Source organism: Phormidium tenue FACHB-1052 (genome assembly GCF_014696675.1).
Classification (GTDB): Bacteria; Cyanobacteriota; Cyanobacteriia; order Phormidesmidales; family Phormidesmidaceae; genus Nodosilinea; species Nodosilinea tenuis_A.
The window spans coordinates 1-54,314 of record NZ_JACJQN010000014.1 but is presented as its reverse complement, the minus strand read 5'-3'; the positions used below and the strand labels follow the sequence as shown (position 1 = coordinate 54,314).

The following is a 54,314-nucleotide window of genomic DNA, read 5'->3' as shown; positions in this document are numbered from 1 at the left end:
TGACGGCCAGGCCCGGAGGGCTGGTGAGCAGATCGGTCAGCTTGAGCAGGCCGAGAAAGCCTTGCAGCAGTCGTAGAGCGTCTTGGGTCATGGCTACACCTTGCCTTTGAGAAAGCCGACGAGGTTTTGCAGAAAAGACTGGCTGACCGGGGCTGCACCTGCCGATTCGGCTGTGACGCTGGCGGTAGGCCCATGCTCTAGCAGGGTTGGGGTCGCGAGGTCAAAGGCGGCGGTGGGCGGGGCGGCTACCATCGGCATCTCTTCGGCGAGGCCAGTGACAATGAGGCGAAAGGCAATCTGCTGGGCCTTGGCCACGGGCAGGTTGAGCTGCTGGGCAATATCCTTGATCGCCATGGTGCCGTTGGTAAACTCCCACACCTGCCATTCGTTGGGGTTGAGGCGCAGGCTGGGCTTGCTCTCGACCACGCTGATTAGGGCTGAGGAGGGGTCGGGCAGTTTTTCGTCGAGGGCGGCCCAGTCTTTGAGGGCGCGCAGCCCGGCCAGGGTGACATCGGTGGCGGTGGCGATCAGGCCGGTCATTTCGGAGACGGGCAGCGGCGCTTTGGGGTCAAACTGAAACCAGCCGTCGGGCAGGGCAAACAGGGCGCACACCTGGCGCATCACCTGGGTATAAAACAGCAGCTTGAGCTGCTCGGCGGTGAGCACGCCCTGGTTTTTGAGGCACAGGCCGAGGGGGGTGTGGATCTGGCAGGTTTGGGCCAGCCGCGAGACGGCGCGATCGCCCATCCAGCCCCGCTGGGCAATCAACCGCATTAGACCCTGCTGGTCGAGGCTGTTGCCAGCGGCAACAATTTGCCCTTGGCTCAGCCAGATGTGGTGGTTGTGGCGAGCGACGGCGTTGGGGTCGGTGAGGGTGCAGATCGTCAACAGGCCGGTTTTATTGCCCTGTTCGACGAGCTGGAACAGTTCGGGCAACGAGAAATCGGCGAGATATCCAGTGACAGTCATGGGTGTTATCCCTTTCTGTGGGCGAGTGAGTGGGTGAGTAGGCGTGGAGGATCAAAAGAGGGATGGGTGGGAATGGGGTTGGGCTTGGGGAGTTGACGGTTTTGTACCGCTAGCTTCAACACCGCATCCGTAAATCCCGCATGTTTAACTGAATTTTCAGTGGTGCTGCCGGGCGGGCGGCTAGGTTGTAGGGGCTAAGCTGCCCGCCCAGGTAAACTGCACCAGGGAAATGACGGCCTGGGCTACCGATGCGGTTTCGTTGGCGTTGACGGCCACCACGGGCGGGCGGCGGGCGGGGTTGGGGTAGCCGAGGGCCAGGGCAATGTTGGCGGCATCCCAGGCACCGGGGCAGTCGGTGTGGGTGAGCCCGATGATCATGGGGGCGGGCGATCGCTGCTTCATGAAGGTCATGATGCGGCGGGCCTCGCGAAACTCGTGGGGTCGATGGGCCGCCACCAGCAAAATGTAGGCGTGGGCCTTTTGAATCAAAATGTCCCACATGAAGTCGAAGCGCGACTGGCCGGGGGTGCCGTAGAGGTGCAGGGCCATGTCGGGGCCAAACTGGAGGCGACCAAAGTCAAAGGCAACGGTGGTGCGCTTTTTGAGCAGCAGGGTGTCGTCGGTGGCGCGGCGATCGGTGTCTACCACCTCAATTTCGCTGACGGATCGAATAAAGGTCGACTTGCCGGCCCCCACGGGGCCAGTGACCACTAGACGCATGATTTCCATGAAGGGGTGGAGGCAATGAAGAACAAGGTCAAACGTCGTGGGGACGGAGCGTAATTCTAAATAGGCAAAGTGCCTGGGGATCGCAATGGTCAGAGATCCCCCCGGCCCCCCTTGGAAAAAAGGGGGGCTATGCTCTGCCATGGGGTGCTACATCAAAACGGCTTTTAGATCGGCCAGGGTGCGCTTGATTTCGAGCATCAGCAGGCCCTGCTTTGCCGCTTTGTCAGCCAGCACCAGAAAGACAGCGTCTTCGCCGCAGCTAGTGAGAATGCCGTAGCCCTTGTCGCCCTCGACAAAGATGCGATCGATGCCGCCACGGGCTAGCTCGCTGCCAATGCGATCGCCTAGAGAAAGCATAGCCGCCGACATGGCTGAAACCCGCTCTTCATCCATGCCGCCGGGCAGGCTAGCCGCTAGAGGCAGACCGTCGGGGGTGACCACAGCCGCCCCTTGAATGTCGGTGGTAGAGGTGACAAAGCTTTGCAAAATGTTAGTGAGTTTTTCGGTGCTAATAGCCATGATTAGTTCTCTTTTTGGTTGAGGAAAATGAAGTGAATAGAGTTGAAGTAAAACAATAGAAAAAGCGTGCGGTTAGGCGTTACATTGCCGCAGCACCGGTTTTAACTAGCCGTCTAAAGAGACCCTCAGACCAGCCGGTTTCTTTCAGCACCGCTGCCGAAGAGACTTCGATGTAGGCTTGCTCAATAAAGGCCAGGTCGACCATGCAAATTTTGGCTAGGGCTTCGCGTAGCTGCTCATTTTTGCCGTCGACCTGGGCGCGTTTGCCCGCCTCATGCACGACTACAGCCATGGCAGGCACTACGTGTTGGGGGCCGATGCCAATGCGTACGTGAATTAGACCAATGCGCCAGCGCCGCTCAGCGTAGGCATCACCCCAGTCATCCATGCCGGTAAACATTTCGTGGAACCAGGCCACAAAGGTTTCGCGCAGCCGGTGAATTCTGCCCTCAGACTCGTTGAGAATGGCATTCATCTCGGCATCGCGGCCCAGATATTCATAGAAATAGTCGGCCATTTCGGGGGCAATTTCTAAGCCCCACCCGGCGGCGGCTTGAAGTACTTGGCGGTCGGCGGCGGTGAAGCCAATGCGCGACACCATCTTAGACATAAATTCTTTGGGTTCGAGGCTCATTGGGCTAATCCTTAAAGTAGGGCTTTGTTTCCAACATCCTTGTTTTATCGCTTTAGGCCCAGGCGACAACATGGCGTGAATACCTAAGATTTCAGAATCTGGGTGTTTTTCAAGAGAGTTTAAAACACGGCCTTCTCTTTGAACTTTAATCACGACTTTGGTGGGTATTTTCTAAGATGGGGAATGCCTTTTTTACTTAAAGCCGATGCCAGCAACACACCTGCATAAATAAAGTGTTGTAACTGACTTAAACAACACTGAGGCTGTTAATATCAGTAAAGCTATGCTAAAGCTAATGTTTAGGCGATCGCACTTTAGGAACCCCTAAATTGTTTATTTCAGGATCGTGCAACCGGATCGTGTACTTATAGATGTATTTATAGATAAAAGTTGCTTTTTCTCAGAAAACTCTGGCCTGAACTAGGGTTACTTTTTTCGTCAGCGATCTCTAAGCTGAGGCGATTTGTCAATAGTATTAAGCTATGCAAAGAAAAGCCCTACTCCGCTCTGCCGCAGGCTGCGTGAGATTGCGGACATGGGCGATATATTTCTTAAGATAGAGTGGCGCAGGCAGTCTGTTGAGCCCTAGTCTGTGGCTAGAACGCTATATAGTGAGATGCGATCGCAGCGCCACAGCTTTGCCGGGCGACCAGTTGCCCCTGGCTAAAGCCGCATCCATCGCCAACCCAACCAGTTTTTGGCACCTAGAGGCAGTTAGACCTATGGCCCGACGACCAACAGCAGATGACGGGGTAGATCTGGCCCCCTATATCGATCACTCTTTGCTGAGCCCGACGGCTACGGCGGAGCAGGTGGCCCAGTGGTGTGCTGAGGGCGATCGCTACGGGTTTGCCTCGGTTTGCATCGCCCCCTGCCATGTGCCCCAGGCCGTGGATCTGTTGCACAACACCAAAGTCAAAGTTTGTACGGTGATTGGCTTTCCCACCGGGGCAACCACTTCAGGCACTAAGCTTTACGAGGCTCAGGAGGCCGCCGAGCGGGGCGCTGATGAACTCGACGTGGTCATCAATCTGGGCTGGCTCAAAGAGGGCAAAACAGAAGCCATTCACCGCGAAATTGCCACCATCTGCGAAGAGACAGGGCTCCTGGTCAAAGCCATTCTCGAAACCGCCGTGCTTACCCCACCAGAGATTGCTCTGGCCGCCGAAGTTTGCATGGATGCTGGTGTTTCATTCTTAAAGACCAGCACCGGCTGGCAGGGGGGCGCTACCGTCGAAGTTGTGCGCCAGCTATGGGAGCTGACCCAGGGCCAGGTGGGCATTAAAGCCTCTGGCGGCATTGGCACGGCTGCCCAAGCGGTGGCCCTGGTGCAGGCGGGGGCCACTCGCCTGGGCACCTCGCGCGGGGTCGATCTAATGCGGCAGCAGAAAGAAGAGCCAGCCGGTGAGGTAAATGGCACTGACCGCCCTTAAGTTAGCCCAGGTTGAGTTTGAGAGCGATTAAGCCAACTAGGGTGAAGAGTCCAAGGGACTGGCGGAAGTAGTTGACCCCAGTGAACAGTTCTAGCCAAGCCCAGGTGAACCAGGTGCCAAAGGCCACCAGCTCGGCGGTGGTTTGCAGCGGGCCATCGGGAAGAATGGCTTGGAGAACCGTCGCCGTCACCGCCACTAAAATTGGCAAATTTGGTGGTTGAGCGATCACGAGGTTGCCTTCGTCGTCACGAAAGATGCGATTGAACAAGGAGGGGTACTGCGCCCCAGAAGTCTCTAAATTGCGGTTCATCGGAGGTATAGGCCTGATTGGAAAAACGGCTGAGGATTCATGGTAGTGCCGTTGCCCACCGCAGGGGATGTACCGGATGTTAGATATGCAATAGACCAATTTCCTCGGGCCTAAGCACGCCGTTGCTCAACTGCACGGGCTTACGGCTGCATGGGAAGATGGCAGTCTGGTGCTAACGGGGAACATACAATACTAGCAACGCCTATCCGCTGTCCTAGGAGAGTATGAATGGCAGAGGTTAGCCCCCGCCTTGACTGGTTGTTCCAGTCGCTCATTGCCTTTATGCCCTATCTGCTCCTAGGCCTTTTTTCGGGCGCATTTATTTTGACGGTGGGCGCTTTTTTAGCCCGGATTTTGTTTGTAGACCGGTTGCGATCGGTTGAAGAGTTTTGCCTGTTGACGCTCAAGGCGCAAGCTAACCCAATCCTCGATAGGGGTATGACGGCTGTCACCCAGCTAGCTCAAGGCGAAATTACCATCCCTGTGCTGATCGTGGTTGGTGGAATTTTGATTTACCGCGATCGCGCGATCGCGGCCCTGGTTCTAGCCATTGGGCTAAGCGGGTCATGGTTACTGAATGGGGTCTTTAAATCTTTCTTCCGCCGGGAAAGGCCCGACTTGTGGTCTTCGTCTAAACGTCCGATGGACTACAGCTACCCCAGCGGCCATGCCATGAGCGCGATTTCGTTTTACGGTCTTTTGGCCGCTGTCCTAACCTCCCTCAGCATTCCGCTGGAGATTACGGCTACGCTGGCTCTGCTTTTAACCCTGGGGGTGGGGTTTAGCCGGGTGTATCTGGGTGTGCATTGGCCAACCGATGTCTTGAGCGGCTGGGTAGCTGGCGGTATCTGGCTTGGGGTTTGCGTGCTAGGGCTGGTGCACATTGGTGGCCTTTGAGGGCGTGAGTCTTTCACTGAAGCCTTTAAAGCTCAGAGGCTTCAGAATTAGGAATTTGCGGCTCAGAGATGTGAGGGTGCTGGATGAAATCAAAAATGCTGTTTTTCTCAGCAGCACTGTTTTGTTGAGTGAAGGTGACCACTAGCTCAGGTGTGGGTACATAGATCCAGAGGGCCTTAGGAACAACCTCAACGATGACCGGCGTTGTGCCGATACATTCCCCATCGGCATGAACCTCTAGCGCTGGGTACGCTCTCACTTCAATCGTGGAGGCCTGATACATTTTGAGCCGTTCATGGGGGAGGTGTTTGCCCCGCATAGCGGCAAAAAAGTGGCGAAAATGATCCCACTTAGAGGGCTGATTGATATAAATGAGATCAAGCTTGCCATCATTCATTTTAGCCTGGGGTGCTAGGGCAAACTCGATGCCATAGCGAGGGCTGTTGCAGACATTGACTTGTAGCGTACTCAGCCGCGCCCTTCTGCCATCAAAGCGTAAGACTAAACGGTGTGGTCTAAACTGCAAGAAGGTTTTGAAGCCAGCAACAAAGCTTTTAATAGCCGCCCAATAGTTGCTCTTGATGCCTTCCTTGACATCATCTCCACAGGGAAAAAGGGAGGCTTCTAGTCCTATGCCCACTACTTCCATAAAATAGTGGTTATTGGCTTTGCCCAGGTCAAATTGACTGCGCTCTCCCTCGATGAGAACTTGTACAGCCTGGGCCATATCTGTAGGAATATTTAGGCTGGCCGCAATATTATTGCGGGTGCCAAGGGGAATAATGCCCAATGCCGTCTGGGTATGGGCCAAGCCCCGAGCGACCGCTTCAATTGTGCCGTCGCCCCCGGCGACAACTACCAGTTTTGCTCCCGATTTTGCGGCTGCGGTCGCTAACCCTTGACCATTTTCCTCGGCTGTTGTGGGGCAGATTTTGGCTTGAATACCCTGGCTTTGTAAGGCGTTGGTAAGATCCGGCACTAGCTGAGAATTTTCACTTGGCCCAGAGGTGGGGTTGACAATTAATACGGCATTCATCTCTGGAGTCTCCCGATTAGATTTCCCGGAGCCATAGAGCGGTGTGAAGGGCAGTGACGTTGGCAAAAAGCTCAGGCTGCTGTCTTGGCGATGACCCTTCAGGGTCGGTCTTTGACCATCGCCCTATCTCTACTAGGCTAGGTTGAAATGCTCCCTATCAACATCAAGGGACGGGTACCTTCAGCTTAAATAGCGCGTGCTCCACTGCGTCTATCATGACAGGCGCGGTATGGATAGAGGCTTAAGCCCCAAAGGGGTTGGTGGGCAGGCCGGGCACGGGGGCTGCGATCGCAAACACATCTCCCGAATAAAACCCCTGCTGGATCTCCTTTTGGCTCAGTCCCACGGAGGCGGTGGTGACGTAGAGCGTTGAGAGATGAGGGCCGCCAAAGGTGGGGCAGGTGGGGCGTTGCACCGGCAGGTTAACCCGGCCCAGGGCTTCCCCAGAGCGGCTAAAGCAGGCCACGCAGCCGCCATTCCAGAGGGCTGTCCAGATATTGCCATCGCCGTCGATCGTCAGGCCGTCGGGTTCTACTGCTTCGTCTTCGGTGCTCAGGTCGATGGCGACGGTGCGATCGCTAATTTCCCCCGTGGCTCCATCAAACCGATAGGCAAAAATTTTGCGCTGAGGCGAATCAGTTAAGTAAAAAGTATGGCCGTCGGGGCTCCAGCCCAGCCCGTTAGAGATCGTCAGCCCGGTTTCCATGGTGCGCACCGAGCCGTCGGGGTCGTAGCGGTAGAGGGCCGCGTGGCCAGGGTGGTCTGGGCTCATCGAGCCAATCCAAAAGCGGCCCTGGGGGTCGCATTTGCCGTCGTTAAAGCGGGTGCCGGGGGCATCAAACTCAAAGGTGTGAAGCGTTTCGACCTTCCCTGAGGTGAGATCGAGGCTGGTGATGCGATCGCCCATAGCCACCAGCAGTTTTTCCCCTGCCATCAGGGCTAGGGCGCTGCCCACACCGCCCACATCCCAGTGACAGTCGTCGCCGCTGCTGGGCTCAAACACATGGACGCGGTGATTGAGAATATCGACCCAGTAGAGCACCTGCTTGTCGCCATCCCACAGCGGGCCTTCCCCCAGGCGGGCGCGAGCAGAGAGCACGTTTTGGGCCGATAGCTCAGGCAGAGTTGCAGCGGTCATGGGGGTACCGGAGTTACTTACAGAAGCGTCGCACAGCGTGGCTGGGCACATCCCTATCTAAGGGCGGAGGGTGTAGGGTTCGAGGTACAAGACACTCCTTAAACCCTACACCTTATACCCTGAAACCCCTACGGCCCCACTGTCTGGCGAATTTCCTCCGTCGCCTCAATCTGCTCTTGGCTGAACCCGGCTTGTTCGAGGTGGTCGAGATAGTCACGGCTGGTGTAGCGGCTGTCTAAGCCTAGGGCCTGGCGATAGTTTGCCGTTGCCTCAGTCGTATTCCCGGCTGACCAATGGGCCAGCGCCAGCGCCACCCAGGGGTGGGGGTTGCCTGGCTCTAGCTCGGTGACGGTCTGGGCAGATGCGATCGCCTGCTCCCCCTGCTTCAACCGCTGGTAGGCCAGGCTGAGGTTATAGTGAGCAATTTCGTTGCTAGGCTCAAGCTCGGCGGCGCGGGTGTGGGTCTCCACTGCCGCCTCTAGCTGCCCATTCACCAGATACACAATGCCCAGGGCGTTGAGGGCGGGCACATGCTCTGGGCTGTAGCTTAGGGCGGTTTGCAGCGCCGCGATCGCAGGGGCCTCGAACCCGGCGAGGTGCTGAGTCCAGCCCAGCAAGACCTGGCCTTCGGGGTTGCGGGGGTCGAGAGCGGCGGCGATCTTGAGGGTAGCGATCGCCCGCTCCAGATCTCCCTGCTGCCGAAAAGTTAGCCCCTCCTGCCGGTAGCGAGCCGCCGCCTGAGCATCCACCAAAAACGGTGGCAACGCCAGATTCTCCATCGCCTCAGTCGAAAGCGTCGTAGCCTGCCACGGCACCGCCGCCTCCCGCTGGCAGCCCACCAGGGCTAAAGCCGTGCAGAATACCCAACCAAAGACTTTTCCCATAAGCTTGCGTCTGCCGGATTGCTCTTGTTCGCCAAATTCATTGAGAGGCTCGGGCTACTACTTTATAGGCTCCCGCCCCAAACCGCTCCCCCATCCTCCTCACCTCCTTCACCCCCTTACTCCTCCCCTCCCGACCCTGACGCTTAGCCTTTCCCCCGAAAGAGTTCTCCCTGAACTTTTTAGAGTCACCGTTTCATGGCATACCAGTGCCGACTCTGCGATCGCCTATAAACAACCCTCCCAAGCAGCCCCCGATGGTGGATGCAGCCCAGACAGCCGTTAGCGTTTACCTTTTGCTCTAGAATTTGGTCACGGCGGTTACCCTCCCCACAGCTCGGCTCTTAGTTCACTTCCCTCAACGGCACCCTATGGCTACTGGATATCTCGCGCTTGTACTCCACGCCCATTTGCCCTACGTGCGACACCCCGAGAGTGACTACGTCTTGGAGGAAGAGTGGCTCTACGAGGCGATTATCGAGACCTACGTGCCCCTGCTCACCATGTTTGAGGGGCTCAAACGCGACGGCATCGACTTCAAGCTCACCATGAGCATGACCCCGCCGTTGGTCTCCATGCTGCGCGACCCGCTGCTGCAAGAGCGTTTCGATGCCCACCTGGCCATGCTCGAAGAACTCACCGAGCTAGAGGTCGAGCGCCACGTCCACAACGGTCACCTGCAATACTTAGCAGAAACCTACGCTAAAGAGTTCAACCACGTCCGCAACGTGTGGGAGAGCTACAGCGGCGACCTGGTCACCGCCTTTAAGCAGTACCAAGACAGCAACAACCTCGACATCATCACCTGCGGGGCCACCCACGGCTACCTACCGCTGATGAAGATGTATCCCGAAGCGGTGTGGGCGCAAATTCAGGTGGCCGCTGAACATTACGAAGACACCTTCGGTCAGCCCCCCAAAGGCATTTGGCTGCCCGAGTGCGCCTACTACGAAGGTCTCGAGCGCATGGTCGCCGACGCCGGTCTGCGCTACTTCCTCACCGATGGCCACGGCATTCTCTACGCTCGGCCCCGGCCTCGGTTTGGCAGCTACGCCCCCATCTTTACCGAGAGTGGTGTGGCTGCCTTTGGCCGCGATCATGAGTCGTCGCAGCAGGTGTGGTCGTCCCAGGTGGGCTACCCTGGTGCGCCTGAGTACCGCGAGTTTTACCGCGACCTGGGCTGGGATGCCGAATACGAATACATCAAGCCCTACATCATGCCCAACGGCCAGCGCAAGAATGTGGGCATCAAATATCACAAAATTACCGGCAAGGGCCTGGGCCTCTCCGACAAGCAGCTCTACGATCCCTACTGGGCCAAAGAAAAAGCCGCTGAGCACGCCGCCAACTTTATGTACAACCGTGAGCAGCAGATCGGCCACCTCCACGGCCTGATGCAGCGCCCGCCGATCATTGTGTCGCCCTACGATGCCGAGCTGTTTGGCCACTGGTGGTATGAAGGCCCCTGGTTCCTCGACTACCTGTTCCGCAAGAGCTGGTTTGACCAAAACACCTACGAAATGACCCACCTGGCCGACTACCTCCAGGGCCACCCCACCCAGCAGGTCTGCCGCCCCTCCCAGTCGAGCTGGGGCTACAAAGGCTTCCACGAATACTGGCTGAACGAAACCAACTCCTGGATCTACCCCCACCTGCACAAGGCCGCCGAGCGCATGATCGACCTGGCCAAGCGCGAACCCGCCGACGAGCTAGAGTGGCGCGCCCTCAACCAGGCCGCGCGCGAACTGCTGCTGGCGCAATCGTCTGACTGGGCTTTCATTATGCGGACGGGGACGATGGTGCCCTATGCGGTGCGGCGCACTAGGTCACACCTAATGCGTTTCCAAAAGCTGTGGGATGACATTCTGCGCGAAAAAATCGACTCCGGCTGGCTAGAGAAGATCGAGGTAGTAGACAACATCTTCCCCAACATCAACTACCGCGTCTACCGACCGCTATAGCGAGTTTAAGATCCCAGAGTTTTTGAAAACCCTGGGATCTGTTTTTTGGCAGGATCCCGTATGAAAAAGTTTTCGGAATATCTCTAAACAGGCTTTGTAGTGCAGTTTGAGTATGACCCCAATAAAAGCCAAAGCAACTTAGCGAAACACGGCATTGATTTTGAGACAGCCAAGCTGCTCTGGCACGATCAGTATCGGATAGAGCTACAGGCTATATCGGCAGTAGAACCGCGCTTCTTAGTAATTGGTAAGATTAAGGGAAAATACTGGTCTGCGATCATCACCTACCGAGGTATGAACATCCGCATTATTTCTGTACGCCGCTCCCGCGACAATGAGGTATCGCTGTATGAATGCTAAAGACCTAGATCGCAAATTCGATGACGGTGAAGACGTGCTGGAGTACTTTGACCTCTCTACCTCAAGACGACCTGGACTAGAACCCCAAGCAATTGAGGTCACTTTTCCACAGTGGATGGTAGCCGCTTTGGATAAGGAAGCCCAGCGGTTAGGGATTCAACGCGAAGCCATTATTAAACTGTGGCTAGCAGAACGGTTAGACGCAAATTCTGTTACGGGCGCTTAAGGTAACTTCTAGAAAATAGTTTTCCTCATCCCTATGAATTATGAGAGCTTGTCAGAAGCCTTAGCTCGTTTTCGCCGGATAGCCTTCCATGAGAAGCGTTCTCCAACATTCATGGAGATTACGTCATATCCTCACCTGGAAAATGTTGCCAGCAATGTGCTCGACTTTTATTTCAACCCAAATGCTGAGCATGGCTTAGGCGCGCTGCTTCTAGAAGCATTACTTTCTCTGGTAGCAACCCCTGTCACAATCAGCAATCCGCAGGTTGTTTTCGTATCGCGAGAGGTTATTACGTCTTCGGGCAAAAGAATCGATCTACTGATTGATGCCTATCCAGATGCTGTAATCGTCATCGAGAACAAGATTTTTCATGCTGCAATTAATCCCTTTATAGACTACGAGGAGCACGCAAATAAAGCTGCTAGCCAGCGACCGATTGTATTGATTCTGTTGACGCTCTTTGATGTTCCCCCAGGAGCTAACATAGGGAATTTCAAGCCGGTCTTGTATAAATCTTTTTGCCAAGAGATTCTTAATCGAATTGGATCTCAAATTATCAATGCAGATAATCGATATTTAATCTTTCTTTTGGACTTCATTCAAACCACTCAGAACTTATACGATGCAAGAGTAATGAATCAAGAATTTCTGACGTTCCTAAGATCCCATGAGGAAGACACTATCTCTTTGCTGCAAAAAGTAACAAGTTTGCAGAAAGAAATGAAGAAAAAGGCAGGTACTTTGGCAGAATTAATGAGAGAGAAAGAATCAGATACAGTTAAGCTCTGGTTTTATAGCAGCGGCCTTCGAGATAAATCGCTTAGAGAAGCTGTTGGATATTGGATTCCTGTTTCGCATGGTTATGGTATTGGTATCGTAGCGGATTTAAGCATAGATGGTTGGGATATTCGTATTAAGGATGATAATTTTTTCAAGGGCGTGCCTAAAACCCAAGGGTATGATGGTTTCGATACCCAACTGAGTCAATGGTTGCAAGCGAAACAGATTGAAGTCTCTCCTCATCCAAGTTTACAAGGGCACTTTCGCTATGGCAGTCACTTCCCCTATGATTCTGACCCTGTGTTGGTAGACGCTGAGATTAAAGGACTACTCGCTTTGATTCTTAAAGAATGCCCGTAGTAAGTAATTTGGGTGAAACGAGGTGTAACCCAACACTAGATTTATCCATATTGGATTCTGCTAGCGCTCTACCTAACTTACAACGTTGTTTATTCGAAAAGCACACACGCTAAAATTACTAGAGTCAGGCTAATTAAACTACGTAACGCCATGGCCATTTTGAAAACAGAAAGCCAACTGGCAATCTCCCCAGCGCAACTGCAAAAGCTTTTGCGAGAGTTTAAAGAGCAACGGGGAGAAAGCTTTCAGCTAACTGCTTTGGGCTATTTTGGCTCCTACGCCCGTGGAAAAGCCAGCCCTGACAGCGATGTGGATGTTGTGTTCAAGACGGACTACCCCAACTTATTACTGACGTCTCGACTGAGGCTAGACCTCATTGAGCTTATAAACCTCCCCGTAGACGTTATCCGCTACCATGAGAACATGAATCCTCGCTTTAAGGCACGTTTAGACAGAGAAGCCATCTATGTCTGATGACGGTCTACTACTAGATCGTTAAGCAAATCAATCAAAAAACAAAGGGAGGCCTGCTAGCGGCTTATCCTCAGATTCCTTTGCAAGAAAATATGGGTTTGAGAAATATTCTGGCTCATGTTTCTTTTGAGGTAGATGAACAGCAAATCTATGATATTTGGAGAGATGACATACCTCAATTGATTTCAACAGTCCGCCAAATGATTCAAGACTTAGATGGGTAGTTTGGTAAAACGAAGTATGACCAACACTGGGCTTAACGCTTTTAGGTTGCGCTAGTGCTCGATCCAACCTATAGCGCTTATGCTTTCTGCGATCGCCACATCTGGGCACTCTAAACGCAATACAACTCTGTGGCATGGCATGGTCATGAACTCTAGGCAAACGCTACGCTTCAGCATTGGAGCCATTGTGCTGGGACTGGCTGAGATTGGTGGTGCGATCGCAAGCCCGGTGCAGGCTCAATCAGGGGCGATCGCACCACCACCGGCCTATTGGAATGCCGTCGAAGATGCCAGAACGCCAGAACCCAGCGAAGTCTTTAGAGACCTGACCGCCATTACCCGCTACAACAGCGCCCTCACCTGGGATGACCATGGCAGCGTTTTAATGGCGACTTGGGCCGACTGGGTGGGCTACACCCAAAATGTGGGGAGTCGGCTGATTGTAACCCGCGATGTCTGGGTCACAGCGGTTCCAGACTTGCAGAACTTTTGTAAAGCCTACACCCCAACGCCGGAGATTTCCTTAGCGGCCCGCCTGGGCCAGGTGCTCGGCTTGCCACCAGAACCCGCTGTCCAATCGGCCAATCGTCGGGTGGTTGAGGTCTGGGTCGAGCCACAGTTTCTCTTTCGCCCCAGCCCCGATCCTGAGATTACCGACCATGAGGCCGAGCTGACCTTTCGCACCGCCAACGAATTTGCCTCGGTGCCGAGTAGCTATCTGCACTGGTTCTATGCCCAGTATGATCAGCGCTATCAATACCAGGGACAGCCGATCGCAATCAATGGCGCGGAACCTCCTGGCGCTCTGCCCTACCCCTGGACTCAGCTAGGCTATACCTATGATTGGGGCGATCGCGCCGACTGGGCAACCCTTGACCCAGCCCGTCCAGACCATGTGGGCTTAAGCGAGTTTGTCATTCGTCAGTGGTCACCGATCACAATCCAAGCCGCGCAGCCGGTTAATGACTACTGCCGCTAGAGGTCTCAAAGCCTAGAGAGCTAACAATTCGGGCCATTAAGAACTATTCTCAAGAAGATGGTTTTTTCTTTGGCATGGCTAAACAACCCTTGGCAAAATTTCCGACGGCCTGGTCACGGCGTCAATTTTTGGGCTGGGGGGCTGGGGGCATCGGGGCAGTTGCGACGGCGGCAGTAGTCGGGTCGGCCTGGGTGGGGCAATCGCAGGCCGCGCGCATTCCCCCGCTGCCTGAGGGCTATGGGCCGCCGACCGACAACAGCTTTGACCCCATGGCCCTGCTGCGCGACTTTGACTACGGCACCCTCAAGTCAGACAACGGTCGCACCGTGCGTGAGTTTGAGGTGACGGCCAACAGCTCACCCCTCCAGCTCAACAGTGCCATTACCTTCATGAGCTGGAACCTCAACGGCAGAGTGCCAGGCCCCACCTTGCGAGCTAAAGCCGGGGAGCGGGTGAGGATTATTTTCCACAACCAGGACGGGCATTCCCACAGTCTGCACTTCCACGGCATTCACCCCGCCGAGATGGATGGGGTTCAGCCAATTCGCCATGGTCAGACGATGGTGTATGAGTTTGAGGCCGGGCCGTTTGGCGTGCATCCCTACCATTGCCACGTCGCCCCGGTGACGCGTCACATTAGCAAGGGGCTCTATGGTCTGTTTATTGTGGATCCGCCCGAGGGCCGTCCACCTGCCGACGAGATGGTGCTGGTGATGGGCGGCTTTGACATCAATAACGATGGGCACAACGAGCTGTATGCCTTTAACGGCATTCCCAACTACTACCGCGATCATCCGATTCCCATTTACCAAAACCAGCGGGTGCGGCTGTATCTGCTCAACATGATTGAGTTTGACGTAGCGGTGACCTTCCACATTCATGCCAACCTGTTTCAGATTTTTCCGACGGGGCGCACCCTCACCTCAACCGGCGATTCTGACGTGATCACCATGGGCACTGCTGAGCGCCACATCCTAGAGTTTGCCTACCCCTATCCCGGCCAATATATGTTTCACCCGCATCAGGATGCGATCGCAGAGCACGGCTGCATGGGGCTATTTGATGTGTTGCCAGCCTAGGTTTGTCGCCTGCCTCGTCGCGATCGCCTTGGAGCTTATTGACATGCGATCTCATATAGTCCTAGGCTCATAGACACAAGATTAAATGCAATTTATTCTCAATTGATACTGATATGGCAAAGCAACTCAAGCCTGTAGAGCTGTTTCTAGCGGTTGGTTTAGCGGCGGCGGTAGGGGCCTGTGGCGGGCCAGCCTCCGAAGGTGGTGAAGTCGGTGCCGATACCGCTCCCACGGCAGATATGGCCCATGGGGGCGGCGAAGGCGGTGAAGGTGGCGAGGGCGGCGAAGGTGGTGAAGGTGGCGAAGCTGGAGCCACCAGCAATCCCGACGCCGACTACATGACCACCCTGGCGCTGATGAAAGGCCACCTGATGGTGGCAGAAGAATTGATCGCCGCCGGGAGCTATGCAGAGGCTGAACCCCACATTGGCCACCCGGTTGAAGAACTCTATGGTGGTGTCGAGGCTCAACTCGCCGAGCGCAATGTCACGCCCTTCAAAGACCAGCTCAATGAGCTGCTTGACCTAACTAAGTCTGCCCCCGAGAGCCCTCAGCTCAAAACCGAGTTTGACGAATCGATCGCTGCGATTGATGGAGCGATCGCGGCCTTGCCCGCCGACCAGCGCCAATCCCCTGACTTTGTGCTAGAAGTCATCAGCCACGTCCTCAAAACCGCCGCTGAAGAGTATGAAGCCGCCGTGGTGGATGGCAAAATTGTGGAAGCGGTTGAGTATCAAGACTCGCGCGGGTTTGTTTTGTATTCTGACCAGCTATATCAAACCATTGCTCAAGAGATGGAGCAGACCCGCGCCGAAGACCATGCGGCGATCGCCAAAAGTTTGCAAGAGTTAAAGACGGTTTGGCCGACGGTAACTCCTCCAGAAACGCTGGTCAAAGAGCCCGCTGATGTCCATATCCTGGTCTTGCAGGTTGAACAGCGCGGTTCGTAAGCGGCGATCGCCAGGTCACTGACAGCAACGTACAGCGGCCATTGGTAGCGATGGGATTGTTTGGCTAGGACAGCCAAATTCATGGTGGGTATGTCGGGGTTAGCTACGGAGGGCTCAGTCGCAGCGGGCGAAACGTGGCAAAATGCCTGCGACTGCCTTTGTTGCACCCCGACCCCCATGGAAATTGACCCTGAGCTTCTCGACCCCTCGACTCGCTATAAGCTGTTGATCGGCAGCGTTGTGCCTCGACCAATTGCCTTTGTCTCCAGCCTTTCTCCCGAGGGCGTGGCCAACCTGGCACCCTTCTCCTACTTCAACGCGGCGGGCCACAAACCCCTAGCGCTGATGTTTAGCATCAGCCTCAAGCCCGACGGCAGCGAAAAAGACACCCTGCGCAACGTGCGCCCTGCCAACGAGGGCGGCACTGGGGAATACGTGATCAACCTGGCGGTTGAGTCCTACGCTCACCAGGTGGCAGAATGCGCCGAGCCGCTGCCCTACGGCGAGTCGGAATTTGACTATGTGAATCTCTCCCCCGCTCCCAGCCGGGTGATTCAGCCGCCCCGCGTGGCCGAGTCGCCCGTGGCCTTTGAGTGCCGCACCCTGCAAATTGTGCCGGTGGGCGAGTTTCACATTGTGATTGGCGGCGTTGCTGATCAGCAGTATGATTTGCCCCCCTAGCCCCCCAATTCTGGGGGGAACCAGATGACTTCAAAGTCCCCCAAAATTGGGGGGTTGGGGGGCCGATGCAGCAACTGTTGCTTTTGCAAATTCATTCCTCAATTCAGCAACGCCGTGATTGGCCAGGTGGTGCACCTGTTTGTGCGCGACGACGTGCTGGGCGAGAACAACCGGATTGATGTGGATAAAGTGGGGGCGATCGGGCGGATGGCGGGCTATGAATACTGCCGCACGGGCGATCGCTTTGAGATTCCCAACGGCTTTCCTAAGTAGCCCCAACTCTAGTGGCATGATTGGGTGAGCAATCAATTGGAGTGTGGCGAATGAGCGATGTGAGTGAGCAAGATTTAGGCCATGTGCGGCGGGCGATCGCCCTCTCCCATAGCGCCCGCGAGGCCGGCAACCGCCCCTTTGGTGCCGTGCTGGCCGATGCCTCAGGCCAGGTGCTGGCCGAAGCCGAAAACAACCAAATCACCGAGCGCGACTGCACCGGCCACGCCGAAACCGTACTGCTGCGGCAAATGGATAAAAACCTCAGCCCAGACACCCTCAAAGACTGCACCCTCTACGCCAGCACCGAACCCTGCCCTATGTGCGCCGGGGCAATCTTTTGGAGTGGGGTGGGGCGGCTGGTATATGCCTTGAGCAGCGATCGCCTCTACAGCATCCAGGGTGAGTCTCCCTTTCAGCTACCGCTAGCCAGCCGCGAGGTGCTCAAGCACGGCAAGCGACCGGTTAAAGTGGTTGGCCCTGTGCTCGAAGATGAGGCACTGAAGGCCTTTGAAGGATTCTTTTAGACTCGTCTGCTGTTGATTTGGCGTTGATTTAGCCATTCTAAGGTTATGGATCTATTCAAGTTTGCGCTGGGGCCGTACGAGTTTTTTGCCGCCATTCTTGGGGGGGTGCCCCTCGTACTGGCGATCTTCTTGCTCTATAACCCAGCAATTAACGTGCAAGATTTTGCTGGTTTAATTCAAGCCAGTGTCTCACTCCAGGTGGTGATTGCCTTGGCGTTTGTTAGCTACCTGCTCGGTGGCTTGGCGCAGAGCGTGACCTGGAAGTTTTTTTTGGCTCTCTGTAATGTGTTCGATCGCGACCTGCATTACTTCCCCACCGAAATTCTCTTAAACAGGGGCGAGTGGCTGCAAGGAATAGCTAAAGATGTTGACCCCAAAACCCTCGATTTTGAGAGCCGCTTACTGCTGTTGCTGCACGACAAAGTTGGCATGCCAAAAACGATGAACCACCTCTATTCGAGGGTCTGCTCGTATCTCAAAGAGAACAATAGACCCTCCCTGGTTACCGCAGATTTGTACCAGGCTACCCACATCATGTATCGCAACATCTCATTCGGGCTGCTAATCCTAGGCGGAGTGTTTTTAGTCAATATTCTCCGCGTTGGGGCAATATCCTTGGAGCAGGTGGCGTTGTTTTTTGGGGCCTTGGCGCTGTCCTACATTGCGTTTATTCGCTCAGTGTCGTTTAAGCGGTGGCACTCTAGGGAGGTTTTGCTAGGGTTTTACTTTGCCGCCTGCAACGAGCGATCGCCCTAACGCAGCGGGTGATGTTCAGCTAACAGTTTTTCAACCTTGGCTTCGTCAATGCGGGCAGTGACCTGCCTGGCTTCGTGCAGGTCGCGCACCGTTTTAGAGAGACTGGCGGTAGACCCCAGGGCAAACAGGGTGCCCATGCCCATGTAGCCTTTTACCCAAGCGTCCACCGGCAGGCAAAAGATGCCCAGCGATAGGCTGCCCACCGACAGCAAAAAGGCTAGCCAGGTTTGCACGACCCAGGCTTGACTGTGGCTCGATGGCGGCTGCACAGAATTCATCGGCTGACTCCTTAACGGTGTGAATGAACGATGTGAATAACTACGTCAACCCTAGGCGAGTCTTCCTCTACGGCATCTACGGTGGAGACACTTTTTGAAATGCCCTAGGGTGCAGCGATATCGAGAGCCGCCCATGACTATTGCAGCAGTTGATTGAGTTAGACCACTTTGCCAAGCGGAATCCTACGGTAGGGGCATTGCAGTGCTATGCCCCTACGTCGAACCTGTCCTAACCTGATGAATGTTTGTAATGGATCATCCCCTTGACGCCCCTTGTGAGCGTATCTACAATGTAATTACTTAACGTCTGGGCACACAGGTCTATGGGCACCGCCATTCGAACTCGCATTGTCAAAATTGGCAATTCCCAGGGCATTCGTATTCCCAAGCTGCTGCTAGAGCAGAGCGGCCTGAACGCAGACGTAGAGGTTGAGGTTGAGGGCGATCACCTCGTCATTCGCACCGCCCCTCGCCAGCGAGCCGGTTGGGACACCGCCTTTGCTGCCATGGCAGACAGTCATGACGACACTCTACTCGACGACCTCAACCCCACCGACTGGGACGACGCTGAATGGGAATGGTAGTCAACCGCTTCGACGTTTTTCTCGTCAACCTCGACCCCACTGTTGGCAACGAAATTAAAAAAACACGACCCTGCGTGGTGATCTCGCCCGACGAGATGAATCGCTACATTACCACTGCGATCGTGGCTCCGATGACGACTAAGGGCAAGCTCTACCCTACCCGCATTGCCTGCCGCTTTGAGGGCAAAAACGGCCAGATTGTTTTAGACCAAATTCGCACCGTCGATAAAGCCCGGTTGGTTAAACGCCTGGGTCAAATCAGCCCCAGTGAACAGAGAATGCTGCTGGAAACCCTGGCCGAAATGTTTGCTGAATAGCGCCAGAGCAAACCTGCGCACGGGCTGAAGAACGAAAATAGAAGAGCGAAAAATGAAAAAATCTCGATAGGCTGGAATCGTGGCATTTCGGGTTGTTTTAACCCAAGACTTCACCTGTCCTAGACGAGGAATGAGAGATGCGTTCCATCCCCATCGCCACTACTACCGGCAGTATTGAGGTGCTGGTGGCTGACGCTGCTACAGAGACTTCGGCCCTGCCAGCGGTGTTTATCCACGGTATGGCCTGCGCCGCTGACCTGTGGCGACCACAGTTAGAGCAGACGGCTCAGCAGAGAACGGCGATCGCGATCTCTCTACCCGGTCACGGCGCGTCTACCCCGCCAACCGACGATGACTATTCCCCCGCCGCCTGCGCGAATGCCTTGTTTGTGGTGCTGGATGCCTTGCAGCTAGAAAGCATTCTCCTAGTTGGCCACAGCTACGGTAGCTGCGTTGCCCTTGCTGCCGCCGCCGCTCAACCTTGCCGCATTGCCAAGCTGATCTTGGTGGATCCGCCGATTGACTCTACTCAATGCCCCCCGGAGGTCTATGGGGCAGAGATTGCGCCGATGCAGCAGGCCATGGTCGGGGAGGACTGGCGATCGGTACTGGAACAATCCTTTCGCAATGCTCTGACCGGCGGCACCCCTGAAACCCAGACCAACATCTTGGCGCGTCTAAATCACACCCCAAAGGCAGCCTTAGTCGGTACCGGGCGTGAGTTGTTCACCTTTGAAGCCGCAGCCGCCCTCGATCGCTATCTGGCTTCACCCGGTGCTCAAGCCCACGCCATTGTGGCTGCATCTAATGCGATGCCCCTCAGCCTGCACGTGCTGCGGCCAATGCTGCCAACGACGACCATTCCCAATACCAGCCACTGGCTCATGCTCGATGCCCCTGAGGCCTTTTCCCAAGCCCTAGAAGCGGTTCTGTAGATGGAACTTCACCTTATTTACACCGAGACCAAAATGCTGTTATCCAAAAAGCAGTATGGGTCTTGGCAAGAGATTCAGGCAGAATTTTCGGACTACAAAACTTCGCTGGGGCCTTGGCCAGCCGACGCGGTGATTGACTATCTGCAAACAGATTATCCGGGCTTGGAGCCTAGTCCTGCGGTGCAAGTGGCCGAACTACTGCAATCAACGGTCTGTTGCCAAGAACTCACCTTTTGTGAGGGCAGACTGTTGGGCGATCGCTAACCCGTAGCTAAGCGTTGACGGGCTGTAGTCTGTAGGGCTGTCTCTGGCGGTTCAGGTAAAGAATTCTCTCAGAGGCCCCCACCAGAGCTACATCTTCGCGACAATCAAAACCGTTGGGTCTACCAGGGCTGCGCGGCTCAGGGTGTTTCGGCAAACTCACGCTGACCACCGCCACCAAGGAGACTCACCCGATGAAACTGGCCTACTGGATGTATGCCGGCCCGGCGCACATTGGCACCCTGCGCATTGCGAGCTCGTTCAAGAACGTGCACGCGATTATGCACGCGCCGCTGGGGGATGACTATTTCAACGTCATGCGATCGATGCTAGAGCGGGAGCGCGACTTTACCCCCGTCACCGCTAGCATTGTCGATCGCAACGTCCTCGCGCGCGGCTCCCAAGAAAAGGTGGTCGATAATATCGTCCGCAAAGACAAAGAAGAGCAGCCCGATTTAATCGTGCTCACCCCCACCTGCACCTCCAGCATTCTGCAAGAGGATCTGGCCAACTTTGTGCAGCGCGCCAGTCTCGATTCAGCAAGCGATGTGCTGCTGGCCGATGTCAACCACTACCGGGTCAACGAGCTGCAGGCCGCCGATCGCACCCTCCAGCAGATCGTGCAGTTTTACATTGCCAAAGCCCGCAAGCAGGGCACCCTGCCCGAGGGTAAAACCGAGAAGCCTTCGGTGAATATCATTGGCATGACCACCCTAGGCTTCCACAATAATCACGACTGCCGTGAGCTGCGTACCCTGATGGCCCAGCTCGGTATTGAGGTGAACCTGGTGATGCCTGAGGGGGCGCTGGTTACTCAAATCAAAGATATGGGCCGGGCCTGGTTTAACCTGGTGCCCTACCGTGAAGTGGGGCCGCTGACGGCGGAGTATCTCAAAGAAGAGCTGGGCATGCCCTACGTGGATATCACCCCCATGGGCATTGTCGAGACCGCCCGCTGCATTCGCGCCATTCAAACGGTGCTGAACGAGCAGGGGGCCGAGGTCAACTACGACGCCTTCATCGACGAGCAGACCCGGTTTGTGTCGCAGGCGGCCTGGTTCTCGCGATCGATCGACTGTCAGAACCTGACCGGCAAAAAGGCTGTGGTGTTTGGCGACAGCACCCACGCCGCTGCCATGGTCAAAATTCTCGCCCGCGAGATGGGCATCCACGTGGTGCTGGCGGGCACCTACTGCAAGTACGACGCCGAGTGGTTTGCCGCTGAGGTGGGTGAGTACTGCGACGAGATTTTGGTCAGTGAGGATAATGGGGAAATTGGCGATCGCATCGCCCAGCTCGAACCCGCCGCCATCTTTGGCACCCAGATGGAGCGCCATGTGGGCAAGCGGCTCGACATCCCCTGCGGCGTGATTGCCGCACCTATCCACATTCAAAACTTCCCCGTGGGCTATCGGCCATTCATGGGCTACGAAGGAGCCAACCAGATTGTTGACCTGGTCTACAACTCCTTCACCCTGGGTATGGAAGACCACCTGCTGGAGTTCTTTGGCGGCCACGATACCAAGGAAATTCTCACCAAGACCATGAGCGCCGATGCCGCCGTCGAAGCGGGTCTGGGCTGGAGCGCCGACGGCCTGGCCGAGCTGCAAAAGATCCCCGGCTTCGTGCGCGGCAAGGTGAAGCGCAACACTGAGAAGTTCGCCCGTGAGCAGGGCGTGGCTAGCATCACCGCCGAGGTGCTCTACGCCGCGAAAGAAGCGGTAGGAGCATAAGAAGGGAGTAGGGAGTAAGGGGTAGGGAGTAAAATGCCGCGTTGCTGATCAGCAGTATGATTTGCCCCCCTAGCCCCCCAATTCTGGGGGGAACCGGACGACTTCAAAGTCCCCCAAACTTGGGGGGTTGGGGGGCCGATGCAGCAACTGTTGCTTTTGCAGATTCATACCTCAATTCAGCAACGCCTAAAATGCCTTACCCCCCACTCCCTACCCTTTACCCCTAGCTGCCCTGGCAGCCGATCCAAGTGCCCTGATCTTCGTAGACAAAGGGAGTGCCGGTTTCGCAGAGCACGGAAACAGCGCTCTGGGGGCCGGGGATGGTCACCATAGAGACGGTGCCGCCAACGGGGCTAGGTACATCGGATAGCTCAGGTTCGGTCAGCGCCGACTCGGGGCCGACGGCGTCGCCGGGGTTAGGCACTTGGCAACCGACCCAATCCATACCCATATCGCTGTAGGCGAACGGCACAAAGCCTTCTTGGTCGCAGGCCACCATCACCCCGATTTCGGGGCCGGGCAGCCGAAGCTGTTTCACCATGCCGCCCTCTGGGCTCTCGACATCGCCGAAAAATACATCAATTGTGGCTCCAGGCTCCTCAGTCGTGGGCTCCTCGGTAGCAGGAGCTTCTTCGTAGGGATCCATGACTTCTACGGGGGTGGTGCAGCCTACGGCACCGACGAGGCAGAGTGCTGCCGCTGCACCTAGGCGACCCCAGGTAGAGGCCGACGATTTAGCACCGATTAGACGAGAAACCATAGCAAAATTACCTGTCGAAAGGGCATTTTTCAGCATTGAGCATTATAAACACTCTTGCGGTAGGTTTTTTAAGTTGCTAAAGGTACATTTTTAGCCAAGTTAGGGCTTTTTTACTCCAAAAACCTCCGCAGACTAGGCTGCCTTATCGCCCGCTCAGCCCTTCGCCCTCAAACTTGATAAGGCGAAGGTGGGATCATCTTTGCGATCGCGCGATCGCAAAGATTCATCATCGGCGGCAGCGCCCTAAAACGTGAGCGATATGATGGCAATACCGCATTTTGTATAGTGTTAACTAATGACCCAGGCCGACCCCGCACCCCCAACCCCTTCTGGTGGAAGCAACACGGCCAAGTGGGTGGCGCTAGGCTGCGGTGGTTGCCTCGGCGTGACGGTGCTGGCCGGGCTAGCCCTGGCGTTTTTTATCAACCGCACCATGCGGTTTGCCATTGGCCCCGACCAGGGCTCAGCCGATAGCCAAGAGCTATTTACCTACGCCATTCCCGGTGAGACTCAATCTATTTTTAATATGGACATGTTTGGCATGCAGATGCTCCAGGTGGCCAATACCGACTCGCCACCGTCGGTGCTGCTGACCATGGGCCAGTTGCCCAGCTACCTCAAAGGCAACGACGCTCAGCAAAGCTTTGTCGAAGAGTTTCAAAACAGCATTACCACCCAAGGCAGCTATAAACTCACCGAGCAACGGGTTGAAGAGCGCACCCTCTGCGACCAACCCGTATCGGTCGTAATTCAGACAGGCAGCTTTGAAGACGGCCCCAACACCTACAACGCCGCCAGTCTGCTGACCTTTGTAGAGCACAACAACGATGCTCGCTTTGTGTGGGTGCTGGCCCACGGCGACGCCCCGCAAACCGCTGCTGATCAGGTCTTTGCTACCCTCGAATGCCTTTAAAAAGGCGGGTTCAAGATCTCAGGTATAGGGTTTAAGGGGCGGACTGAAACCTGATACCTTAACCCCTTTATTTCACCTGCGTCACCCGCCAGCTGAGCTTGAGGTTGAGCCAGAAATTCCAGAAGGTGACGATCGCGATCGCCACCAGATTCGCCAGGTAGGGCCAGCGCTGGCCAAACACCCAGTTGTAGATCACATTCAGCACCAGCACATTCAGCACCAGCCCCGCCAGACACACCAGGTTGAACTTGAGAAACCGCTTGAGCCGGGCCGACCAACCCTGTTGCAGCATGCTGACATCGGCAAAGGTCCAGGCGTCGTTCCAAATAAAGTTGTTGATAATTGCGACTTCAGCCGCCCCAATTTTGCTGCGGGTCAGGGGCAGTCCTAGGGTGCTGTGCAACAGGTAGAGAATCACCATATCCACTACCACGCCGCTCAGCCCCACCACGCCAAAGCGCACAAACCGCTGCATGGGGAAACGCTGGTGTAGCTGCGACAGCCGCCCCCCCAGCCGCAGCCGCAGTAGGTGGTGAATGTAGTCGATGTACTGCCGCCAGGTGACCTTGCTGGCCCCCTCCTGCCGCTCCTGAAAGACGTAGCCCACCTCGGCGATGGTGTCGATGGTGCCGCGCCCCAGCACCTCTAGCAAAATTTTGTAGCCCTTGGGGTTGAGCAGAGGGCCGGCGATCGCCTCCCGCTGCACCATAAAATAGCCGCTCATCGGGTCGCTGACTCGACCCACCACCCGAGGCAGCAGCAGCAGGCCCACCGTCTGCGCCCCCCGCGACAGCACTCGCCGCGCCAGACTCCACTCGCTGACGCCGCCGCCCTCGACGTGGCGACTGCCCACCGCCAAGTTAGCCCCTTGCTGAATGGCTGCCAACAAACCGAGCAGCACCTCGGGAGGATGCTGCAAATCGGCGTCGATCACGCCCAAAATGCGCCCACGGGCGATCTGCCAGCCGCGAATCACTGCCGAAGAGAGGCCGCGCTCCTCCTGCCGCCGCAGCACTCGCACCTGGGGGTAGGTTGCCTGTAGCTCCAGCGCTGTGTTCCAGGTAAGGTCAGGGCTGTTGTCGTCAACCACAATCAGCTCGTAGTCCTGGGGAATCGCACTGTCGAGGAGGGCGATCAGTCGTTCCACCAGGGGGCCAATGTTCTGGCCTTCGTTATAGGTGGGGATGGCTAAAGACAGGGCTAAGGTTTGTAGCGCCACCCCATCATCCCCACCTAGAGCGGGCAAGGGTTCAATCTGTAATGGGCCGCTGGGGCAAGACTCAAGCTTTTGCAACTGGGATGGGGGAATCATGGCACCGGCGCAACACACCAAGCATTCCGGTAGCCCCAGCTCTAGAGCGCGCTAAGAACCTAGCGCTAATGCCTGAACCTAGCCGAAATTTTACACAGGCAACCATCCTACAGCAGTCGCTCCCCCAACGTAAATGACTGGGGTGTCTCGGCAAAAACCGTGCCATAGGTTTCTTTCAATTCCAAATCCTATGTTAAGCAGCGGATTGCAACTCTAAACCTTTTACCCTTCAGCCGGTCTTACAGGTCGTTAAAACTCAGCCCGTAGAATGTGCCTGGGGGTAGAGAGGCACAGGCATTAGGTCTCGTATTATACGGTTCAATCTGTTCTTAGTTGTCAGCGGCTCTAGTCTGCCGCTTCCTTACAGAACCGGATTTGTTCACATTTATACTAAGGATCTTAAAAACTTTATGCAACGCCTGATCACGCTCTCTAAAGAAGTTATTAGCCGCCGCTTTCGCGCGATCGCCCTAGTTTGCCTAGTTGGGCTAATGAGCTGGCTCACGCTGGCCACCCAGCCTGCTTTTGCCGCCAACAGCAAGGCTACTGTGACCCCACCCGTAGACCAAGCTCTGACCGAAGAACCCCGTGACCAAGCATATGAAGAGGCTGTAGAGGTCATTGATGACCCTAACGGTGTGCAAAAAAACTACGAAGAAAATCTCAAGCAGTATCGCCAAGAAAACCCTGATCAAAAGAGCCTCGTTGACGACGCCAAAGACCTAGTTAACAAAGTCACGGGCGGCAAATAAAGCAGCATATTTTCAGCCTAAATCAATCCGTTTGTTAGGATTTTGGCTGGGGCGAAACCCCTAGATCTGCTTTCTCAGTTCTCTGGGTAGAAGGTTCGAATATAGAACCTTCTACCCAGAGAACTGCCGTTTTGTCCCAAATCTAACTTCATCCCCATTCAAGCGCCGCAGGCGTTTAGAGATGGCTAAGGCTGCTCTATTTCGGTCACCACCCCAGCCTCTATAGGGCGGTTAGTGGTTTGAATTGAGCAGTTAGTCGGCGAGCTTTGGCTCTGCAACACCCGAGTCGTTTGTTCGCCGCGAATATTGACGTAGGTCGTGGCCCCAGAAGCTGTTTCCATGCGGGCAGGGGAGTCGAGCCAGGTGAGGTTGTCGAGGCGATCGTGCACCCGCAGCTTGAGTTCGCCGTTTTGCCGATACACGCGGGCCGTCATGCGGTTGGTGCCGTTGCAGACCATGACAGTGGTTGCAGGAGAGTCAACCCCTGGCCCAGGCTGATCCAGAATGGTGACGTAGGGGGCGTAAACCCAGCCCTCAATTGGGCCGGTGACAATATAGAGCCAGTTGCCCTGGGTTTGAATAATTTTGGCCTGGGCTCCCCTGGGTATGGTGCCGCGAATGCCGTGGGTGAGGCCGGGACCAGAGCGCACGTTGAGACTGTCGATATTCACCTCGGCGACCTGGGCAAAGGCCGCAGAAATAGATAGGCCAACGGCAGCAGCGGTGGAAAGCAAGGCAACAGCCAGGGTTTTAAGTTTCATAGTTTGTCGAGTCTCATTGCGCAAAAGGGAGCCGCAGCCCTAGAAGCAGCGGCCTGATGAAGCGAGGTTGAATGATTCGCCCGCATTACTTTAAGCAATGAATCTAAGGAACCGATAAAGCTGTAGTTCTTTATACTAAAACGCTGTGCTGTGGGCCGCCGGGGCTAGCCATTACCCTTTAACCCCACTTCCCGTCTCGGTGGGCACAATGTAGCGCTGCAACAGCACAAACACCAAAATGGCGGGCAGCACCGACAAAATTGACCCCGCCGCAATCAGCCGCCAGTCTAGAGAAAAGCTGCCAGCTAGCCGCGCCACGCCCAGGGGGAGGGTGTAGCGTTCGGGGCGATCGAGCAAAATTAGCGGCCAGAGAAACTCGCCCCAGGTGCCAATAAACACAAAGATTCCCAGCGTCACCAGGGCCGGGCGAGTGGCGGGGAGCATCACATTCCACCAGATGCCCAGATCAGAGCAGCCGTCCATGCGTGCGGCTTCTTCAAGCTCCTTAGGCACGCCCTGAAACGCCTGGCGCATGAGGAAAATGCCAAAGGCCGAGGCCAGGTAGGGCAGCACCAACCCCAGGTAGGTGTTCCGCAGCCCCAAATTCACCGCCAAAATGTACAGCGGTATCATCACCACCTGAAACGGAATCATGATGGTGGCGACAATCAGTGCCAGCAAGGTGTCGCGGCCTAAAAACGACAGCCGCGCCAGGGGATAGGCCGCCAGCGAGCACAGCAGCAGGTTCGCCGCCACGGTCAGCACCGCCACCACGGTGCTGTTGAGAAAATATTGGCCAAAGGGGTTTGACTGCCATACCTGCCGGTAGTTAGCCAGGGTCGGCTGCTGGGGCAGGAGTTGGGGTGGGTTTGCTAGCAGGTTCTCTGTTGATCCCTTAAGGGAGGTGCTGAGCAGCCACAGCAGCGGAAACACCATCACCAGGGCAATAACCAGCAGGAGGACGTAAATGCCCAGGTTGCGCCAGTGAGGCCACTGGGTGAGGGATTGAACTATGGGTTGCTGCTTACGATTGGGCATGGGTAGGCCTGCCTGAAGCATCGGAGGACTGAAACCTGAGGATTCTGAGGAGCCTCTGAGATCGGGCTAATAAAAGACGCCTGGGCGGGGGGCATTTTGACTACCCCAAAAGCAGCTCTTGCAGCAGCCAAAACCCCGCAAAAAATTCGCTCTCGCGGCTGTCTTGAATGCCAATGAAGTGCACTTGGTTGGACTTCGCTTTAGCGGCTTCAAACGCTTGGGCCTCGGCCAGCAGCTTAGGGCCAGGCAAACCCGCCAAAATCCAGCTGTCGGAGGCACCGGTTTCGAGAATGATTTCGGGCTTTTTGCTCGACTCTACCCGCCAGTAGGCCAGCTCCAGGCCCGACATCCAGGCAGCAAGGGCGGTGGCGCGGGGGGAGAAAATCAGCAGGCCGGGGATGGGCGTATTGGGGTTCAGGTTAGCCATATCCAGGGGAAAGGATTCCCCAAAGCCAATTTCCCAGTCGGGCAGATCGGCAAAGGCGGCGGCTTCGAGGGTGACAAAGGCCCACTGCTGCCCCAGCAGGGCATCGGGCAGTGCCTGAGGACTGGGCGGTGGCGCGGCCACAGAGGGAGATGGGACGTTGGTGTAGCCTTCCATGTGGGGGTACACGGTTTGGTTGCGATCGCTCAACCACCGCTGCAACGCCACCGTGCGGCGGCTGGGCCGCGCTGGAATGCCTGCGTCTTCACAGGCTCGCAGAATCATGTTTTGCATTTGGTAGCGAAAGTACCGAATGCGGCTGGGGGGCGCGATGCCCTGGCTGGTGGCCTCGGCGATCGCCTCCTCGATTGCTCCCTTCAGAACAATAGAATTGACGTCGCTGCTGGGCAAAAACTTGCTGTAGCGAAAGAGCTGGTCAGCCTCTGCTTTGGTGTCTATTAACCCCTCGCAGAGCAGGACTTCCCAAAGTTTTTTGTCATTTTCATCCAGCACGGGCCGGGAGTAAAAGTCGAGTTCCCATACGGTGCCCATAGCGCTTATGCCTCGCTGTCGTTCAGCATCCGGCTGACGTCGTTTAAGCGGTTTTCAGCGTCTTCAAACACGGCTTCAGCTTCTTTGATGATCTCGCCGGGATACTTTTCGAGCACCTTGGTCGAGAGGGAAATACGGTTTTTCTCTGGATCGAGGGCGACCACCACCGCCTTGATTGGCTGGCCCACCTTCAGCACCGAGGGCAGTGACTCAACGTAGTTTTTGCTGATTTGCTTGATGTGCAGTAGGCCGCTAATGCCGTCAAACTCCACAAACGCGCCAAAGGGTTTGAGGCTGGCCACGGTGCCTTCGATTAGCTGACCTAGGGCCAAGGTGCTCATCATCTGGCTGCGGGCAGCCATGCGGGCCGACATCACCAGCTTGTTGGCGGCGGGGTTAACCTCCAAGAAGCCCACGGTGAGGCGCTGACCCACCGCATCTTCCAGATTTTCGTAGGTGCGGCCCAGGTGCGATCGCGGCACAAACCCCCGCATGCCTTCCACATCGACCGTCACGCCGCCCTTGTTGAAGCCGGTGACTTTGACCTCCATGACGGCACTTTCTTCGGCCTGCTGGGCTAGCTTATTCCACAGCTGCTTGAGCTGAAGCTTGCGGATCGATAGCAGCACCTGACCATCGGCATCCTGGTCGCGAATCACCTGAAACGAGTATTCAACGCCCGGTTCGAGCACGCCATCAAAGGAAGTGATGGGGCGCACCGCCGCTTCACGAATGGGCAAAAAGGCCGCTGACTTGCCGCCAATATCCACCGTGGCCCCGTCGGGAGCAAAGGAAATGACGGTGCCCCGCACGGTGCTGCCCACCTGAAAGTCGTAGTCGTGGGCCTCAAGGGCTTTGGCAAAATCTTCGGCGGAGAAAGTCAAGACTGAGGCTCCTGGACAACAAACATAATTTGACTAGCTTTCTACTATACAACGCCGACCTGGGGCACCGCTGAGTAATCGCCAGGCAAGGCAGGTCGAGACCCTTTACAATAAAGGCCAAGCGGATGATGTTGCCCCCAAGAATCGATGGCCGACGAGCAATTTAGCCTGTTTAATGCTGGCAGTGGCGCTACCGAGGGCGCGATCGCAGACCCCAGCACCGTAGATTTTGATGCCATTCCCACCAGTGGATCGGTGCCTATTCCCCCCGGCATTTACCCTGACCTAGAGACTTTGGGCACCCACTGTCGGGGCTGTGTACGCTGCGACCTGTCAGAAACGCGCACCAATGTAGTGGTTAGTCGGGGCAGCCCCACCGCTCCGGTGCTGATTATTGGCGAAGGCCCCGGTCAGCAGGAGGACGAGCAGGGTGTGCCCTTTGTGGGCAAGTCGGGCCAGCTGCTAGAGAAAATTCTTGAATCAGTGCGGTTTAACACCGAGACCGATGTATACATTTGCAACATCGTCAAGTGTCGCCCACCTGAGAACCGCGTGCCCACCACAGCGGAGGTAGCCGCCTGCAAGGGCTACCTGCTAGAGCAAATTCGTATGGTGGATCCTAAAATCATTCTTCTCACCGGAGCTACAGCTCTAAAGGCGCTCTTGGGGGTGAAGTCGGGCATTAGCAAAGTGCGCGGCCAGTGGATGGAGTGGGAAGGTCGCCTGTGTATGCCCATTTTTCACCCGGCCTACCTGCTGCGCAACCCGTCACGCGATAAGGGCAGTCCCAAGTGGCTAATGTGGCAAGACATTCAGGCGGTGCGGGCCAAAGTCAATGAACTGTCGGGCAGCTAAGGGCATCCGGCAGGTTGAGTTCGGCTTTCATTACCCAAGAGCCAACAAAATCTTTGACAGAATGAATAGGGGGCTAATTGGGTTTAAGGTCAAAGGTTTAAGGTTTGAGGCATGGCTCTGAACGCCCTAAGCCCTGGTCAAACTCCTGGATGATCGCCTGATACCTCCATCGATCGCGCCCCGCAAATAGCAAGGAGATTTTCATGGATACCAACAACCTTTTACGCCAGTTGCTCATGATTGGCGTGGGCACTACTTCCCTAGTCGCTGAGCGGGTCAAGCAGGTCAGCGAGGAGTGGGTGCGCGAGGGCAAGTTTAACCCCGAACAGGCCCGCACCCTGATGGACGAGGTGATGGCCCAGCTCAACGAGGGCAATGGCGCGCTTGAAGAGCAGTTTCAGCGGCTGTTTCGCAATACGCTGCAAGACCTGGGCGTGCCCCGTCAAGCCGAAATGGACGAGCTGCGCGGACGGCTCGATCGCCTAGAGCGCCAGGTCAGAGATTTAGAAAACCGCGCCTGGAAATAGTCTGGTCATCTGTAGCCCAGCCGCCGCTACGAGACGAAAAATAGCCGTAGAGTAAAACCAGGTTTTCTCAGGCTAACCAGCGGTGCGAAGCTTTCTTGACTTTACGGTGGGCGGCATTGCGGCCCTGTTCCCGGTGGTTGATCCGATTGGGTCAGTGCCGATCTTTTTGGTGCTGACGACCGGGGTGCCCGCCGCGCTGCGCAACCAGTACGCTCTGAATATTGCCCGCAATGTGGTGCTGCTGCTGATCAGTACGCTCCTAGTTGGGGGCAGCGTGCTGCGGTTTTTTGGCGTATCTCTGGCGGTGGTGCGCATCGCCGGAGGCATCGTGGTATTCCACGCGGCATGGAAAGCAATGAACTCTGATCCCAAGCTCAACGAGGTGGATAATCAGGATGCTGCCTATCGCGTTGGCGAGCACAAAGATATTTCGTTCATGCCGATGACCATCCCGCTGCTGGGAGGGCCGGGGGCGATCGCCGTCACCCTCGGCCTAGCCGCCCAAGCGGGTGGCGATCTATCCGTTCCCACCGCGATAAATATGCTGGCGATCGCCGTCGCGATCGGGTTGATTGGTGTCGTAATTTTTCTGTCGCTGCGATCGTCCACGCTGCTGCTCAAAGCTTTAGGAGCCAGCGGCATTCAGGCCATGAGCCGTCTGTTGGGCCTGTTTGTCATGGCCATTGGGGTACAGCTAATTTTGAACGGGTTGGCCGACTGGTTGACCTCATTAAATTTGCTCGCTCCTTGAATTTAAGGGAAAGTCCTCCAGGAATTTAAGGGAAAGTCCTCCAGGGTTCGAAGACCTGGCCAACGGCGTCCCGGCACCATAATTTTGCCTTAGACTTGGGGTGTTCCCTGAAAATCCTGTCCTGGCTCTGCTGATTCGGCAATAGAGATTGGGTGTAGACCAGCGGTGGCGAAGATCGGTCAGATTGGTGATGATTAACATCAAACCGGTCGATAGTCTACGGTTGGTCTGCGTAGTCCACAACACTTCATCTAGTGGTGAACGTTCTGTTTGCCGCCAGCTGTTTCAGGGAACCCTTGACCCATGAGCTACCCAAGCTTCCACAGCTTCGTTAAACTGCTGCGCAGTCTGCTCAGGCGCAGGCAGCCCCTGCTGTTTGAAGAATCCATTTTTCTGGCAGATCTGTGCCTCGCCTACGGCACTATTGCCGGTCTGGGCGATCGCGACAAAAAGACCCTCTTTCTGGCCGCCCACTTCAAAAACCTGGGGGCCATTTACCTCGAAGACCACAACCTCAGACAAGAGTACCGAGACCATCGCGAGGCCATCACCCAGATGGAGGTGCTGTTCAATGCCAGCGCTCAGCTAGCCAGAGATGCCGGTCTTCAGGAAGTCGCCGACGTTCTCGATGAGTACCACCTGCGGGCTATTCCCCACAATCACCTGGCCCGGATTTTTCAGGTGCTCAACGCCTGGGTGTCGTGCCGTCAGCGCAAAGGCTGGCGTAGCTCGATGAGCGACAAAGAGGCACTGATCATTCTCAAGCAGCGGGCCGAGATGAAGTGGTCTGACCCTAAAGTAGTGTTTCACTTTATCGAACACCTCTGCCGCTACTCGTCGCGGCCCGAGCGCCGCCAAGCCTGCACCATGACGGGGTTTGAGGTGCCGCCTGAGGCACCCGAGGTGCGCGACTACAGCTTTGACACGCTGGAGGATCAGTTCCAGGAAGTTGAGACAGTGGGGTGAATCAGGTATCGCGTTGGCCACTGTGCTTAGAGCACGAGTCGCGAGCAAGGGGTTAGGCAAAAGGTCTCAACCGATCTGGAAATGGCGACCAATCTCCGGCTTCTGGACGACGCGTTGAACAGCCACAATTATTTAATATCACTCCAGCGGTGAGGCTGCTTGGCTAGTGAGGGCACTTGGCTCAGGTAGCCTACACATTGGCCACAGCCGCTGGTTGAGCCGCGAGAAAGTCGACCGGGGGATAGTCAGAGATAGCGCAAGGGGCTACAGTTGGGGAGGCGCAGCGATGGCCCCGGGCCGGTTTCTGACCATCGCCGCAGTGTTTTGACGGTTGGGGACTAACCCCCCTCACCGCAGATCGGCTGCACCATTGATTTGTTGATCAATAGCTACCAAGGGTCTGTTATGACTGAAGACGCAATAGATATGGATCTATCCTGTTCCACCCCGCCTGAGGATGGGTTAGATATTGTGTCCTACGTGGACACCATTGAGGCAGTGATTGCTTCTTTGGATCAAGGGGATGGAGCTATGGTTAGCCAGACTGATGACGGTCACCTGTGGCGATTTAAGTACGGCAGTGTCGATGTGTATGCGCAGCTAACCGGCGAAACCGAGACCGACACGCTAACCGTGTGGTCTCCCGTACTTGTGCTGCCTGCCAAAGACGAGCCTCGCCTGATGAAGCGGCTGCTCGAGAAAAACTGCAACGAAACCCTCGAAGCTCGCTTCGGCATCTCCGGCAATCAGGTGCTGGTGATCTCAAGCCGTATTCTGAAGGATATTTCCCCCGCTGAAATCTCCCGCCTGATGACTATTGTGGCCACGATCGCCGATGATTCTGACGAGGCGCTAGTCTCCGAATTTGGCATGAGCTAGCAGGGTATAGGGTACGAGGTGTAGGGGGCAAGAACAGTCCTAAGCCCTACATCTTGCAGCCCTAGGCCCGCGCCTCTTCAATTACTGATTTTGCGATCGAGGACAGCTGTAACCCAGGGGGATACTGCCCTTCTTCTTTGATGCGCTCAATCATGGCGGGGGAAACCCGTAGGCCAAGGCGATCGGCGATCGCACGCACCACATCGCCGCGATCGATCGTGCCCGCCACGGCATCAGCCGGGGTGAGCACCGTGAGCCGGAGTAGCTGTAAGTCTTCGAGCTGGTCAATGGCTTCGGTCAGCGGTGTGCCCTCACGCACCGACGGAATCGTCAGCAGTGGCTTGGCGATGTGGTTGAGGGGTAGGGTGTCCCACTGGCTGCGCTCGATTGCCCGCATGTCTTCAACCGTGACCAAGCCCCGATAGCGCCCATCCGAGGCCGCGAAGTAAGCCGGGGGGCGGTTCTCTTCGAGCAGGTAGGTGTCAGCAAACTGCCGCAGCGACATGTCTGCATCGACGACTTTGAAATCGCGGGCCATAGCGTCGGCGGCGGTAAGGGCCAACATGGCCTCCTGTAGATTGGTGACCTGGTTGTAGGCGTCGGCATTGCGCAGGGCAAACCAGCCGATCGCAGCAATCCAAAAGCCGGAAAACGCTTGGTAGACGAACGCCATGACCAGGCCAAAGGAGATCGCCAGCCAGCCCAAGATCTGACCGGAGCGCGCCGCCCAGCGAATGCCCTTGATGCGGCTGTTAGTGACTTTCCAAACCAGAGCCTTGAGCACCTGGCCGCCGTCGAGGGGCAGGCCGGGAATCATGTTGAATAGCGTCAGCACCAGGTTGATCTGAGCTACGCTGCCGGTGATTACTCTCACCGGAGTCGGTAGCGATTCAATTTGGGAGATGGCGGTGAGCAGCAGGAATAGACCAAAGCTGACCAACGGGCCGGCGATCGCCACCTTAAGCGCATCTTCCGGCGTTTTTGATTCTTTGTCGATGGAGGCGATGCCGCCAAACAAAAACAGCGTGATCGAGTTGACCGCGATGCCCTGACCCTTAGCGGCAAGGCTGTGGCCCAGCTCGTGCAGCAGCACCGACGCAAACAGCAGCAGCGCCAGACCAAAGCCCATCACCCAGGCCAGGTTGCCCCAGGCCGAGTGCCAGCTGGGCTCCAACCCGTAGGACACGGTCACCAGCAGCAAAATAATGAACCAGGAGCTATCGACAAATAGGGGAATTCCTAAAATGGCCCCAACGCGCCAGTTGGATTGCATTGCCTAGCTCCTATGAATGCTGTCAAATACCAACCCAGACCCGGTAGTGGCTAGCAAAACTAGGGCACTCGGGTCTGGGGTCTGGCTTTATTCTATCAATCGCCCCACAAAGTCGTTGGCCTAGGCGTTGGTGAGGCTAGAGCAGCCCGGCGTTGCCCAAGCCCAAAATCATGCCAGCGCCGAGAATGTGGCCAAAGCTGGCGATCGCCAGCAGCTCGGGCAGCCCAAAGCCTTCGAACAACATTGGCAGACCTACGGGCAGCGCTGGCCCAGCCCCAGGCTTACGAATGGCGTATTTGCCAATGGCCAGCACAAATAGGTTGCAGGTGATCATAATCAGCGCCACTTTGGGCGACCACTCCGGGGTGGTGGGCACAGTGTAGGCGGCAAGTAGGGTAGAAAACAGCAATGTTATTTCTCCGCTAGAGGTCTAAAATTGGGTCTTGAGAAATGAAATTTAACGGCAGCGGCCTTAGTATGGGCATTTAAGCCTAGTTGGATTATAAAAATCCGCCGACACACCCCCAACGGAATGTTCAACAGAGTTAACATGCGGGTCAAGATTTGTGGCATTACCCAATCTGAGCAGGCGATCGCGATCGCCCGCCACGGTGCCACTCACCTCGGCTTTATCTGCGTGCCCCAGTCGCCCCGCTACCTGACCCCCGCTGCGATCGCCGAAATCACCAATGCTTTAGATGCGGCGGGCGTGGTGACTAAAACCGTCGGAGTCTTTGCCGATGCAACTCTAGAAGAGATGGGCGCGATCGCCCGCCAGGCCAACCTCAGCCACATCCAGCTCCACGGTCAGGAATCCCTAGAGCAATGTCAGCAGCTCCTAGCTGAGATACCTAGTATTTTCCTCATCAAAGCTATTCGTGTCCGCACCGCCGCAGATTTAGTCCTGGCTGAAACCTATGCCCCCTACGTCGATGCCCTGCTGCTCGACGCCTACCATCCCGATCAGCTTGGCGGTACGGGGCTAACGCTGGATTGGGATGCCCTGGTGTCGTTTCGACCGACCTGCCCGTGGATGCTGGCTGGTGGGCTCACCCCCGAGAATGTGTCTACGGCACTCTCGACGCTTGGACCCGACGGCATTGACCTCTCTAGCGGCGTGGAACACCAGCCCGGCGTAAAGGATCTGGCTTTAGTGCGACATCTGTTTGAGCAATTGCGGCCCTGGCTACCAATCAGTGCTGAGCTATAGACCAAGGCTAGCTTTGGTCAGCCTGGGAAGCAATCGATGAGGGGCTGGAGGCCCCAGGGCTGACGGCGGCGATCGCCAAATCTTTGCCTCCATCACTGTGGGTGCTGTCTTTAGTTAGTACCGCGATCGCCTCAGGTTGGTAAGCAGCCACATCAAACCAGAAAGTGGTGCCAATGCCCACTTCGCTGACCAAATGCACCTGGCTGCTGTGCTTTTCGATGATGTTTTTGACAATGGAGAGGCCTAGACCAGTGCCCTCTAGGGTGTGAACGCGGTTTTCGACCCGGAAGAAGCGATCGAAAATGGCCTGCTGGTCTTCGGGGGCAATGCCAATGCCGGTGTCAGAGATCTCGATACGAATGTAGCCGCCCTCGTTGGGGTCGTCTCCGGGGGGCACAATCTGGTGAGCCCGCAGCATCACCTGGCCGCCAGATTCGGTAAACTTCAGCGCGTTGCCCACCAGGTTGCTGAATACCTGTAGCAGCAGGTCGTAGTTGCCGATCACAGGGGGCAGGTTGGGCTCCACGTCCTGTAGCAGCTCAATCTTCTTATCGCGGGCATTGAGGCGGTGGGTTCGCAGGGTCTGCTCGATGGGCTGAATAATATCCACCGCGTCGAGCTGATACTGGCGGCTCGACTCTAGACGCGACAGGTCGAGCACGTCGTTGACCAGGCGGGTAAGGCGATCGGTTTCATGGTTGGCGGTTTCGAGGAATTCCTTGCGTTCGCCGTCGCTGAGGTCTTCGCCGTACTCGTGCAGGGTTTCGATGAACGACTTGATATTAAACAGCGGCGTGCGCAGCTCGTGGGAGACATTGCTGATGAACTGAGCCTTAGCCTCGTTGAGGGCCACTTCACGGGTAATGTCCTGCACGGTAATGGCCAGACCTTTGACGTTCTCCTTAGCCTGATCGAGCACGGTATTGAGCAAGATCCGCAGGGTGCGATGGCTAGGCTCGGTGATCGGCACCCGAAATTCCATCGCTTCTGAGTCGCCCTTGACGGCCTGAAACAGGGGCCGGGTAAGCTGCACCCGCACCGCATTGGGAAAGTGTTCCAGAATATTTTTCCCGTCCAAAATCTGATCGTCCCACCCAAAAATGCGGCGAGCGGTAGGGTTGACCAACACAGCGTGCATATCGCTGTCGAGCAAAATGGCCCCATCAGCGATGGTAGAAACCAGGGTTTCGAGCTTGGCTTTTTCGGCGGTAAGCTCTTCGATGTTTTGCTCTTCGTAGCTTTCTAGGCGCTCGGCCATGTCGTTGAAGCTGTAGATCAGCTCGCCGAGTTCGCCCCCGAGGGGCAGGTCAATGCGCTGCCTAAAATTGCCGTCGGCGATGTTCTTAACCCCCACCGAAAGCTCTTTAATCGGCTGAGTAATGGTGAGCGCGTTGAACACGGCTCCTAAAATCACCATCACCCAGATCGACACAAACACCGCAATGGTGACATCCCGCGTCAGGTGTGAAGAGGCCACCACCGTGGGGTTGGGATTAATGCCCATAGCCAAAACGCCCAGGTGAATGCCGTTGTAGTTGAGGGGCACAAAGACGTCGGTAACTTCACCGGCAGGGGTAAGGTGCTGGCGCACCAGGGGGCGATCGGTGTTTTGGGCGTAGCCCTCGGGCAATTGCATGCGTCGTCGCAGCGTGAGGGAGTTTTGGACTGCTGCTTCAGAAAAGGGGATGCCGAAGAAAATATCGCCATTCTCATCGGCGTAAAGCATGTAGCGCACGCTAGAGGTGCTTTGGTAAAAGCTGTAGGAGAAGCGGGCTAGCTCGGTGCGATCGGCTTCGTTGACCAGGGGGGCGACGTTGGCGGCGAGCAGCAGGCCCAGATCGCGGGCAAAACGGGTGTCGTTGAGTCGGGCATCCATCTGAATGGTGTTGACGGCCCAAAAGGTGAGGGCGCTCGTGATCATCGACACCACCAGCGTTGCCCCGGCCATCAGCCGGGTTTGGAGGGTGAAGTCGCCCCACCAGTGCAGGAAGATATCGCGAATTTTTGCCAGAAGCCTGATCAACGGAACCTATCGAATGCTGGATGTTGAATTCAGCCTTTATTCTGGCATGTTCTTCGCATCTTAGCCCTGCGCTTAGTCTTCGAACAGGGTCTCAAACTCGTGGCGCAGGCTGTCGTAGTTGACCACGCGGGCCACAATCAGGTTTTGGTCGCCCTGGGCGGCGGCAAACTGCTGTTTCCAGTGGCGCACGTCCTGTTCTTGGTTTAGCCAGAAGGCGACGATGGTGCTGACGATCGCATCCCAATCCCAATCGGGCTTGCGGTGCACGGCCTCGGTGGCGTCGATAAAGGCATCGAGGGTGCAGCAATAGCTGCCGAGAAAGGCCTGGCTGCGATCGCGCCGCGCCTCTGCCTGCTGCTGGTGGTTGAAGAATTGCAGTACCGGGGCAATGCCCACAATGTCAAAGCTATAGCTCATGGTTAAACGGGTGATAAAAACGAAGTTTATCGGCAACTCGCTTCACCGCTGGCGACAATCCTCTCAGCCAAAAATCGCCCTGGCATAGACCAGAGCGACGGCGGGGCAGAGCAAATCTGCTGCCCATCAGGTAGCCACAAGTTAAAGAAAAGCCGGTAAGACTGGGCTGAAATCGGTGATAAATCACGTTCAGAGTCAGTACTGGTGATGCAAGTTAGTGACTAGTTTAGACAGTTCACTCTGTAGAGTTGTTCGTCTGCAACGGTTTTTGACGATTTCTACAAATTAGACGAGTCGCTACCATAGAAGACACCGCCGTCAGTTAGAGATCGCCCACCCCTCTCGGAGCATCCTATGACCACCCTGGATTTGCCCCTTGAACTCAACCTTGAGGCTGTTCACTTTACCGATGAGCAGTTTTACCAACTCTGCATTCACAACCCGGAGATGGCGATCGAGCAAAATGCCCAAGGAGTGTTGATCGTTATGCCCCCTGTTGGCGGTGAGAGCGGCAATCAAGAGATGGAGTTGGGGACTGACTTAGCATTGTGGAATCGACAAACTAAACTTGGCAAAGTCTTTAGCTCGTCCACTGTTTTTCAGCTACCGATCGGCAGCAAGCGATCGCCCGATGCCGCCTGGGTAGAACTATCCCGTTGGGAGGCGCTGACCCCAGAACAGCGGCGCAGATTTCCCCCCATTGCGCCTGATTTTGTCATGGAGGTGCGTTCGAGCACCGACAATCTGACCACTCTGCGCGAGAAGATGCAGGAATACATGGCCGGCGGTGTTCGCCTGGGCTGGCTGGTCAATTCTCAGGATCAGCAGGTGGAAATTTATCGGCCTGGGCAGGGGGCAGAGGTGCGATCGCTGCCTACCCAGCTTTCTGGAGAATCTGTGCTGCCGGGCTTCACCTTAGAGGTTGCCCCCTTTGCTTAGCTGTGGAAATATTGCAGCGCAGCCAACCTTTATAGCATCGGCCTGTGGAACCCTGTAAGTGACAGGCGTCACAGTTCGCAAAACCCTTGAGAGGAAACCCTTCTCGACCAATCTGCCATCAAGATACGGTTGCAAGGGATGACTCAGCCGTGCCCGTGAGGCATTCTAGGTACAGATTAAGACGGGCTTCGCGCTATAACTAACTCCCTATTTTTAACCAGCCCCCGGTGCCTCGGCCTCGGGGGTTATTTAATGGCAAAGCCCCAGGCTGCTTTAAGCAGCCTGGGGCTTTAGTCTAAGGAGGCGATTCGCGAAGCGTAAAGCCTAGGGCATCCTAGAAACGGAAACTCGAAGCGAGTCTCCGTCCCGAAATCGCTTAGGTGCCCACAGTCCAGGAGTTGATGTAGATCTCTTGCTCGGGGGTCAGGCTATCGACTTCGATACCCATAGCGACCAGCTTCAGACGAGCGATCTCTTTATCCACCTCAACGGGGATGGAGTGCAGACCGGGTTCGAGGGAACCTCGGTTCTTCACCAGGTATTCGCAGGCCATGGCCTGGTTGGCAAAGCTCATATCCATCACGGCGCTGGGGTGACCTTCGGCGGCGGCCAGGTTGACCAGGCGGCCTTCACCTAGCACGATCACCGACTTGCCGCTGGTGAGCATGTACTGCTGGGTAAAGTTGCGCACCTGCTTGACTTCGCTGGCCATCGCGCCCAGCGATTCGAGGTCGATTTCGATGTCGAAGTGGCCGGAGTTGCACACCATCGCGCCATCTTTCATCGCTTCGAAGTGCTCGCGGCGAATCACGTGCTTGTTGCCGGTGACCGTGATGAACAGGTCGCCCACTTGGGCGGCTTTAGCCATGGGCATCACTCGGAAACCATCCATGACGGCTTCGATCGCCCGCACCGGATCAATTTCGGTAACAACGACGTTGGCCCCCATGCCCTTGGCCCGCATGGCGGTGCCTTTGCCGCACCAGCCGTAGCCAGCCACAACCACGGTTTTACCCGCCAGCAGCACGTTGGTGGCGCGAATAATGCCGTCGAGGGTCGATTGACCCGTGCCGTAGCGGTTGTCGAAGAAGTGCTTGGTGTCGGCGTCGTTGACGTTCATAGCGGGGAAGCTGAGCACCCCATCTTTGAACATGGCCCGCAGGCGCACGATTCCGGTAGTGGTTTCTTCAGTGGTGCCGATGATGTCGGAGAGCTGCGCCTGGCGCTCTTTTACCAGGGTGGCGACCACGTCGCTACCGTCGTCGATGATGATGTTGGGGCGGTGGTCGAGGGCGGTTTCGACGTGGCGATGGTAGGTGGCGCTGTCTTCACCACGCAGGGCAAACACCGGAATGCCGTAGTCGGCCACCAGGCTAGCGGCTACATCGTCTTGGGTAGAAAGAGGGTTGCTGGCAATCAGTACAGCGTCGGCACCGCCAGCTTTGAGGGCGATCGCCAAATGAGCCGTCTCAGTGGTGACGTGGCAGCAGGCCGAAATCCGAATGCCCGCCAGGGGCTTCTCTGCCGCAAAGCGATCTTGAATCTGGCGCAGCACAGGCATCTCGCGCCCGGCCCACTCGATTCGCTGCTTGCCCTGAGCCGCCAGGGAAATATCCTTAACGTCGTACTTAAATTGAAGAGTTGTGGTCATAACTTAGGTATCAACCGTAGTAAATCGTCTCTGTGCCAGTTGCCAGCGTTTCTAGCTTAACGGAATTTCACTCAGGGGATTGTCTCGATACTTGTACGAGGTACTATCCCGATACTTTATACGAGGTACTGCCACTATGCTCATGCAGGATACTGCCCCGATCGCACCTCTTCACAAAACTGCTGGGCAGCTTCAACGGCCTGCTGCCGGAGGTTGGCGTAGACCTTGGCAAAGGGCGGCTGCCAGGCCGACAGCCCCAGCACATCGGCGGTAACCAGCACCTGGCCATCGCAGTGTACCCCTGCCCCAATGCCGATCGTTGGGATGCTCAGCGCCTTGGTGATGTTGCGGGCCAGCTCGGCGGGAATGTGCTCTAGCACCACGCAGAAGGCTCCGGCCTGCTCTAGGGCTTTGGCCTCGGCGAGAATGCGATCGCCCTCCTCTGGGGTTTTGCCCTGTTTGCGAAAGCCGCCTAGCTGGTTTACCGACTGCGGCGTTAGCCCCACATGCCCCATTACCGGAATGCCCCACTGCACCAGGCGACGCACCGTTTCGACCACTTCATCGTGGCCCCCTTCTAGCTTCACGGCTTGAGCACCTATCTTAAGCATTTGGCCAGCAGCGCGAATGGCGTCCTCAACGCTGGTCTGATAGCTGAGGAAGGGGAGATCGACTACCAACAGCGCATTTTTGACCCCCCGGCGCACCGCCTTGGCGCAGATCACCATATCCTCGGTGGTCAGTGGCAGGGTGGTGTCGTAGCCTAGGGCGACCATCGCCAACGAATCGCCCACCAGCACAATGTCGGCCCCGGCCTGGTCAACAATTTGCCCCGACATCACATCCCAGGCGGTCAGTACGGTAATAGGTTGGGCGGGTGCGCCCGTCTGCTTCCACCGCAAAATTCGATCAACGCTAACGGCCATGGCTGCGCCTGGAAAGGGATATGGATGTCAGGATAACAAACCCTGATTCGGCTATCCCTCCAATCTTCCGCCCCCCTGGGGAACACAACTCGCTAAAATCAAATAAACCCGTACAAAGTGGCTTATCACGATGATCCCAACCGTTATTGAGCAATCCGGGCGTGGCGAGCGCGCGTTTGACATTTATTCCCGACTTTTGCGGGAGCGCATTATCTTCCTCGGCCAAGAGGTTACCGCTGACTCGGCCAACCTGATTGTGGCCCAGATGCTGTTTCTCGAAGCCGAAGACCCCGACAAAGATATCTATCTCTACATCAACTCCCCCGGTGGCTCCGTGTCGGCGGGTCTGGGCATCTACGACACGATGAACCACATTCGGCCCCAGATCTGCACCATCTGCGTGGGGCTGGCCGCCAGCATGGGGGCGTTTTTGCTCACCGCAGGCGAAAAGGGCAAGCGCATGAGTCTGCCTAACTCCCGCATCATGATTCACCAGCCTTTAGGTGGTGCCCAGGGTCAGGCTACTGATATTGAAATTCAGGCGAAGGAAATTCTTTACCTGAAGAAGCAGCTCAACGATGCGATCGCCAAAAACACCGGCCAGTCGATCGATAAGATTGCCCAAGACACCGAGCGCGACTTCTTTATGAGCCCGCAAGAAGCGGTGGAGTACGGTCTCATCGATCAGGTGATCGATCGCACCTCCGTCGGTTCCCGCCCACTGACAGCGATGTAAATCTCTCACCCCCCCAAAACGCAATGCTTTGGGGGGTTATGTGCCGTCGTGTGGGGATTGAGTTTCTAAGAACAGCAAGAACTCCAGCAGTTCGTCGTCGGTGAGGTCGTGGCGCGATAGCTTGCCGTAGGTCTTCTTCAAAAACTCGCGTCCCTGGGCGACGCCCCAGCCCAACCGCTGGAGTTCTACATCGGTCTGGGCAATGATGTCTGATAGATCGACCGCTGCCGGTTCTGTGGTCAGATCGATAAACTCGTTGGCCGACACCTCAAAAGTAGCGGGCAACTCAACCTCAGATGGAGTGACTTGCGGGGGCAGAACAGGAGTTGTCATAGCTGCTAGGGGCAGCTCGGCAGCGGGTGGCTCTGGGAAATTTTCCTGGTCTAAGGTGGGGGGGACTAGGCTCAGCCGCGGGGGGGGCAGCTCAAGATGAGTTGTCGGAGTGAGTTCGTCGTTGGGCGGCGCTGAAGGTGAAGGGGCGTTGGCGGAGCCTCTTCCCGGAAGAATCGCCTCAGGGTTGGCCAATCCGTGGCTAGGCTGTGGTGTGGCGGCTCTAGGAGCCTCAACCCTCTCGACTCCGATGGGATGGGTCAGGCTGGGCGGTTCAGCCGTCAAGCTCAGACGCTCTAGGGCGCGGGTGGTGGCTATATCTTCGGCCATCTCTAGGGCAGTGTTTGCCCCTAACCCGCTCGCCAAAATTAGGTTGTCTACTCCAGCGCAGACCCGCACCACGTACAGTCCGTCGTGGATCGTGAGCAAATCTGACGTCAGACTGCCCTGGGGATACTGATGGCGAAATTGCGTCAGCAGCGAACTTAACACTCGGGCGGTCTCCCCTGCGGGTGGATGGTAACCGTACTATTCTAAGGAAGTCGGGCACGTTAGACTGAAGCCATTGTGCCGCTGTCCGGGTTTAGCGCAGGCGAGGGAGATTCCCTAAATAGTCTGCGACCGTGGGCCAGGTGGGCGAGTCAGCCCGGCACTTTTCCCTGAACTATTTTGATCGCTACTCTAGGCGGCTGAACTGAGCTAATGCTAGACCGACTACTCGATATCTCTAACAACTTTGGGGTCGATACCCTGCTGCTGCTGCCGGTGCTGATTGCTCTGGAGGCGGTGCTGTCGGCTGACAATGCGATCGCCCTGGCGGCGATCGCCCAAGGTCTAGAGAGCGAAACCATGCAGCGCCGGGCGCTTAACTTTGGGTTGCTGATCGCCTTTGTATTGCGGGTCGGGCTAATTTTGACGGCAGGCTGGGTGCTTCAGTTTTGGCAATTTGAGGTGATGGGGGCCGCCTATCTGCTGTGGTTGGTGTATAAACATTTCACCGCTGAAACCGATGCCGAAGCCCAGCACCACGGCCCCAGGTTTGCCACCGTTTTACAGGCGATTCCGGTAATTGCCTTCACCGACCTGGCCTTTTCGCTCGATAGCGTCACCACCGCTCTGGCGCTGTCTAAAGATGTGCTGGTGATTTTGCTGGGCGGCACCATTGGCATTATCACCCTGCGGTTTATGGCGGGGCTGTTTATCCGCTGGCTAGAGGAGTTTGAGCACTTAGAAGACGCGGGCTTTATCACCGTAGGATTTGTGGGTATTCGCCTGTTGGTGCGGGTCATTGACCCCACTCTAGTGCCTCCAGAGTGGACAATGGTGTTGGTGATTGCCCTGGTGTTTGCCTGGGGCTTCTCGAAGCGGGTTGAAGAGAGTGCCAGCATTGAATCAGCTCATTTAAGCAATGGCAAAGTGCCCACTGTGGCTGAACTAGAGGCCCAGGGCAGTGTTTCTGTGGAGGCTGCCTCCAAGCAGGAAGATGCTACCCCAGCCCTACCCCTTCAGCAAGACTAAAAAGCCCTGTCTTCAGCCGCATCAAGCTTCTAGAGATAGGAGCACCAGTCGCTCCAGCCGCCAGGGTAAAGCTTAGCCACGGGGCGACCCGCTACGGTTTGGGCCAGCAGGTTGACGCAGGCCGTTACCCCCGAGCCACAGTAGACGATTACCGCTTCGGCATCGTTTAACCCGGCCCAGTGTTGGCTTAGCTCATTGGCGGGTTTCATTTGGCCGTTTTCGGTAGAAACATCTTGCCAGAAGTAGTTCACCGCGCCGGGAATGCTGCCTGCCACGGGGTCGATGGGTTCGACCTCGCCCCGATAGCGATCGGGCGATCGCGAATCGATCAGCAGCACTCCTTCCGGGCGATCGCGCACCGTCTCCATATCGACCATCCAATCCTGGCGCGGCGCGGGTACGAAGTGGCCCGATCGCGGGGCAGGGCTCTCGGCACTGGTGGGATAGCCACCCTCAACCCAGCCTGTCCAGCCGCCGTCGAGCACGGCGACATGGTCGTGGCCGAGGTAGCGCAGCAGCCACCAGAGGCGCGAGGCAAAGGCAAAGCGGCTATCGTCGTAGGCGACAACGAGGGTGGGCTCTGGGCCAGACTCTACTCCCATCGCCGTGAGTCGCTGGCTGAAGGTGTCGCGATCGGGCAGCGGGTGGCGACCCCCGTGGCGCTGCACTGGGCTGGATAAATCTTGATTGAGGTCTAGATGCCAAGCCCCGGGAATGTGGCCAGCGGCATATTGCTGCGCTCCCTGAGCGGGATCGGCTAGGGCAAAGCGGCAGTCGGCGACCACAACTTTGGGGTCATCCAGGTGTTGGGCTAGCCAAGCAGCAGTTACTAGGTTGTGAGGGTAGGTCATAGGTTAGACAAACAAGATGGCATGGGAGGTTAAAGTCTGGTCTAGCGAGGGATAGCGGTCTACCACAGAAGTAGGATATAAGGTTGCTGGACTGGCAACACTCGTCATCGTTGGATCTACCGGTGCGAAATGCGGACGGTGCAAAATGTGGTTATTCAAATCGAGTGTTCGCCATAGAGAACGGTCAACCTTGTTAACCAACAGATCCTATTCAACGAGGCGCTGTCATGACTGTAGAACCTCAACCGAGTACTGGGATTAAAACAGCGACGGGCTGGGTCATGGCCCTCAGCCTAGGTCTGATTGTTTTAGGTATTGTGGCAATCTTAATGCCGGCGATCGCCTCGGCTATTTTTACCTCTGCCCTGGGATGGGTTGCCGTAATCAGCGGAATTTTGCAGGTTTTGCAGGCATTTCAGGCGCGAGCGGTCAGGGCGCTGGGGTTGAGCTTAGGGGTGGGCCTGCTCTATATCGTGGCGGGGCTCTACATTCTGTTTAATTTAGCGAAAGCGACGGCGGCGCTGACGCTAGCTTTTGGTTTGCTATTTATTGCCGAGGGCTTTTTTACCATCATCATGGCGTTTACCTACAGAGCTGGGCGCACCCTATCGTGGTTTGTGGCGATCAATGGCATCGTCACGCTTATTCTAGGAATCTTGGTGATCAATGGCTGGCCGTTTAGCTCCCTCTGGTTGATTGGCTTTTATGTGGGCACTAGCCTATTGTTTAGCGGGGCTTCGCTGCTTGGGGCAGCGATGGCCGTCCGTCGGGAAGTCGCCTGAGACCGTCCATGCCCGGAGACTACATTCTCTTTGCTCAGCACGGCTGGGCCGACACCAACCAGTCGATGATGACGCTGGCGGAGCAGCTAGCGGGCGATCGCGCCCAAATTGTGGCTCCCTGCCTCAACTACGCCATGACCTGGCTGCGAATGTCTCCCCTGGTGGATGAGGTTGATGCCTTGGCCACGGCGACCCTAGCGCGACAGCCCGATCTCCCGGTACGAATTGTGGGCCACTCGATGGGGGGCTTAATTTGGCTGGAGGTGCTCGATCGCCATCCCGACTGGTGGCCGAGGGTAGAATTTTTGACGCTGGTGGGCTCCCCGGTGGGTGGAGCCGACCTGGGCCGCATTTTAGATCCGCTACAGGTAGGGGTCGGTATTGCCGCTGATTTGGGGCGCGATCGCCGCCCCCTCGCCACCCGAATTGCTGCCGTCATCACCACCTTATCGGTCGCAGGCGATGTGGACGGGGGCAGCGATGGCACTGTCCACATTGAGAGCACACAGGTGCCCAATGGGCAGTTCGTCTGCCTAGAGGGTATCAGCCATCCGGCCTTGCGCTGTCACCCTCGCGTGGTGGCGCAGATTCAACAGTTTTGGCAGGGCGACAGCCTGAGCGCGCCGCTATTGCCCCATTTCTTGGTGGAGCAGCTGCGTCAGATACCGGGTATGACCGATGCTCACCGCCGCGACTTCGCCCGGGCCACATCCTGGCACACCTTCGCCGACGGCACCAGTATTCGCCTGTGGCTCAGCCCCTTTGGCATTCACCACGTGTTTTTAGCCTCTGCTGAGAATGACTGCCTGTACTCAGGCTATGTGGGCTGGCTGCACAGTGGGGAGCTGTGGCATAGCCTAGGGGCACTGCGGGCAGACGCCAAACTATTCTAAAGCTGGTGAGTCGGTGGGGGGCGATCGCCCGGTTGGCGGGTGGAGGTCAGCGGGCTGGAGATGGAGAGGCCGTCCTCACTGACTAAGCCAGCGGTGACATCGACGCTGTCCTCCCTACGGTCTTGCCGGTACTGCTCGACGGCGGCGGTGACCTGGTCGGCGATCGCCCAGGCGGCCTTTGAAGGGGTTGGTGACTGCTGCAAAATATTTAGTTGAAAGTAGACCTGCTCGATCAGCAGTTTTTCATTGACGACGCTGAGCTGGGTGTCAATGTTGAAATCGACCTGATTTTTCAGCACCGCGCTCAGAGCCGCAACAATGAGGTCAGCTCCGACATTGATCAGGGTTGGGGTTTGACTTTTGACGTAAGCGGTCACGGTTTCGCCTACTGCCTCGGCCATCGGTCGCTGGGCTAGGGCAGTGGCTAGGGTTTCGGCGATCGCCAGGTAAGCAGGGTCGATGGCGGCGATCGCGCCATCGACATCAAAGGCTTGCACAATCTGGCTGATCAGGCCCAGGGCTTCTGAACGGGTGAGAGGCCGCTGGTCGGCGATCGCCCTGCCCAGCAGCGGCATCACAGCGGTAACTATTGTCCTCAGCGTTTCTGGTGTGAGATTGGGCCTATAGCGCTGCACGTAGGTCGTGAGAATGCCCTGCGCTTCTTGCTCTAGATGCTGCTGCCAGCGGTGGGTTTCCTTCGCTAGGGCACTGGTAGCGCGATCGACAACGGCATTTTTGAGATCGTCAGCGGTGAGGCCATCGAGCACCTGTTGAGCCACAATGTCGATCAGCGCGGCAGGCTCCTTGGGCAGATATAGCCGCAGCAGGGTGCCAAGCAAACCCTGCACCTGCTCGGGTGAATTGGGCAACCCATAGAGTCGTCCGTAGGCGCTGAGACCGCTGATCAGCGTTGCGGTTACCTCGGGGTCACGGGCAGAGGTCAGATCCTTAGGCGGCATCGTCAACCTCCTCGGCGGGAGTGAAAGGACTATCGACTTTTGCGTTGGCACCTTCCTCAATCCTAATCGCAGATCGGTCTGGGCCGCCTCACCTCTGTGGGTTACTCTACCTGGGGGCGCTAAATGGCCTGCTCTAGATTGCCGTTGTAGCCACGGGGCGTGATCAGCCAGGGGCCGTGGCGCTGAGTGCTCTGGTTGCCGATCAGCACCACCGTCAGCATGTCGATGGGGGCCTCTAGCAGGTTGGCCAGTGTCGTGCGGTGAATCATCTCGTCGGGGCGATAGACCGACTTCACCACTGCCACTGGCGTATCGGGCGATCGGTGGGCCATCAAGATGCTGTGGGCGGTAGCGATCTGCTCGGTGCGGGTTTTTGATTTGGGGTTATAGAGCGCCACTACAAAATCGGCCTGGGCCGCTGCCTCTAACCGCTTCACAATCACCGGCCAGGGGGTGAGCAGGTCGCTAAGGCTAATGGCGCAGAAGTCATGCATCAGCGGTGCCCCTACCCGAGCTGCGGCAGATTGGAGGGCTGAAATGCCGGGGAACACATCCACCGAAGGCGTTTCGCCATCCCAGCCGGTGCCCTGGAGCTGCTCTAGCACCAGCCCAGCCATGCCGTAGATGCCGCAGTCACCGGAGGACACCACCGCTACGCTCAAGCCCCAGCGAGCTAGGTCAATGGCGCGATCGGCCCGCTGGCGCTCCTGGGTAATGGGCCAGGGCTCGACGATTTGACCCGGGCGGCAGAGGGGGCGAATTTGGTCAATGTAAAGGCCGTAGCCGATCACCACGTCGGCGTGGGCGATCGCCCCCTTAGCTGCTGGCGTAATCTGGTTCAGATCGCCGGGTCCGATGCCCACCAGCGCCAGATGCCCCGATTTGGGAATGTATTCTCGCTCGGCTTGGGCGATCGCCACCGTCACCGCCCCCGGCTGCCCCTCCACCCGCACCACCTGCTTGGCTACCCGCAGATCGCCCGCCGCTGCCAACATCGCAGCGGCCTCCGCCACGCTCGGGGTCTGCACCGCCGCTTCCACCACCGTGGACGGGTTGGGGACGGGGATCGCCTTTAATTGCTCAGCGGTGAAGCAGTGCAGGGGCCACTGGCGTTCTTGGCAGAGCGCCACCAAGCCCACCTCATCGGATTTGAGGTCGAGGCTGGCGAGGCCAGCGATCGCCCCTTCAGCAAAGTGCCCGGCTCGGCAGATGCGCCCGATCGCCGCCTCAATCACCGCCTGGGGGGTACCGCGTTCGCAGCCGATGCCCACCCACAGCACCCTCGGGTGCCACTGAGCTTTCGGAAAATCGTTGTCGGGAGCAAACTGCCGCTGAATTGGGCTAATCCACAGCCGAGCGGCGGGGGTGCGAATCGACTCAAAGCTAAAGGGATGGGTCGGTGGCAGGTGGTCTTGCCAGAGGGTAGTGCCGCAGTCTTGCAGCACCTCAATGGTTTTGCCGTGGGCCAGGGCAGCACTCACCCCCGTCCAGTCGCCGCTGCCCTTGCTCCAGCCGAAGGGCACTCCTAGCACATCCACCCCCGGCAGCCCGTGGGTCGAAGCGGATCCAGTAATCACTGGCTCTGCCCCCAGCAGCAGGGCGATCCGATGGGTCAGAGCATCCGCCCCGCCCTGGTGGCCGCCGCAGAGACTGATCACCTGACTCCCCGTTTCAGCCACCACCACCACTGCGGGATCGGTGGTTTTATCGGCCAGCAAGGGGGCAATCAGGCGTACCACTGCCCCGGTAGCCAGGGCAAAGATAAGCCCATCCTGGGTAGGCCAAAGTTCGGCAATGATCTCGGGCAGGGAGCTTTCGTAAACCCGAGCTTGGATCGATAAAGACTCCGCTTCGGCAGCTAGGCTGTGGGGCAACCATAGGGTCGCGGGGAGACCTGTAACCAGGGGCAGCAGAGATTTAAGTCCGGCGGGGGTGACAGCGATCGCAGCAAAGGACGGCAACAATAGACCTCAAAGAACCTGGAGTACTTCATCTTAGGAGACATCATTGCCCCAGGGTGCGGCAAGGTCGAGTTGTCTGTAGCTTTTCTCTGCCCTTAACGATAGACGGCTAGGGGTAGGACAGCCGAGACAGCCATCCCAAAAGGGCTGAGAAACTGTTTAAAGTCCCTTTGGGATAGGCATCCTGCCTGTTCTGGGTGATGCCCTACCGATCGCGGCTTAGTAGTAGTTGCCAACCTTGCGGTGGTGGATAGCGGTTTGGCCATCGGGGTCAGACACCTTGCCGTCTTGTACCGTGCAGTAGACGATCCAGTGGTCGCTCACCTCCATGCGGCTGGTGACTTCGCACTCCACGTAGGCCAGGGCATCGGCCAGCAGGGGCGAGCCGTTGTTGGCGGGGCGGGTGCGCACGCCGGCAAAGCGATCGGCACCGGGAGCAAACCGCTTGAGAAAGTGTTTCATTAAGCCCAGGTGCTTGCCCTCTTCGAGAATGTTGAGCACAAAGGTATCGCCCACCTGCATCAGCGACTCAATAGCGCGGTCTTTCGCCACGGCCACCGAAAAACCCAGGGGCTGAAAGCTAACCTGGGCCACCCAGGAGGCCAGCATCGCGCTAGAAACCTGACCCTTTTTAGCGGTGATGATGTACAGCCCGCTGCTGATGCGGCCCAGCGCTTTCTCTAGGTCAACATCAAGAGATTTGAGCTTTTTCAGCTTGCCCGCCTGGGCGAGGCCTTGACCCAGGTCAGTACCGGCCTCTTCGCATGACTGATAGATGCCTTCAGTGGGGTTATCTTTAATGCGAATGGGCGCAAACGACTGAATCAGCTCTAGGTCTTGAAACTTGTTGGCGAGGGGATCAATCGGCTCATCGTCGCCGCCGTAGGACTCATAGAGGCCGATGGTTTGCTTGCCGTGCACCGCCGCCAGAATGGTGCCCAGGGTGGTCTGGGTTTCTCTGGCACCGACCCCAGAGGCGGGAGGCATGCCGACGACTAATCCTTTGGCCCGACCCACTAATTCTGTGACTTCTTGGGGATCGGCGGAGCGCATATCCATCATTTCGACGGCGACGCCGGTTTTGGTAATGCCGCGGGCAATGGATTGGGAGAGGCGATCGCTGTACCCGTAATCCGACACGTAGAACACCGCCACCAGGTCTTCGGCCTTGGTCTTCTCCTGGCTCCAGCGCCGGTAACGGCCCGTCAGCTCCGCCACGTTGTAGCGCAGTAAGGGGCCGTGCCCTGTGGCCACCATTCTCACCGGCGGTAGGGCTTCCATGCGCTTCATTGCCCCGAGCACTGACCTGGCGTTGGGGGCCATTAGGCATTCGTAGTAAAAGCGAAAATCGGGGGAAATTAGCTCCAGGTTTTCGTCGTAGGGGGCATCGCTGCAAAAATGCAGACCAAAGGCGTCGCAGGTAAACAGCACGCCGGTTTTGTGGTCGTAGGTAAAGATGGTGTCGGGCCAGTGCAGGTTGGGGGCGCTAATAAACTCCAGGGTGTGGCCGTTGCCCAGCTCCAGGGTGTCGCCGTTTTTGACGATCAGGCGCTCAAAGGGGCGGTGCACCAGGTCTTCGAGGAAGGCGATCGCCACCTTAGCCCCCACCACCACTGCCTGGGGAGCCAGCTCTAGCACGTCGCGCACCAGGCCGCTGTGGTCGGGCTCGGTGTGGCTAATGATCAGGTAATCAATGGTTTTGGGGTCGATTTCGCCGGTTAGGGTCTTGAGATACAGCTCCCGAAACTTGGCGTGGGAGGTATCGACCAGGGCGACTTTCTCGCCGCGAATAATGAAGGAGTTGTAGGTGGTGCCGTTTTGCAGACCAAACTCAATGTCGAAGCGATCGCGATCCCAGTCTAGCGAGCGAATGGTGGTAGTGTCGTCAGCCACCCCTTCAACCTGAACCGTGAGACGCTTTTGCGCTGGTGCCGCTACAACCATGGAGAACCTCCTGCAAAATTTAGGTGCTGCCAACCCGGAGTGCGTACCAGGGGTTTAGCAACCAAAACGTTTCTTAACTATAGGTATTCTCGCTTAAAACTGCGAGGCTTTGGGGTCAAAATCCCTTATCGCTTTAATAGCGATCGGTAACCATTGGCAATGGGGGAGGGCAGAATTTGAGTACCCTAGAGTTAAGTCAATGGACATCATTTCCTGTGTAACAGCCCATGTCACTTCCCACTGGAGCTCTGGTTCTTGAACCCACCGCCGATGGGTCGATGACGTTGTTTTCAGAAGATTTTGGCGAGTGGTTCCACAGTCGCGACGGGGCCTACGCCGAGGCCAAGGCTACCTATGTAGACGCCACCGGCTTGGCCAGTCTGGCCTTGGCCCCAACCCTGACCGTACTGGATGTCTGCTACGGGCTGGGCTACAACACCGCTGCCGCTCTGGCCACCGTTGCCCAGGTCAACCCTGCCTGCCAGGTGCGGTTGGTGGCCCTAGAACTCGATGCTCGCGTGCCGCGCCAAGCTGTAGAGGCCGGGTTGATTAATGGATGGCCTACAGCCGTGCAAACCTGCCTGCGAGAGCTGGCCGCCACCGGCCAAGTGACCCGCCCTGGGCTCGCTGCCACTCTGCTGTGGGGCGATGCTCGTCAGCGCATTCAAGATATTGAAGCCCTGGGATTTCAGGCCGACGTGATTTTCTTTGACCCGTTTTCGCCGCCCCACTGTCCTGAATTGTGGACGGTAGAGTTTATTGAGCAGGTAGCGGCCTGTCTGCACCCCCAGGGTCGCCTGGTCACCTACTCCGCCGCCGCTGCGGTGCGGGCGGCCTTTTGGCTGGCGGGGCTCTCGATTGGGCCGGTGAATGCTGTTGGCCGTCGCTGGCCGGGTACTCTGGCTCAGGTAAACCCTGAGGGCTTAATGCCGCTGTCGCTGCAAGAGCGAGAGCATTTGCTGACGCGGGCCGCAGTTCCCTATCGCGACCCTACCTTGAGCGCCAGTGCTGAGGCCATTCGGCAGCACCGCCAGCAGGAGCAGGCTGCGTCAAACTTAGTACCAACGTCGCGCTGGCGCAAGCGGTGGCTGCCCCCATATGAAAAAAAACTATCTCCCCGATAGGCTGTAGTTAACTCTGTTGATCGGTTGTTGCCATTCCTAAGGTTCTTGCTGTGCCCTACCGAAACCCTCTGCCACCCCGTGTGCTTGTGGTCGACGACCACGCCCCTAGCCGCATGGCTGCCGTAGCGCTGTTGTCGATCGATGGCTATCAGGTGGAGCAGGCTAGCTGCGGGCAGAGCGCCCTAAGCCGAGTCTTGCAGCACCAGCCTGACTTGATCTTGCTGGATGTGATGATGCCTGGCCTGGATGGGTTTGAAGTGTGCCGCCAGCTCAAAGAGAACGACAACACGCGGCTGATTCCGGTGGTGTTTGTCACGGCCTTGAGCGATCGCGAGTCGCGACTACAGGGCATTGAAGCGGGGGGCGACGACTTTTTAACCAAGCCCTTCGACCAGCTCGAACTCTCGGCCCGAGTCAAGTCGCTGGTTCACCAGAAGCGCCTCAACGAAGATCTCGACCATGCCGAAAAGGTGTTGTTCTCCATTGCCCGCACCATCGAGAGCCGCGACCCGAACACAGGGGATCACTGCGATCGCCTGGTTAGCCTCGGGCGTGCCTTTGGCGAATACCTGGGGCTTTGCCCAAGCCACATTCGCGATCTCGCCTGGGCGGGCTACCTACACGACATCGGCAAGGTGGGCATCCCCGATGCCGTGCTGCTCAAAACTGGCCCCCTCACTGTGGCCGAACGCGCCATTATGGAGCAGCATGTCGCCATTGGTGAGACCATCTGCCGCCCCCTGCGCACCATGCAGGGGGTACTGCCGATCATTCGCCACCATCACGAGCGCTGGAACGGCAGCGGTTATCCCGATGGCCTGGCCGGGGTGGCTATTCCGCGCCTGGCTCAGATTTTTCAGCTAGTCGATATCTTTGACGCGCTCACCCACGATCGCCCCTACAAACCCGCCTTCTCCCTTGAAGAATCGCTTCAGATTATCCGTCAAGAAGTAGAGCGGGGCTGGCGCGACCCAGTGCTAGTTGACCAGTTTGAAACCTTTATTTGCACTTACCATCCTGACACGACTTGGAAGGTTAATGTGACATCACTGAGAATCGGATCCAGTATTGAGGGATTCGTCAGGATGAGGGTTGATGATGTGGCCGCTAGTGGGGATACCG

At 56.9% G+C, this 54,314-nt stretch carries 62 protein-coding genes (1 of these 62 running past the window's edge); 35 read left to right on the top strand and 27 right to left on the bottom strand.

The window, feature by feature from the left end:
• The 5 genes from H6G07_RS18405 to H6G07_RS18385 form a co-directional block, all read right to left on the bottom strand.
• Nucleotides 1–91: the 5' portion of a hypothetical protein gene (locus H6G07_RS18405; RefSeq protein ID WP_073608061.1), read on the bottom strand. The gene continues 116 nt to the left of window position 1, outside the view; only the first 91 of its 207 coding nucleotides appear in the window; it begins with the start codon at nucleotides 89–91; its stop codon lies beyond the left edge, outside the window.
• 2 nt (nucleotides 92–93) lie between these two features.
• Nucleotides 94–969, bottom strand: a complete 876-nt coding sequence (locus H6G07_RS18400; RefSeq protein WP_073608060.1) for a DUF4388 domain-containing protein — start codon at nucleotides 967–969, stop codon at nucleotides 94–96.
• 180 nt (nucleotides 970–1,149) lie between these two features.
• Nucleotides 1,150–1,698, bottom strand: coding sequence for a GTP-binding protein (locus H6G07_RS18395; protein WP_073608059.1), 549 nt, complete (start codon nucleotides 1,696–1,698; stop codon nucleotides 1,150–1,152).
• Nucleotides 1,699–1,845: 147 nt separating this feature from the next.
• Nucleotides 1,846–2,217 carry a roadblock/LC7 domain-containing protein gene (locus H6G07_RS18390; protein ID WP_073608058.1) on the bottom strand — a complete coding sequence of 124 codons (372 nt, stop codon included), beginning with the start codon at nucleotides 2,215–2,217 and terminating at the stop codon, nucleotides 1,846–1,848.
• A 79-nt stretch (nucleotides 2,218–2,296) separates the two neighbouring features.
• The gene (locus H6G07_RS18385) at nucleotides 2,297–2,851 is read right to left on the bottom strand and encodes a protoglobin domain-containing protein (RefSeq protein WP_073608057.1); all 555 of its coding nucleotides are present in this window, start codon (nucleotides 2,849–2,851) and stop codon (nucleotides 2,297–2,299) included.
• Nucleotides 2,852–3,573: 722 nt separating this feature from the next.
• Between H6G07_RS18385 and deoC the strand changes: the two genes are divergently transcribed.
• Entirely contained in the window at nucleotides 3,574–4,284 is a 711-nt protein-coding gene (deoC, locus tag H6G07_RS18380; RefSeq protein WP_073608212.1) for a deoxyribose-phosphate aldolase, read from the top strand.
• Nucleotide 4,285: 1 nt separating this feature from the next.
• On the opposite strand, the gene H6G07_RS18375 is transcribed toward deoC, so the two are convergent.
• Nucleotides 4,286–4,594: a hypothetical protein gene (locus tag H6G07_RS18375; protein ID WP_073608056.1), complete on the bottom strand. Its 309-nt coding sequence runs from the start codon at nucleotides 4,592–4,594 to the stop codon at nucleotides 4,286–4,288.
• 228 nt (nucleotides 4,595–4,822) lie between these two features.
• Here H6G07_RS18375 and H6G07_RS18370 point away from each other — a divergent pair, with 228 nt between their 5' ends.
• Nucleotides 4,823–5,491: a phosphatase PAP2 family protein gene (locus tag H6G07_RS18370; RefSeq protein ID WP_073608055.1), complete on the top strand. Its 669-nt coding sequence runs from the start codon at nucleotides 4,823–4,825 to the stop codon at nucleotides 5,489–5,491.
• 25 nt (nucleotides 5,492–5,516) lie between these two features.
• Here H6G07_RS18370 and H6G07_RS18365 read toward each other — a convergent pair whose 3' ends face one another.
• The 3 genes from H6G07_RS18365 to H6G07_RS18355 all read right to left on the bottom strand — a co-directional run bounded on the left by H6G07_RS18365 (nucleotide 5,517) and on the right by H6G07_RS18355 (nucleotide 8,549).
• Nucleotides 5,517–6,527 (bottom strand): diacylglycerol/lipid kinase family protein, encoded by a 1,011-nt coding sequence (locus tag H6G07_RS18365; protein WP_073608054.1) that lies wholly within the window; start codon nucleotides 6,525–6,527, stop codon nucleotides 5,517–5,519.
• 241 nt (nucleotides 6,528–6,768) lie between these two features.
• Entirely contained in the window at nucleotides 6,769–7,665 is an 897-nt protein-coding gene (locus H6G07_RS18360) for an SMP-30/gluconolactonase/LRE family protein (RefSeq protein WP_073608053.1), read from the bottom strand.
• Between the two features lie 128 nt (nucleotides 7,666–7,793).
• Complete coding sequence (locus tag H6G07_RS18355) at nucleotides 7,794–8,549, bottom strand: tetratricopeptide repeat protein (RefSeq protein ID WP_073608052.1); 756 nt, start codon at nucleotides 8,547–8,549, stop codon at nucleotides 7,794–7,796.
• Between the two features lie 368 nt (nucleotides 8,550–8,917).
• Between H6G07_RS18355 and H6G07_RS18350 the strand changes: the two genes are divergently transcribed.
• From H6G07_RS18350 to H6G07_RS18290, 13 genes are all read left to right on the top strand, one after another.
• Nucleotides 8,918–10,507, top strand: a complete 1,590-nt coding sequence (locus H6G07_RS18350) for a glycoside hydrolase family 57 protein (protein ID WP_073608051.1) — start codon at nucleotides 8,918–8,920, stop codon at nucleotides 10,505–10,507.
• A gap of 99 nt (nucleotides 10,508–10,606) precedes the next feature.
• The gene (locus tag H6G07_RS27135) at nucleotides 10,607–10,867 is read left to right on the top strand and encodes a BrnT family toxin (RefSeq protein ID WP_073608050.1); all 261 of its coding nucleotides are present in this window, start codon (nucleotides 10,607–10,609) and stop codon (nucleotides 10,865–10,867) included.
• A complete protein-coding gene (brnA, locus tag H6G07_RS18340) occupies nucleotides 10,857–11,093 on the top strand; it encodes a type II toxin-antitoxin system BrnA family antitoxin (RefSeq protein ID WP_073608049.1) in 237 nt (78 codons plus the stop codon). Before H6G07_RS27135 ends, brnA begins: the two co-directional genes overlap by 11 nt.
• A 33-nt stretch (nucleotides 11,094–11,126) precedes the next feature.
• Nucleotides 11,127–12,233, top strand: coding sequence for a PD-(D/E)XK nuclease family protein (locus tag H6G07_RS18335; RefSeq protein WP_073608048.1), 1,107 nt, complete (start codon nucleotides 11,127–11,129; stop codon nucleotides 12,231–12,233).
• A gap of 150 nt (nucleotides 12,234–12,383) precedes the next feature.
• Nucleotides 12,384–12,707: a nucleotidyltransferase family protein gene (locus H6G07_RS18330; protein WP_073608047.1), complete on the top strand. Its 324-nt coding sequence runs from the start codon at nucleotides 12,384–12,386 to the stop codon at nucleotides 12,705–12,707.
• Between the two features lie 17 nt (nucleotides 12,708–12,724).
• Nucleotides 12,725–12,931, top strand: a complete 207-nt coding sequence (locus H6G07_RS27130; RefSeq protein WP_084173041.1) for a HepT-like ribonuclease domain-containing protein — start codon at nucleotides 12,725–12,727, stop codon at nucleotides 12,929–12,931.
• A 145-nt stretch (nucleotides 12,932–13,076) separates the two neighbouring features.
• Nucleotides 13,077–13,910, top strand: a complete 834-nt coding sequence (locus H6G07_RS18320) for a hypothetical protein (protein ID WP_073608211.1) — start codon at nucleotides 13,077–13,079, stop codon at nucleotides 13,908–13,910.
• A gap of 74 nt (nucleotides 13,911–13,984) precedes the next feature.
• Entirely contained in the window at nucleotides 13,985–14,989 is a 1,005-nt protein-coding gene (locus H6G07_RS18315) for a multicopper oxidase domain-containing protein (RefSeq protein ID WP_073608046.1), read from the top strand.
• Between the two features lie 113 nt (nucleotides 14,990–15,102).
• Nucleotides 15,103–15,939 (top strand): 4-helix bundle domain-containing protein, encoded by an 837-nt coding sequence (locus H6G07_RS18310; protein WP_073608045.1) that lies wholly within the window; start codon nucleotides 15,103–15,105, stop codon nucleotides 15,937–15,939.
• Nucleotides 15,940–16,116: 177 nt separating this feature from the next.
• On the top strand, nucleotides 16,117–16,620 hold the full coding sequence (locus H6G07_RS18305; protein WP_199312223.1) for a flavin reductase family protein: 504 nt from the start codon (nucleotides 16,117–16,119) through the stop codon (nucleotides 16,618–16,620).
• Nucleotides 16,621–16,644: 24 nt separating this feature from the next.
• Nucleotides 16,645–16,893: a hypothetical protein gene (locus H6G07_RS18300; RefSeq protein WP_073608044.1), complete on the top strand. Its 249-nt coding sequence runs from the start codon at nucleotides 16,645–16,647 to the stop codon at nucleotides 16,891–16,893.
• A 50-nt stretch (nucleotides 16,894–16,943) separates the two neighbouring features.
• Nucleotides 16,944–17,417, top strand: a complete 474-nt coding sequence (locus H6G07_RS18295) for a nucleoside deaminase (RefSeq protein WP_139296991.1) — start codon at nucleotides 16,944–16,946, stop codon at nucleotides 17,415–17,417.
• Nucleotides 17,418–17,462: 45 nt separating this feature from the next.
• Entirely contained in the window at nucleotides 17,463–18,173 is a 711-nt protein-coding gene (locus tag H6G07_RS18290) for a hypothetical protein (RefSeq protein WP_073608043.1), read from the top strand.
• On the opposite strand, the gene H6G07_RS18285 is transcribed toward H6G07_RS18290, so the two are convergent.
• The gene (locus tag H6G07_RS18285; RefSeq protein WP_073608042.1) at nucleotides 18,170–18,451 is read right to left on the bottom strand and encodes a YiaA/YiaB family inner membrane protein; all 282 of its coding nucleotides are present in this window, start codon (nucleotides 18,449–18,451) and stop codon (nucleotides 18,170–18,172) included. The two genes, H6G07_RS18290 and H6G07_RS18285, sit on opposite strands and share 4 nt — an antisense overlap.
• Nucleotides 18,452–18,774: 323 nt before the next feature.
• On the opposite strand from H6G07_RS18285, the gene H6G07_RS18280 reads away from it, so the two are divergent.
• From H6G07_RS18280 to bchB, 5 genes are all read left to right on the top strand, one after another.
• Nucleotides 18,775–19,035 (top strand): AbrB/MazE/SpoVT family DNA-binding domain-containing protein, encoded by a 261-nt coding sequence (locus tag H6G07_RS18280; RefSeq protein WP_073608041.1) that lies wholly within the window; start codon nucleotides 18,775–18,777, stop codon nucleotides 19,033–19,035.
• Nucleotides 19,023–19,352 carry a type II toxin-antitoxin system PemK/MazF family toxin gene (locus tag H6G07_RS18275; protein WP_073608040.1) on the top strand — a complete coding sequence of 110 codons (330 nt, stop codon included), beginning with the start codon at nucleotides 19,023–19,025 and terminating at the stop codon, nucleotides 19,350–19,352. The genes H6G07_RS18280 and H6G07_RS18275 overlap by 13 nt, the downstream gene beginning before the upstream one ends.
• Nucleotides 19,353–19,489: 137 nt before the next feature.
• Nucleotides 19,490–20,287, top strand: a complete 798-nt coding sequence (locus H6G07_RS18270; protein ID WP_073608039.1) for an alpha/beta fold hydrolase — start codon at nucleotides 19,490–19,492, stop codon at nucleotides 20,285–20,287.
• Nucleotides 20,288–20,551: a hypothetical protein gene (locus H6G07_RS18265; RefSeq protein ID WP_073608038.1), complete on the top strand. Its 264-nt coding sequence runs from the start codon at nucleotides 20,288–20,290 to the stop codon at nucleotides 20,549–20,551.
• A 191-nt stretch (nucleotides 20,552–20,742) separates the two neighbouring features.
• On the top strand, nucleotides 20,743–22,281 hold the full coding sequence (gene bchB / locus H6G07_RS18260) for a ferredoxin:protochlorophyllide reductase (ATP-dependent) subunit B (protein WP_073608037.1): 1,539 nt from the start codon (nucleotides 20,743–20,745) through the stop codon (nucleotides 22,279–22,281).
• Between the two features lie 223 nt (nucleotides 22,282–22,504).
• Here the strand turns inward: bchB and H6G07_RS18255 are convergent, their stop codons facing one another.
• Nucleotides 22,505–23,041, bottom strand: coding sequence for a hypothetical protein (locus tag H6G07_RS18255; protein ID WP_139296990.1), 537 nt, complete (start codon nucleotides 23,039–23,041; stop codon nucleotides 22,505–22,507).
• A 295-nt stretch (nucleotides 23,042–23,336) separates the two neighbouring features.
• On the opposite strand from H6G07_RS18255, the gene H6G07_RS18250 reads away from it, so the two are divergent.
• Nucleotides 23,337–23,954: a hypothetical protein gene (locus tag H6G07_RS18250; RefSeq protein WP_073608035.1), complete on the top strand. Its 618-nt coding sequence runs from the start codon at nucleotides 23,337–23,339 to the stop codon at nucleotides 23,952–23,954.
• Between the two features lie 67 nt (nucleotides 23,955–24,021).
• Here H6G07_RS18250 and H6G07_RS18245 read toward each other — a convergent pair whose 3' ends face one another.
• Nucleotides 24,022–25,266: a glycosyltransferase gene (locus H6G07_RS18245; RefSeq protein ID WP_073608034.1), complete on the bottom strand. Its 1,245-nt coding sequence runs from the start codon at nucleotides 25,264–25,266 to the stop codon at nucleotides 24,022–24,024.
• Between the two features lie 410 nt (nucleotides 25,267–25,676).
• Between H6G07_RS18245 and H6G07_RS18240 the strand changes: the two genes are divergently transcribed.
• Nucleotides 25,677–26,018: a hypothetical protein gene (locus H6G07_RS18240; protein WP_073608033.1), complete on the top strand. Its 342-nt coding sequence runs from the start codon at nucleotides 25,677–25,679 to the stop codon at nucleotides 26,016–26,018.
• Between the two features lie 185 nt (nucleotides 26,019–26,203).
• Here H6G07_RS18240 and H6G07_RS18235 read toward each other — a convergent pair whose 3' ends face one another.
• From H6G07_RS18235 to H6G07_RS18220, 4 genes are all read right to left on the bottom strand, one after another.
• On the bottom strand, nucleotides 26,204–26,779 hold the full coding sequence (locus H6G07_RS18235) for an SH3 domain-containing protein (protein ID WP_073608032.1): 576 nt from the start codon (nucleotides 26,777–26,779) through the stop codon (nucleotides 26,204–26,206).
• A gap of 171 nt (nucleotides 26,780–26,950) precedes the next feature.
• Nucleotides 26,951–27,817 carry a carbohydrate ABC transporter permease gene (locus H6G07_RS18230; protein ID WP_073608209.1) on the bottom strand — a complete coding sequence of 289 codons (867 nt, stop codon included), beginning with the start codon at nucleotides 27,815–27,817 and terminating at the stop codon, nucleotides 26,951–26,953.
• Between the two features lie 100 nt (nucleotides 27,818–27,917).
• A complete protein-coding gene (locus H6G07_RS18225) occupies nucleotides 27,918–28,793 on the bottom strand; it encodes a Tab2/Atab2 family RNA-binding protein (protein WP_073608031.1) in 876 nt (291 codons plus the stop codon).
• Nucleotides 28,794–28,798: 5 nt separating this feature from the next.
• Nucleotides 28,799–29,677, bottom strand: a complete 879-nt coding sequence (locus tag H6G07_RS18220; RefSeq protein WP_073608030.1) for a S1 RNA-binding domain-containing protein — start codon at nucleotides 29,675–29,677, stop codon at nucleotides 28,799–28,801.
• Between the two features lie 147 nt (nucleotides 29,678–29,824).
• Here H6G07_RS18220 and H6G07_RS18215 point away from each other — a divergent pair, with 147 nt between their 5' ends.
• The 5 genes from H6G07_RS18215 (at nucleotide 29,825) to H6G07_RS18195 (ending at nucleotide 33,655) form a co-directional block, all read left to right on the top strand.
• Nucleotides 29,825–30,532 (top strand): uracil-DNA glycosylase, encoded by a 708-nt coding sequence (locus H6G07_RS18215; RefSeq protein ID WP_073608029.1) that lies wholly within the window; start codon nucleotides 29,825–29,827, stop codon nucleotides 30,530–30,532.
• Between the two features lie 203 nt (nucleotides 30,533–30,735).
• A complete protein-coding gene (locus H6G07_RS18210; RefSeq protein ID WP_073608028.1) occupies nucleotides 30,736–31,059 on the top strand; it encodes a phasin family protein in 324 nt (107 codons plus the stop codon).
• 82 nt (nucleotides 31,060–31,141) lie between these two features.
• Complete coding sequence (locus H6G07_RS18205) at nucleotides 31,142–31,810, top strand: MarC family protein (protein ID WP_073608027.1); 669 nt, start codon at nucleotides 31,142–31,144, stop codon at nucleotides 31,808–31,810.
• A gap of 303 nt (nucleotides 31,811–32,113) precedes the next feature.
• Nucleotides 32,114–32,776, top strand: a complete 663-nt coding sequence (locus H6G07_RS18200) for an HD-GYP domain-containing protein (RefSeq protein ID WP_073608026.1) — start codon at nucleotides 32,114–32,116, stop codon at nucleotides 32,774–32,776.
• A gap of 405 nt (nucleotides 32,777–33,181) precedes the next feature.
• Nucleotides 33,182–33,655, top strand: a complete 474-nt coding sequence (locus H6G07_RS18195) for a YbjN domain-containing protein (protein WP_084173033.1) — start codon at nucleotides 33,182–33,184, stop codon at nucleotides 33,653–33,655.
• Nucleotides 33,656–33,716: 61 nt separating this feature from the next.
• On the opposite strand, the gene H6G07_RS18190 is transcribed toward H6G07_RS18195, so the two are convergent.
• Together H6G07_RS18190 and psaK are read right to left on the bottom strand one after the other, a co-directional pair.
• On the bottom strand, nucleotides 33,717–34,928 hold the full coding sequence (locus H6G07_RS18190; RefSeq protein ID WP_073608025.1) for a site-2 protease family protein: 1,212 nt from the start codon (nucleotides 34,926–34,928) through the stop codon (nucleotides 33,717–33,719).
• Nucleotides 34,929–35,064: 136 nt separating this feature from the next.
• Entirely contained in the window at nucleotides 35,065–35,337 is a 273-nt protein-coding gene (gene psaK / locus H6G07_RS18185; RefSeq protein ID WP_073608024.1) for a photosystem I reaction center subunit PsaK, read from the bottom strand.
• A 141-nt stretch (nucleotides 35,338–35,478) separates the two neighbouring features.
• Between psaK and H6G07_RS18180 the strand changes: the two genes are divergently transcribed.
• A complete protein-coding gene (locus H6G07_RS18180; protein ID WP_073608023.1) occupies nucleotides 35,479–36,138 on the top strand; it encodes a phosphoribosylanthranilate isomerase in 660 nt (219 codons plus the stop codon).
• A 7-nt stretch (nucleotides 36,139–36,145) separates the two neighbouring features.
• On the opposite strand, the gene nblS is transcribed toward H6G07_RS18180, so the two are convergent.
• Both nblS and H6G07_RS18170 read right to left on the bottom strand, forming a co-directional pair.
• Nucleotides 36,146–38,161 carry a two-component system sensor histidine kinase NblS gene (gene nblS / locus H6G07_RS18175; RefSeq protein ID WP_073608022.1) on the bottom strand — a complete coding sequence of 672 codons (2,016 nt, stop codon included), beginning with the start codon at nucleotides 38,159–38,161 and terminating at the stop codon, nucleotides 36,146–36,148.
• A 72-nt stretch (nucleotides 38,162–38,233) separates the two neighbouring features.
• On the bottom strand, nucleotides 38,234–38,578 hold the full coding sequence (locus H6G07_RS18170; protein WP_073608021.1) for a hypothetical protein: 345 nt from the start codon (nucleotides 38,576–38,578) through the stop codon (nucleotides 38,234–38,236).
• A 354-nt stretch (nucleotides 38,579–38,932) separates the two neighbouring features.
• Here H6G07_RS18170 and H6G07_RS18165 point away from each other — a divergent pair, with 354 nt between their 5' ends.
• Nucleotides 38,933–39,517 (top strand): Uma2 family endonuclease, encoded by a 585-nt coding sequence (locus tag H6G07_RS18165; RefSeq protein WP_073608020.1) that lies wholly within the window; start codon nucleotides 38,933–38,935, stop codon nucleotides 39,515–39,517.
• 376 nt (nucleotides 39,518–39,893) lie between these two features.
• On the opposite strand, the gene ahcY is transcribed toward H6G07_RS18165, so the two are convergent.
• Together ahcY and panB are read right to left on the bottom strand one after the other, a co-directional pair.
• Nucleotides 39,894–41,168 (bottom strand): adenosylhomocysteinase, encoded by a 1,275-nt coding sequence (gene ahcY / locus H6G07_RS18160; RefSeq protein ID WP_073608019.1) that lies wholly within the window; start codon nucleotides 41,166–41,168, stop codon nucleotides 39,894–39,896.
• 140 nt (nucleotides 41,169–41,308) lie between these two features.
• A complete protein-coding gene (panB, locus tag H6G07_RS18155) occupies nucleotides 41,309–42,094 on the bottom strand; it encodes a 3-methyl-2-oxobutanoate hydroxymethyltransferase (RefSeq protein ID WP_073608018.1) in 786 nt (261 codons plus the stop codon).
• 130 nt (nucleotides 42,095–42,224) lie between these two features.
• Between panB and clpP the strand changes: the two genes are divergently transcribed.
• Complete coding sequence (gene clpP, locus H6G07_RS18150) at nucleotides 42,225–42,830, top strand: ATP-dependent Clp endopeptidase proteolytic subunit ClpP (protein WP_073608017.1); 606 nt, start codon at nucleotides 42,225–42,227, stop codon at nucleotides 42,828–42,830.
• A 36-nt stretch (nucleotides 42,831–42,866) separates the two neighbouring features.
• Here the strand turns inward: clpP and H6G07_RS18145 are convergent, their stop codons facing one another.
• Entirely contained in the window at nucleotides 42,867–43,652 is a 786-nt protein-coding gene (locus H6G07_RS18145; RefSeq protein ID WP_073608016.1) for a slr1353 family protein, read from the bottom strand.
• A 210-nt stretch (nucleotides 43,653–43,862) separates the two neighbouring features.
• Here H6G07_RS18145 and H6G07_RS18140 point away from each other — a divergent pair, with 210 nt between their 5' ends.
• Nucleotides 43,863–44,678 carry a MeeY/MeeF family manganese export membrane protein gene (locus H6G07_RS18140; RefSeq protein WP_073608015.1) on the top strand — a complete coding sequence of 272 codons (816 nt, stop codon included), beginning with the start codon at nucleotides 43,863–43,865 and terminating at the stop codon, nucleotides 44,676–44,678.
• A gap of 29 nt (nucleotides 44,679–44,707) precedes the next feature.
• Here H6G07_RS18140 and H6G07_RS18135 read toward each other — a convergent pair whose 3' ends face one another.
• Nucleotides 44,708–45,529, bottom strand: coding sequence for a sulfurtransferase (locus H6G07_RS18135; RefSeq protein WP_073608014.1), 822 nt, complete (start codon nucleotides 45,527–45,529; stop codon nucleotides 44,708–44,710).
• 227 nt (nucleotides 45,530–45,756) lie between these two features.
• Here H6G07_RS18135 and H6G07_RS18130 point away from each other — a divergent pair, with 227 nt between their 5' ends.
• Entirely contained in the window at nucleotides 45,757–46,311 is a 555-nt protein-coding gene (locus H6G07_RS18130) for an HdeD family acid-resistance protein (protein ID WP_073608013.1), read from the top strand.
• Between the two features lie 8 nt (nucleotides 46,312–46,319).
• A complete protein-coding gene (locus tag H6G07_RS18125) occupies nucleotides 46,320–47,204 on the top strand; it encodes an esterase/lipase family protein (protein ID WP_073608012.1) in 885 nt (294 codons plus the stop codon).
• Here the strand turns inward: H6G07_RS18125 and H6G07_RS18120 are convergent.
• The 3 genes from H6G07_RS18120 to H6G07_RS18110 all read right to left on the bottom strand — a co-directional run bounded on the left by H6G07_RS18120 (nucleotide 47,201) and on the right by H6G07_RS18110 (nucleotide 52,068).
• The gene (locus H6G07_RS18120) at nucleotides 47,201–48,163 is read right to left on the bottom strand and encodes a hypothetical protein (protein ID WP_073608011.1); all 963 of its coding nucleotides are present in this window, start codon (nucleotides 48,161–48,163) and stop codon (nucleotides 47,201–47,203) included. The two genes, H6G07_RS18125 and H6G07_RS18120, sit on opposite strands and share 4 nt — an antisense overlap.
• 119 nt (nucleotides 48,164–48,282) lie before the next feature.
• Nucleotides 48,283–50,124, bottom strand: coding sequence for a precorrin-3B C(17)-methyltransferase (gene cobJ / locus H6G07_RS18115; protein WP_073608207.1), 1,842 nt, complete (start codon nucleotides 50,122–50,124; stop codon nucleotides 48,283–48,285).
• Nucleotides 50,125–50,343: 219 nt separating this feature from the next.
• Nucleotides 50,344–52,068 (bottom strand): diflavin flavoprotein, encoded by a 1,725-nt coding sequence (locus H6G07_RS18110; RefSeq protein WP_073608010.1) that lies wholly within the window; start codon nucleotides 52,066–52,068, stop codon nucleotides 50,344–50,346.
• 227 nt (nucleotides 52,069–52,295) lie between these two features.
• Between H6G07_RS18110 and H6G07_RS18105 the strand changes: the two genes are divergently transcribed.
• Together H6G07_RS18105 and H6G07_RS18100 are read left to right on the top strand one after the other, a co-directional pair.
• The gene (locus H6G07_RS18105; RefSeq protein WP_073608009.1) at nucleotides 52,296–53,192 is read left to right on the top strand and encodes a tRNA (5-methylaminomethyl-2-thiouridine)(34)-methyltransferase MnmD; all 897 of its coding nucleotides are present in this window, start codon (nucleotides 52,296–52,298) and stop codon (nucleotides 53,190–53,192) included.
• 50 nt (nucleotides 53,193–53,242) lie between these two features.
• A partial coding sequence (locus tag H6G07_RS18100) for a response regulator (RefSeq protein ID WP_338420715.1) occupies nucleotides 53,243–54,314 on the top strand: 1,072 nt, incomplete at its 3' end.

Coding starts and splice junctions, on each gene's coding strand:
- H6G07_RS18400 (WP_073608060.1), bottom strand. CDS start 969: ATGACTGTCACTGGATATCTCGCCGATTTCTCGTTGCCCGAACTGTTC.
- H6G07_RS18395 (WP_073608059.1), bottom strand. CDS start 1,698: ATGGAAATCATGCGTCTAGTGGTCACTGGCCCCGTGGGGGCCGGCAAG.
- H6G07_RS18390 (WP_073608058.1), bottom strand. CDS start 2,217: ATGGCTATTAGCACCGAAAAACTCACTAACATTTTGCAAAGCTTTGTC.
- H6G07_RS18385 (WP_073608057.1), bottom strand. CDS start 2,851: ATGAGCCTCGAACCCAAAGAATTTATGTCTAAGATGGTGTCGCGCATT.
- deoC (WP_073608212.1), top strand. CDS start 3,574: ATGGCCCGACGACCAACAGCAGATGACGGGGTAGATCTGGCCCCCTAT.
- H6G07_RS18375 (WP_073608056.1), bottom strand. CDS start 4,594: ATGAACCGCAATTTAGAGACTTCTGGGGCGCAGTACCCCTCCTTGTTC.
- H6G07_RS18370 (WP_073608055.1), top strand. CDS start 4,823: ATGGCAGAGGTTAGCCCCCGCCTTGACTGGTTGTTCCAGTCGCTCATT.
- H6G07_RS18365 (WP_073608054.1), bottom strand. CDS start 6,527: ATGAATGCCGTATTAATTGTCAACCCCACCTCTGGGCCAAGTGAAAAT.
- H6G07_RS18360 (WP_073608053.1), bottom strand. CDS start 7,665: ATGACCGCTGCAACTCTGCCTGAGCTATCGGCCCAAAACGTGCTCTCT.
- H6G07_RS18355 (WP_073608052.1), bottom strand. CDS start 8,549: ATGGGAAAAGTCTTTGGTTGGGTATTCTGCACGGCTTTAGCCCTGGTG.
- H6G07_RS18350 (WP_073608051.1), top strand. CDS start 8,918: ATGGCTACTGGATATCTCGCGCTTGTACTCCACGCCCATTTGCCCTAC.
- brnA (WP_073608049.1), top strand. CDS start 10,857: ATGAATGCTAAAGACCTAGATCGCAAATTCGATGACGGTGAAGACGTG.
- H6G07_RS18335 (WP_073608048.1), top strand. CDS start 11,127: ATGAATTATGAGAGCTTGTCAGAAGCCTTAGCTCGTTTTCGCCGGATA.
- H6G07_RS18330 (WP_073608047.1), top strand. CDS start 12,384: ATGGCCATTTTGAAAACAGAAAGCCAACTGGCAATCTCCCCAGCGCAA.
- H6G07_RS18320 (WP_073608211.1), top strand. CDS start 13,077: ATGAACTCTAGGCAAACGCTACGCTTCAGCATTGGAGCCATTGTGCTG.
- H6G07_RS18315 (WP_073608046.1), top strand. CDS start 13,985: ATGGCTAAACAACCCTTGGCAAAATTTCCGACGGCCTGGTCACGGCGT.
- H6G07_RS18310 (WP_073608045.1), top strand. CDS start 15,103: ATGGCAAAGCAACTCAAGCCTGTAGAGCTGTTTCTAGCGGTTGGTTTA.
- H6G07_RS18305 (WP_199312223.1), top strand. CDS start 16,117: ATGGAAATTGACCCTGAGCTTCTCGACCCCTCGACTCGCTATAAGCTG.
- H6G07_RS18300 (WP_073608044.1), top strand. CDS start 16,645: ATGACTTCAAAGTCCCCCAAAATTGGGGGGTTGGGGGGCCGATGCAGC.
- H6G07_RS18295 (WP_139296991.1), top strand. CDS start 16,944: ATGAGCGATGTGAGTGAGCAAGATTTAGGCCATGTGCGGCGGGCGATC.
- H6G07_RS18290 (WP_073608043.1), top strand. CDS start 17,463: ATGGATCTATTCAAGTTTGCGCTGGGGCCGTACGAGTTTTTTGCCGCC.
- H6G07_RS18285 (WP_073608042.1), bottom strand. CDS start 18,451: ATGAATTCTGTGCAGCCGCCATCGAGCCACAGTCAAGCCTGGGTCGTG.
- H6G07_RS18280 (WP_073608041.1), top strand. CDS start 18,775: ATGGGCACCGCCATTCGAACTCGCATTGTCAAAATTGGCAATTCCCAG.
- H6G07_RS18275 (WP_073608040.1), top strand. CDS start 19,023: ATGGGAATGGTAGTCAACCGCTTCGACGTTTTTCTCGTCAACCTCGAC.
- H6G07_RS18270 (WP_073608039.1), top strand. CDS start 19,490: ATGCGTTCCATCCCCATCGCCACTACTACCGGCAGTATTGAGGTGCTG.
- H6G07_RS18265 (WP_073608038.1), top strand. CDS start 20,288: ATGGAACTTCACCTTATTTACACCGAGACCAAAATGCTGTTATCCAAA.
- bchB (WP_073608037.1), top strand. CDS start 20,743: ATGAAACTGGCCTACTGGATGTATGCCGGCCCGGCGCACATTGGCACC.
- H6G07_RS18255 (WP_139296990.1), bottom strand. CDS start 23,041: ATGGTTTCTCGTCTAATCGGTGCTAAATCGTCGGCCTCTACCTGGGGT.
- H6G07_RS18250 (WP_073608035.1), top strand. CDS start 23,337: ATGACCCAGGCCGACCCCGCACCCCCAACCCCTTCTGGTGGAAGCAAC.
- H6G07_RS18245 (WP_073608034.1), bottom strand. CDS start 25,266: ATGATTCCCCCATCCCAGTTGCAAAAGCTTGAGTCTTGCCCCAGCGGC.
- H6G07_RS18240 (WP_073608033.1), top strand. CDS start 25,677: ATGCAACGCCTGATCACGCTCTCTAAAGAAGTTATTAGCCGCCGCTTT.
- H6G07_RS18235 (WP_073608032.1), bottom strand. CDS start 26,779: ATGAAACTTAAAACCCTGGCTGTTGCCTTGCTTTCCACCGCTGCTGCC.
- H6G07_RS18230 (WP_073608209.1), bottom strand. CDS start 27,817: ATGCCCAATCGTAAGCAGCAACCCATAGTTCAATCCCTCACCCAGTGG.
- H6G07_RS18225 (WP_073608031.1), bottom strand. CDS start 28,793: ATGGGCACCGTATGGGAACTCGACTTTTACTCCCGGCCCGTGCTGGAT.
- H6G07_RS18215 (WP_073608029.1), top strand. CDS start 29,825: ATGGCCGACGAGCAATTTAGCCTGTTTAATGCTGGCAGTGGCGCTACC.
- H6G07_RS18210 (WP_073608028.1), top strand. CDS start 30,736: ATGGATACCAACAACCTTTTACGCCAGTTGCTCATGATTGGCGTGGGC.
- H6G07_RS18200 (WP_073608026.1), top strand. CDS start 32,114: ATGAGCTACCCAAGCTTCCACAGCTTCGTTAAACTGCTGCGCAGTCTG.
- H6G07_RS18195 (WP_084173033.1), top strand. CDS start 33,182: ATGACTGAAGACGCAATAGATATGGATCTATCCTGTTCCACCCCGCCT.
- H6G07_RS18190 (WP_073608025.1), bottom strand. CDS start 34,928: ATGCAATCCAACTGGCGCGTTGGGGCCATTTTAGGAATTCCCCTATTT.
- H6G07_RS18180 (WP_073608023.1), top strand. CDS start 35,479: ATGCGGGTCAAGATTTGTGGCATTACCCAATCTGAGCAGGCGATCGCG.
- H6G07_RS18170 (WP_073608021.1), bottom strand. CDS start 38,578: ATGAGCTATAGCTTTGACATTGTGGGCATTGCCCCGGTACTGCAATTC.
- H6G07_RS18165 (WP_073608020.1), top strand. CDS start 38,933: ATGACCACCCTGGATTTGCCCCTTGAACTCAACCTTGAGGCTGTTCAC.
- ahcY (WP_073608019.1), bottom strand. CDS start 41,168: ATGACCACAACTCTTCAATTTAAGTACGACGTTAAGGATATTTCCCTG.
- panB (WP_073608018.1), bottom strand. CDS start 42,094: ATGGCCGTTAGCGTTGATCGAATTTTGCGGTGGAAGCAGACGGGCGCA.
- clpP (WP_073608017.1), top strand. CDS start 42,225: ATGATCCCAACCGTTATTGAGCAATCCGGGCGTGGCGAGCGCGCGTTT.
- H6G07_RS18140 (WP_073608015.1), top strand. CDS start 43,863: ATGCTAGACCGACTACTCGATATCTCTAACAACTTTGGGGTCGATACC.
- H6G07_RS18135 (WP_073608014.1), bottom strand. CDS start 45,529: ATGACCTACCCTCACAACCTAGTAACTGCTGCTTGGCTAGCCCAACAC.
- H6G07_RS18130 (WP_073608013.1), top strand. CDS start 45,757: ATGACTGTAGAACCTCAACCGAGTACTGGGATTAAAACAGCGACGGGC.
- H6G07_RS18125 (WP_073608012.1), top strand. CDS start 46,320: ATGCCCGGAGACTACATTCTCTTTGCTCAGCACGGCTGGGCCGACACC.
- H6G07_RS18120 (WP_073608011.1), bottom strand. CDS start 48,163: ATGCCGCCTAAGGATCTGACCTCTGCCCGTGACCCCGAGGTAACCGCA.
- H6G07_RS18110 (WP_073608010.1), bottom strand. CDS start 52,068: ATGGTTGTAGCGGCACCAGCGCAAAAGCGTCTCACGGTTCAGGTTGAA.
- H6G07_RS18105 (WP_073608009.1), top strand. CDS start 52,296: ATGTCACTTCCCACTGGAGCTCTGGTTCTTGAACCCACCGCCGATGGG.